Here is a 55,711-nt window from a genome sequence, read left to right as displayed (position 1 = left end):
CTCACCCGGAGCGGCCGCCGTGGCTGACCGCACGCCCCCCACCGCATCCGTCGAGCTCGTGCTGCGCGACATCGCGCTCTGGACCGCTTCCCTCGTACGCCAGTTCCCCGAGCTCGCCGAAGAGCTCGCGCCCGGCCGCCGCGGCCCCGCCGGGAGCACCCCGGTCCCCTCCCCCGCGGGCCGTGACGAGCAGATCCGCGAGGAGCGCCGCGAGGCGCTGCTCCTCCAGCAGCGGCACGGTCTCTCCGTCCCCGGCCACGGCGCCGCCCCGATCCGGCTGCACGTCTCCGACGCGATCCGCGACATCACCGACGGGGTGGTGGAGTTGGAGGAGGCCGTGTGTGCCCGGCTCGCGCTGCCCCGGCCGCCGCGCGCCGGGGTGATCGACCGGCTCCGCCGGGTCGTGGGACTCCTCGACGCGATCGCCACCGACCCGGACCTCGCCCGGCACGTACGGGACGAGATCCGCCGGATGGCCCGGCGCTGCGCCCGGACGCTCGGCGACTCGGAGACGGTCGTACGGGTGTCGGGCCGCTGCCCCTGGTGCGACTCGGTGTCGCTGCGGGCCTTCCCCGACCGGCGCGCGGTGCTCTGTGTGAACCCGGCCTGTGTGTGCGTGGACGAGGCGTGCGGCTGCCAGGACGACCCCGCCTACCGGCACTTGTGGCCGGAGCGGGAGTGGGCGGAGCTCGCGGCCGCCGCCGGCTCACGCACCGAGGAGATCGAGGCGGCGATGGACGACCCGAAGGAGATCTCATGCTGAGCTCGCCCGCCCTGCCGGCCCTGATCCCCGGACCGCTCGCCGCCGAGGAGGCCGGGGTCGCCCCCGCGACCATCCGGAAGTGGGTCCAGCTCGGCCATCTGCGGGCCGCCGGGAAGGCGGGCCGGGCACAGCTCTTCCGCCTGGAGGACGTGTTCGCCGCCGAGCGCGTGGCCCGTCGCCGTCCCCGTACCGCCTGACTCCCCGTCGTACGAGAAGCGCCCCCCGTCCGTGAAGGACGGGGGGCGCTTTCTCATGCCCGCAGGAAACGGTCGAGCGAGGCCGTGAAGGCGGCGACGAAGCGGTCGCGGGTCTCCTCGGGGACGCGGTCCAGGGAGAGATAGGGGTTGAGGTCCTCCAGTTCGACGAGGAGCAGCTCGCCGTCGGGGGCGCGGCAGGCGTCCACGCGCTGGATGCCGTGGTCGAGGGTGTTCCAGTCGACGAAGCGGCGGGCGAAGGCGAGGTCGTCCTCGGTGGGCTCGTACGGCTCCAGGACCCAGCGGCGTGCGGGGTCGGGGGCGTGGAGGGCGTACTGGAAGAGGTCGTCGACGAAGTAGAAGGAGACCTCGTACCGGAAGTCGATGCGCGGCTGGACGAGGAGGCCGTCGTACGCGAGGCCGGCGAGCTCCTCGTACGCGAGGAAGCGCAGGCCTATCGAGTCGGCGCCGGCCTTGGGCTTGACCGCGTACTCGGCGGCGGCGGGCAGCCGGTGGAGGTCCTCGGGCCGGTCGACGGTGGGGATGACGGGGTACCCGGCGACGGTCAGGTCGAGCAGGTACTGCTTGCCGGCCATGTCGCCGCGGCCGTGGAGCGGGTTGTAGACGCGGGTGCCCTCGGCCAGGGCGCGCTCGCGGAAGGCGTCGTACTCCTTCTGGTAGCCGATGACCGGGCCGCTGTTGCGGACGACGACGGCGTCGAAGCCGTCCATGAGGGCGGCGGCGTCGAGCGGGTGGCAGAGCGCCAGGTCGAAGCTCTCGCGCAGCCGGGCGGTGAGGTGGATGTCCTCGTCGCAGTAGCGCCGTCCGCGGGCCGGGTAGGCGAGGTCGGTGACATAGAGAAGGCGGGGGCGGGCGGCGGGCACGGGGCGGCTCCTCGGTCGGTGGCCGCCAACCTATCGGGCGCCCGTGCGGGCCCCGTACGGAAGGAGGCGCGGCGGGGGCCTGCGGCAGGGGCGTACGGAAGGGATCGGAAGGACGCACCGAACTAGTTGCGTGCGCGCACGCTCTCTGTCACAGTTGGTGCAGCGGCGGAGCTGCGCCCGAACGACGGGCGGCGGCTTCGCCGTTCGCCGTCCGGGCGCGCTGCCGCGCCCCGCCCCCTCCCGCCGGAGCGCCCCGGGCGGCACCCCGTCCCGCATCCCTCTCCCCGAGGAGAACCCGTCATGACCACTCCCCCGAGTGCTTTCCCGGACGTCGAGAAGCTGGTCGTCGACGCCCTCAAGGCCGATCCGGCCCTGGCCGGCGCGACCATCGCGGTCAACGCGCCGGCCGGCTTCGACGGCACCCAGGCCGCCGTCCTGGTGAACCGCCGCGGCGGCGCCTGGATCGGCGACCTGCACGTCGACATGCCGCTGATCGAGTTCGAGGTGTACGGGCCGACCAAGAACGCCGCCCACGTCCTCGCCAACGGCGCCCGCCGGGCCCTGCTCGCCACCATCGGCAAGCAGATCGGCGCCAACAACGTCGTCCACGACGTCGAGGAGCAGGACGGGCCGCGCTGGCTGCCCGACTACCTCTACCGGGGCGCCAACCGCTACCTGTGCGTCATCCGCCTCTCCCTGAGCGTGTTCTAGCCGCTCGCCGAGCGCCTCCGGGCCTCACCGAGTGCCCCCGGGCGCTCGCCCCACAGACCAGGCCTCGCCGTCCGGCGGGGCCTTTGCCGTACCCGGACCGATGTCCGGGGCGGCGGCCCTCTCATCAAGGAGAAACCCACCATGGCAGGAAACAACTCGGCCGAGATCCGCGTCGCCGGCACCGGCAAGCTCTACGTGGCCGACGCCGGCACCTCCGCCCCGGCCACCTTCGGCACCGACTCCGCCGCCGACTGGTCCGGCGCGGGCTGGAAGGACCTGGGCTTCACCTCCGGCGACGGCGTCACCTTCTCGAAGAAGGACAAGCTGGAGGCCATCGACTCGTGGCAGTCGGTCTCCCCGGTCCACTACATCTACTCGAGCCGTGACCTCTCGCTGAAGTTCTCGCTGCTCCAGTTCAACGAGGACACGCTGCCCTTCTTCATGGGCGGCGACGCCGTCAAGGCGGAGCCGACCCCGGCCGTCGACACCTACCGCTACGAGATCGCCGAGCGTCCGTTCGCCGACGTGCGCGCCCTCGGCCTGGAGTTCACCGACGTCAAGGCCGGTGGCACGACCGCGGTGAAGTACCGCTTCATCATCCCGCGCGGTCAGGTCACCGCCACCGACGACATCAAGCTGGCCCGCAAGGCGGCGTCCCAGCTGGGCGTCACCTTCAGCGCCATGTCGAAGGGCGACGGCAAGCCGCTGGCGACCTTCCTCATGAAGGACAGCCAGTACTCCGCGACCGTCTGATCCCTTCTCCAGGGGCGGGACGGAGAGATCCGTCCCGCCCCGCCCCTCTCCCGATCTCCCCTTCTTTCACCCGGAACAAGGAGTACGCATCACCATGGCCCGTTTCGACGTCAACGCCGCCCGCGCCCAGCGACAGGAGGCCCACGGTCGCGCCTGGTCCTTCGAGCTGGACGGCGAGAGCTACACCCTTCCGACCGAACTGAGCCGTGCGACGGCCAAGGCGCTGCGCAAGCTCGACGACAACGACGTGGACGGGCTGCTCGCGCTCCTGATGGGTGACAAGCAGTTCGCCGCCTTCGAGCAGCACGACATCACCATGCAGGACATCGCCGCCATCCTGGAGGCCTACGGCAAGGAGACCGGGCTCGGCCTGGGGGAAGACTGAGCCTCGTCGAGTTCGTCGACGAACACGCCGAGGCCCTTGAGGCGGACTTCCTCCGCTACTACTCCACCGATCTCCTCGACTGGCACCGCGGCACGCTCTCCAGCCGCCGGGTGCTGGCACTGATCAAGCATCTGCCGCGGGACAGCGCCGTCCAGCGGGAGCTCCACGGCGAGGCCGCGGAGTGGTCGGTCACCGACCATCTGCTGGCGGCCACGGTGGACCATCTGGCCGTCTCCAACTGGATGTTCATGTGCGTCAACGGCGGCGAGGACGGCGACCAGCCCGATCCGCCGACGCCCGTCCCCCGTCCGGGCGGCCCGGACGAGGGCGAGGACGGCGACCACGACGGGGCGGACGGCACGGACACCGACGAGCACGGACGGACCACGCGTGCCGAGGAGAGCGCGGCAGTGTCTCCCCACGCCCTCGCCCGGTTCTTCGGGTGACCCCGCGGCCCCCGGAGGCCGTTCCCGTCAGGGAGCGGACTCCGGGGGCGCTTCCCGTGCTCGCTCGGCGGAGAGCTCCTTCTCCAGGGCCTTGGCCCGCTCGGACAGCGAGCCCCGGCGCCCCTTGCCGGGACGCGTGTCGGCGTCGTTGGCCTCGTGGTCGCGCCGGTCGGCGTTCGGGCCGTTCTGTGTGGGGACCCCGGCGAGCGGCGGCACGATCGGGCGCCCGCCCTTGCCGCGCACGACCTTCCGTACCGGCTGGGCGCTCCTGCGGGTGCGGCTCTCCTGGGCGGTCACGAGGACGTCGGGGTCCGAGCCCGGCTCCGGGCCCGAGGCGTGCTCGGGTTCCGGTTCGGGCCGCTGTTCGAACAGTTCGCGTTCCCTGCGGACACGCTCCTCGGCCTCGACCACGGCGGCGGGCGGTTCGAGGAGCCGGGCGAAGGGCAGCGCGATGACCCGGGCGCCGTCCTGTCCGCTGTCGATCCGCCGCTCGGGCCGGCGGATGCCCCGCGCGTCGCCCTGGCCCTGGGTGTAGGCGTCGGCGACGCGCTTCTCGTACTCCCGTCGTATGCGCGGGAGTTCGTCCGACACGGCCTCGGCCCAGCCCGCGGTGAACGCGGCCGTCTCCCGGCGGTCGACCTCGGCCCGGGGGATCACGACGAGGTCCTCGGTGGCGTACCCGTGGACCAGGACGAGCTCGGAGAGGCGTGCGAAGAGATGGGGCAGATCGGGATGGGACGCGAGCCAGTCGACGACTCGCTCCCGCCGGTTGGCACCCGGCTCCGTTTCCATGCGTCAGTACTGCCTTCCAGCCCCCTGGGGTCCCCGCGCGCCCCTCGCGCCCCCCGCGCCCCGACGTGGTCCGGTCCGGAGAGCGTCTTCCAGGTTACCCGGTCGAACAGAATCACCTTCAGCCGCCAACCCGTTCGGGAACTTGACGAGAAGACACACCGTCAGACGTTTCCCGCTCGACAAACACCGAACAGATGTTCCACACTCTATTCGCACAAGAGTTCGAACACGTGGTGCCCCCGCTCCTCACTCCGCGGCGCCGCCACGCACGCACGGGCAAGCAACCGGAAGGCAGGCGTCCATGACCCAGCAGGCCGAGGCATCGCGACCGCAGATCCCTCTCCAGGACCGCCTCCGCCAGCTCCTCGACGGACCCGCCGCCCTCGACAAGAGAGCGTTGCTCGGCAGCCTGTACGCCGAGGTCTCCCGCTGCGAGACCCGTGCGTACGCGGCCGGCTGGAACGACGCGCTCGCGACGGTGCGGCGCGACTCCCGCCGGAGCGAGGACGCCTAGCCGCCGCCCGCCGCCCCCACTCGAACAAGCCCCTGCCGACACCGGTGGGGGCTTTTCGGCGCTCGGCCGTCACCGGCCAGAAGCGGAGCAGACCATGGCAGAAGTAACGACAGAGGATCTCCAGCTCCAGATCGCAGGCATCAGGCACTACGTACGGAAGGTGGACGGCGGCTGGCTGCCCACGACCGAGTGGCTGAAGCAGAAACTGGCTCCCCTCGAAGAGCTGGTGAGCGGCATGAAGGGGAAGATCGACGACATCCACAAGGAGGTCGTGAAGAACCCGGTGTCGGAGTACTGGGAGGCCGCCGGTTTCGACGGCATCGCCGCCGGCATCGAGAAGCTGTACGAGGGCGAGAGCATCGGAACGGCCCTCAAGTACTGGACGTCGACCATCGCCGGCGCCGTCGCGGCCCTCGTCATCGGCGCGCTCGGCGTCCTGTTCGTGGCCAATGCGCAATACCTCCAACGAACCCTCCAGGCAGCGATCTCCAGGCTCTTCACCGGCCGGTCGACCGTCCTGGCCACCTCGAACAGCGGTCGCGGCATCCGTCCCCAGAACCGCGATCTCGTCGAGGGCCGCGAGGCCGCCGCGGGTGGCGGCCTCGCCGGCCTCACCGATCCGCCGAACCCCGCCCTGCTGAATCCCCTGTTCGAGAAGCTCGGCGCCGTCAACCGGCGAATCCTGGTGTTCAACAACGGCGTCCGCAAGCTGCCGAGCGCGAGCTCTCTCGCCAAGACGGCGGAAGCCGTCGGCAAGGTCAACACCGTCATCAGCGCCGCCAACCCCGAGAAGATCGACCTCGTCGCCGACAAGGCCGACAAGCTCGTCAAGGCCTTGCAGGACTACGACCCGAAGAAGGTCCCCGACCCCAAGAAGCTCGAGAAGCTCAACGCGGCCATGGCGGACAGCAACCCCACGCAGGTCAAGGCGATGGCGACGGCGACGGGAAAGCTCGCGAGCGCGCAGCGGCACTTCGACCCGAAGAAGATCCCGAAGGCCCGTGGTCTGGAATCGGCCGCCAAGGCCGCCGAGCGGCTCGCGGAAGCGGGCCGGGACGTGGCCCAGGCCTTCAACACCCTCAAGACCAAGGCCCAGGAGGCCGCTCAGGCCATGGCCTGACCCACCCGCCCCGAAAGGAGGTAACCCCCCATGTCTCTCGTCAGTTCCCTCAAGAAGTCGTCCGACGCCCTGCGCAACCTCAAGACCCAGGCCTCCGGAGCCGGATCCTCGGTCAAGAAGGTCGGAGACGCCGGAAAGTCGGCATCCGGGCAGCTCAAGACGCTCCGGACCAACGCCCAGGGCTCCGGTACCCAGCTCAAGAACCTCAAGACCGCCTCCGAGCAGGCCGAACGCGCCATGAAGAAGGCCGGCGACACCGCTCAGTCGGCCGGCGGCAAGCTCGGCAAGTACGAGTCCGGCGCCGGCAAGGCGGCCAAGGGCCAGGACAAGCTCAACAAGTCCATGAAGGGCAACTTCCTGGTCCGCCTGCTCGAACTCTTCATGCCGCTCATCGAGGCGATCGTCGACATGGCGCTTCGCTCGAAGACGATGCAGACGGTCCTGAAGAAGGCCTTCAGTGCCATCAAGAGCGTCATCAGCTCCGTCATGAAGGCCGTCGGGCCGATCATGAAGAAGGCAGGCGACCTGATCAAGACGGTCTGGAACGGCATCAAGAAGGCCATCTCCACCGTCGTCAAGGCCGTCGCCACCGTCATCAAGACCTACGTGAAGATCTGGAAGACGGTCATCACCACGGTCATGAAGGCGATCAAGACCGTGATCAGCACGGTCTGGAACGGCATCAAGGCCGTCATCACCCCGGTGGTGAACTGGATCAAGTCCGCGATCCCGAAGGCCTTCAGCGCCGTCAAGGACAAGATGTCGTCCGTCTGGAACGGCCTCAAGGACATCGCGTCCCGGGCGTTCAACGGCATCAAGGACGGCGTGAAGTCCCCGATCAACGCCGTCATCAGCCTGATCAACGGCATGATCGGCAGCCTGAACAGGGTCAAGGTCAGCGTCCCCGGCTGGGTGCCGGTCGTCGGCGGCAAGACCTTCGGCGTCAGCATCCCGACCATCCCGATGCTCGCCACCGGTGGTGTCGTCATGCCCCGCCACGGCGGTGTCCCGGCGATCCTCGCCGAGGCCGGCGAGGCCGAGGCCGTCCTCCCGCTCTCCAAGCTGGACCGGCTCCTCGCCCAGACCGCCCGCCGCGCCCGCGCGGCCCAGGGCCACCAGACCGGCGGCACCGGCGTCGGCGCCGGACTGCACATCGAGCACTACCACGCGGCCCGCACCAGCGACCCGCACGCGACCGCCGACGCGCTGATGTACCTCGTGAAGGCGCGTGGAGCACGCGCGTGAGCGCCGTGGCCCTGGGCGGCCTGCCGAACTTCCGGGCGGCCGTCCCGACGGTGAACTCCCTGGCCCGGGGACTCGGTGACGCGGGCGGCTCACTGCGGCGCCTCTCCCAGGACGTACGACAGGCGGCCGGCGGGATCGGCGGCCTCGCCACCGTGATGGGCACGACCGGCACCGCTCTCCGGAACCTCGGCCAGAACGCCTCCGGAGCCGCCACCGCGATGGGCAGGATCCGCCGCTCCACCGCGCCCACGGGCGTCCGGCGCATCGGCACCGCCGCCGGCAAGGCCCGTACCGCCGCGGGGAGGATCGGCACCGGCGGCGCCGCCGTCCTCGGCATCCTCCTGCCGCTGCTGCCCATCACCGACGTCATCGCCGGTCTCATGGGCACCTTCGGCATCGTCATGACCGTCGCCTCCGTCGCCATGACAGGCGTCAACGTCGCCATGCGGGCCAATCCGCTCGGCTTCCTCGTCGGCCTGATCGTGCCCGTCGCGGCGTATCTGATCGAGCTCGCGGTCAACTCCGAGACCGGTCAGCGACTCATCAAGCAGGCCATGCAGCAGGCGCTGAAGGGCTTCCAGGCGGTCTGGAAGTTCCTCCAGCCGATCATGAAGCTCCTCGGCGAGGCCGTGGGCACCTATTTCAAGGCCTATCTGACCCTCTTCAAGACCGCGCTGAAGATCGTCGGCGCGGCCATCGGCGGGATCTCCAAGCTCCGCTCCGCCGTCTCCTCCGCCACGAACGCGCTCCGCGGCATCGCCTCCCGCACGATCGGCGGCATCAAGAGCGCCGTCCAGCCGGTCGTCACCTGGGTCACCGACAAGGTGCCCGGCTTCTTCCGTACCGCCAAGGACGCCGTGAGCAAGGCCATGCGGGGCATCGGAGACCTGGTCAAGGGCGGCCTCAGCGCCGTGATCGGCGTCGTCAAGGGGCCCATCAACGGCCTGATCGCCTTCGCCAACTGGATCATCGACGGGCTCAACAAGCTCAGCTTCGAAATCCCGCTCACCGGCAAGAAGTTCGGCGTCGAACTCGACAAGATCCCGATGCTCGCCGACGGCGGCATCGTCTCTCCCGGCTCCGCGGACGACTACCGCATCGACTCGCTCGCACAGCTGGAGAACCGCCGCGTCCCGGCCCTCACCGAGACGCCCCGGCCGCCGCACCGCGTCCGGGACTTCCACGAGGAGCCCGGCGCCGGCCCCCGGTCAACCGCCGAGGACCTGCTCTTCCTCGCGACCGCCGCCCGCTGACACCCGGAGCCGCGGACCCGGTACGGCGGCTCACCCCGCCGCCCGCCGCCGCCCGCGGCCCCGACCCGCGCCCGTCCGCCCACGGCCCCGCCCCGCGCCCCGACCCGCGCCCGTCCGCCCACCGCCGACCCATCCCAAGTGAGGTGACGGCCCCATGGCCGAGACCACGACCCCGTACGCAGGAAACTCCTACATCGCCGACCTCGCGCCCGGCTCGCTCATCACCCAGGACGGGCAGATGCAGTGGGCCGGACTCCTCATAGGCCCCGGCACCCCCTTCGCCGTCGACAAGAGCGGCCTCTCGGGCTGGGAGGACCTGCCCGAGTACGACTCCTCCGACGCCGACCGCCCCACCTCCCACGGCGCCTGGCCCGGCTCCCGGTACGCCAAGCCGCGCAAGGTCGGCGGCACGATCGTGCTGATGCCGGAGTACGGCGGCACCGCCGGGGCCGTCCGGGCCCTGCGGCAGTCGCTCGCCCTCCTCGACGAGGAGCGATGGCTCACCGTCCGGCTGCACGGCGAACTGCTCGCCGTCCGCGCCCGGATCGCCCAGCGCGTCGTCCCGGCGGACCAGGGCTTCGCCACCCAGGGCAGCTCCCGCATGTCGGTCCAGTGGCTGGCCGCCGACCCGCGCCGGTACGTCGTCAACGAGCAGACCGCCACGACCAGCCCCCCGCAGCCTGAGTCGGGCCTCACCTGGCCGCTCAGCTGGCCGCTCAGCTGGGGCCAGGCGAAGAGCACGGGTGACGCCGTCGTCGAGAACACCGGTTCGGCCCCGGTCCACCCGGTCATCGTCTTCCGCGGCCCGTGCTCCATGCCGACCGTCACCGAGCGGGTCAGCAGGCGCCGGCTGCGGTACGCGATCGACCTGACCGCCGGCGACGAACTGACCATCGACACCCGCGCGGGCACGGTCATGCTCAACAACTCCGCCTCCCGCCTGCACACCGCGATGGCCGACTCCACCCCGGAAGAGCTGTTCGTGCTCGACCCCGGCCGGACCGACCTGTCCTTCCGGCCCGAAGAGGGCACCGAGAACGCGCTGATGACCGTGCGCTGGCGCAGCGCCGAGTGGTGACCGGGACGCGCCGACCGCCCGCCGCCGCCCGCCGGCCGCCCACGGGCGCCCGCGGGCGGCGGCCCTCCGCAGCGCCCGCCCCGCCCCGACCCCTTCCGGAGAGGTGACCCCCATGACCGTACGCGCCGCTTGGCTCCCGTCCACCGGCCAGACCCGCGAGGACACCCGCCTGACCCTCGCCGCCCTGCTCACCCCCAGCGGCCAGAGCGCCGACGAGACCCCCCTGCGCTCCCGCCCGGGCATCGTGCCGGGCGGTTTCCTCCTGACCGGCAGCGCGCCCATGCAGGCCACCATCGGCACCGGTCGCGCAATCGTCCAGGGCAACGACACCGCCCAGGGCGCCTACCTCGTGGCCGCCATCGCGCCGGAGACCTTCACGCTCGCGGACGGCGACCCGCAGTACGACCGGATCGACCTGCTCGAACTGGCCGTGATCGACGACGTCTACGACCGTACGGGCACCACCGAGGCAGTCGTACGGCTGGTCAAGGGCACCCCCGCTGCGACGCCCACCGTCCCGCAGACCGGTACGGGCAGCACCATCCCGCTCTACACGATCCGGGTGCCGAAGGGCACCTCGGCCGGCACCGGCGGCATCGCCTGGGCCACCGCCGTCACCACCATGCACTGGCCGGTCGTCGCGCTCGGCGGCATCATGCCCGCCAGCGGCTTCAAGGGCGCCTACACCGGCCAGTACCGGGACACCGCGGGCCTCTTCCAGCGCTGGGAAGGGGCGGCCTGGGTCTCGTACCCGAAGGCCGTCGGCGGCATCGCCCCGAGCGGCACCGCCGCCGGCGGCTACCCCGGCCAGTACCGGGACAACAGCGGCGGACTGCAGCGCTGGAACGGTTCCTCCTGGCAGTACGTCCAGGGCGCCGCGACCGTGCTGCTCTGCGCCACCCAGTGGCAGACCGCCCAGGCCCAGAGCGTCGCCCCCAACACCTGGACCGTCCTCGGTCTGCCCACCGTCGAGGTCGACGACGCCGCCGCCTGGACCTCGAACAACACCTACATCGTGCCGCGCACCGGCTGGTGGCGGGTCTCCGCACACGCCACCTGGGCCAATGACTCCCAGACCGGCATGCGCGGCGCCCGCGTCGTGGTCGGCGGCGTCGGACAGTCCCGGATGACCTGGCTCACCCCTGCCGGCAACGGCGCCATCTCCGTCGGCGGCAGCAGCGTGGTCAGGCTCGTCGCGGGCGAGACCCTCCAGCTCGCCGGCTTCCACAGCCACACCGCGGCGATCAAGACCCTCGGCGGCTCGGGCTACGCCTGCACCCTCTCCGCCGAATGGGTCCGGTCCTGACGCCCCGAACGCCGCACCGACCCCCGACTCCCGCCTCCCCGAACGGAGAAACCCCATGAACCTGCGCAGCAGCTGGGTCACCGAGACCGGCCAGACCCGCGAGGACACCCGGCTCACCCAGACCGGCGTCACCACCATGACCAACCCCGTCCAGGTCCGCTCCGGCGTCCTGCCCGGCTCGTACGGCGGCCAGTACCGGCTCTCCGGCTTCTGGACCTTCGGCTCCGCCGCCATGTCGGCGACCGTCTCCGAGGGCCGGGCCGTCATCCAGGGCGAGATCTCCCAGGGCGTCTTCCCGGTCACGCTGCCGGCCTCCGAGGTCGTGACCTTCGCCCCGGGCAACGCCCTGTACAGCCGCAAGGACGTGCTCGTCCTGAAGATCTACGACAAGCTCTACGACGGCGGCACGCGCACCGAGGCCACCATCGAGATCATCCAGGGCGCAGCCACCCAGGACCCGCAGGCCCCGGCCGTCCCGCCGCGCTGCCTCCCGCTGTACGAGGTGACCGTCCCCGCCGGTGCCAGCGCGGGCAACGGCGGCATCCCCTGGGACAGCGCGCTCAAGGACCTGCGCACCCCGGTCGTCGCCCTCGGCGGCATCCTCCCGGTCGAGGGCGCGTCCCTGCCGGGCGCCTACCCCGGCCAGTACCAGGACGCGGGCGGCGCGCTCCAGCGCTGGGACGGCGGCGCCTGGGTCTCGTACCCGTCGGCGCTCGGCGGCATCATCCCGTTGTCCGCGTCCACCACGCCGGCGAGCTACACGGGCCAGTACCGCGACTCGACGAACGGCAAGCTCCAGCGCTGGGACGGTTCCACGTGGGTCCCGGTCGTGGCGGGCCCGTACTTCGTCGACAACCGCGACTACGGCGACACCACGTCGACCGCCTACACCTCCACGCTCGCGGGCCGCACCAACAACCCGCTCACGCTCTCCTTCGTCGCCCCGCCGTCGAGGGCGGTCGTCATCAGCTTCGGCGCGAAGATGCGGTCGACGAGCCCCGACCACTACGCGTTCATGGCGGTCAGGCTCACCCAGGGCACCACGGTCATCGCCGACCTCGAGGACGACTACGCGGCGCTCGCCGCCAGCCAGAACATGGTCTCGGTGTCCACCACGACCCGCCAGTCCGGCCTGACCGCGGGCGCGACGTACACCCTCACGGCCTTCTTCCGGGTCGTCCCCGCCACCCCCGCCCTCAAGGCCGGCTTCGACAACACCTTCATCAGGGTCGACGCGCTGCCGTAGTCCCGGATCCACCCACCCCACAGGAGAAAACCATGGCACTGCGCAGCGGCTGGCTCCCGCCGACCGGGCAGACCCGCGTCACCACCCGTCTCACCGCCCACGGCGCCACCACGCCGGTCAACCCGCTCGCCTCGCGCTCCGGCGTCCTGCCCGGCACGGTCGACGGCAAGTACCGGGTCGGCGGCCTCTGGATGAGCGGCAGCGGCCCCATGAGCGCGACCGTCTACGCCGGCCGCGCCGTCGTCCAGGGCCCGAACGCCCAGGGCGCGTACCCCGTCACCCTCGACGCGGACACCGTCCTCACCTTCGGCGACGGCGATCCGCTCAACCCCCGCGTCGACCTCGTCGTCCTGCGCGTGTACGACGACGAGTTCGACACCCTGACCAGGAGCGAAGCCGCCCTGGAGATCGTCAGGGGCGCGCCGAAGGCGCAGCCGTCCGCCCCGGACGCACCCCCGCTCTCCCTGCCCCTCTTCTCGGTCAGGGTGGAGAAGTCGGCCTCGGCCGGCACCGGCGGCATCGCCTGGGCGGGCGGGGCCGTCACCGACCTGCGGACCACCCTCGTCGGCGTGGGCGGCATCCTGCCCGTCTACAACAACGCCGGTGTGCCCGGTTCCTACCCCGGTCAGTACCAGGACAACGACAACGCCCACTACCTCCAGCGCTGGGACGGCAACGGCTGGGTCGCCTACCCGAAGGAGATCGGCGGCATCGCCCCCAACGGGACGATCTCCACCGGCGGCTACCCCGGCCAGTTCCGCGACAACAACGGGACCCTCCAGCGCTGGAACGGCAACGGCTGGGTGGCCTACCAGCCGCCGGTGGAGGTCGAGACCACGGCGAACGGCGTGACCCCGCTGACCGGCTGGACGGTGGTGTCCTTCTCCGCCCGCCGCTCCCGGGGCCTCGCGACCGTCCTCGTCACCGTCACCCGCAACGGCGCCAACATCAACGCCGAGAGCGCCGGCAACATCGCCGACGAACCGCTGTGCACCCTGCCCGCCGGATGGCGCCCGGCCATCGACTACGAGGCCTCCGCCTGCGACGGCTTCGGCAACGGCGGCGCCTACATCTCGCCCAGCGGACAGGTCAACCTGCGCACCTGGTCGTCCAACGGCGCCCTCGTCGCCGGGCGGAACATCCGCATCTCCGCGACCTACGTCCTGTAAGGGGGCTGTCCCATGGCACTCGACACGCCCTACCGGGCCATCTTCTGCGACCTCGTGACCGACACGACCCTCGACATCCTGCCGCTGCGGGACGTCTCCTTCGAGGACTACATCGGCCGGGCCGGCTCCCTCTCCGGCACCGTCCCCATCCCCGACCGCACCATCGCCGAGCGGGCCCACAAGATCAAGCCGGGCCGCACCACCGTCTACCTGGAGCGCGGCGGAGACCTCTGGTGGGGCGGCATCGTCTGGACCACCAACCTGCAGTCCAGCGACCGGGGCGTGGTGACCCTGGGCATCCAGGCCTCCACCTTCGACTCGTACGCGGGCCGACGACGCATCCGTACGGACGAGTTCGAGACCCGGTTCCTCCAGCCGACCGACCAGTTCGTCATCGCCCGCAGCCTCTGGTCGCAACTGTCCAAGGGCCTGGCCGGCAGCAAGATCGACGTCGGCGACGAGACGGAGGACTCCGGCGTACTGCGGACGGCCTCCTGGCGGCACGGGGACGAGACGGTCTACCAGGAGGCACTCGACCAGCTCGGCGCCCAGGACAACGGCTTCGAGTACCAGATCCTCGTCTACCGGGACCCGGACGACGGCGCGCGGATCCGCCAGCTCCGGCTCGGCTCGCCCAAGATCCGTACCGGCGCCACCGACATGCTCTTCGACCGGCCCGGCGCGATCCTGTCGTACTCCCTCCCGGACGACGCCACCCGCGGCGGAACCGTGGCCCTGGCCCGCGGCGCCTCGGCCAACAGCAACGCGGGCACCGAGTCCAGGCCGACCGTCTCCGACCCGGCCACGCCGACGAATCCGCTCCCGGACCTGTGGCCCCAGCTCGACCTGTCCTCGGACCACAACGACGTCAGCGACAAGGACACGCTGAACTCGCTCGCCCAGGCCGCCGTCGACCAGGAGGCGGGCCACGTGCAGATCCCCGAGATCAGCATCCGGCTCGGCGGGATCGTCCCCCCGGCGCTCCTCGGCCGCACCGCCCGCATCCGCATCACCGACGAATGGCACCCGACGGGCCTCGACGCCCGCTACCGCATCGTCGGCGTCAAGGTCAGGCCGGCCGAGCGAGGCCGACCCGACACCGCCGAACTCGCACTCGAGGAGGCCTGATGGCCCTGCTGCCCGAGGACATCATCGACCGGCTGATCCAGATGGAGCGCCGGATCCAGGCGCTGTCCACCGCGGTCAACACCCGGCCGCCCCTCAACGAGATCCGGCCCGTCCCGACCGCCTCCTCCCCCGCCACGAACAAGCCGGTCCTCCGGGTCTTCGACGGCTACAACCACGAGATCTTCGCGGACGACATCGCCACCGGTGGCCTCGCCAGGCCGTGGCTGCAGCTGATGCCGCCGGTGGACCACCTGAAGGAAGCGAAGTGGCCGTCCACGACGAGCACCGCCTTCACCCCCATCGCCCAGTCCTTCAATCCCGTCTGGCAGCCCAAGATGCGGCTGGCGATGTACACGAAGGTCTCCAGCGGCGCGACCGGTCAGGTGAAGGTCATGGTCGACGGCCAGCAGTTCGGCCCGACCGTCGCCGCCGGGCAGACCTTCGACCACACCGGTCTACTCCCGGTCGACCTGGCGACCAAGTTCGGCAAGGTGATGACCGTCGAGATCCACGCCGTGGTCACCAGCGCGAGCGGCACGGTGTACGCCCAGCCCGTCAGCATGTACGGCACCCAGTCCTGACCGTCCGCCCATCGCGGCCGACCGGGCCGCCGAGGAGCACACCATGAACATCGACCCCACCCAGCCCTGGGGCGTGGCCATCGACTACGCCGGCCGCGCCTCCGTCACCGAGAACGGCCACACCCTCTCCGTACGCGTCTACGACAACGGTCTGGGCCACACCCTGGAGCGGGACCCGATCACGGGCCAGTACCCGTCGGTGCACGTCAGCGCGGAGTTCGCCAGGACCGGCACGGGTGACGCCACCCTGCGCGGTTTCGGCCTGGCCGTCATCGAGGCGAAGGACGGCGTCCCCGCCGCGCCCGACCCGACCGCCGCGCAGCGGGCCGTCACCGCCGCGCTCGCCGACTTCGAGGCCCGCCGGGCGGCCTACGCCTCGCTCTGCGACACCTGGGCCCCACAGCCGGAACCGGAACCCGAGCCGGAGCCCGCGCCCGCCCCGTAGCCGACACCGGAGCCCGCACCCGCCCCGTAGCCGAGCCGGCACCGGAGCCCGCACCCGCCCCTCGCAGGCCCCGGCACCCGGGGAGCCCCTCCCCCGCCTCACCCGCCTCCCCGCCTCACCCGTACGCCCGCCCGCCCTCCGCGCGGGCCTTTTTCATGTCCGGAGGACACCAGATGGCCACTCCCCTCCCTGCGGACCGGCTCCTCGCCGCACTCCGCGCCGAAGGCGTCACCGTCGTCGAGCACCCCGGCTGGCGCTCCCACAACCGCAACCACACCGGCGCCTGGGGCCCGGTCACCGGCGTGATGATCCACCACACCGTCAGCTCCGGCACCCGCTCCACCGTCGAGATGTGCTTCAACGGCTACGAGGGCCTGCCCGGCCCGCTCTGCCACGGCGTCATCGCCAAGGACGGCACCGTCCACCTCGTCGCCAACGGACGCGCCAACCACGCCGGCGGCGGCGACCCGTCCGTCCTCCAGGCCGTGATCACCGAGACGTACGCGGACCGGCCGCCGGCCCCGCGCGAACACCAGGGCAGCGACGGCGCCGTCGACGGCAACTCCCGCTTCTACGGCTTCGAGTGCATCAACCTCGGCAACGGCACCGACCCCTGGCCGACCGCCCAGCTCGACGCGATCGAACGGGTCTCCGCCGCCCTCTGCCGGGCCCACGGCTGGGGCGCCAAGTCCGTCATCGGCCACCTGGAGTGGTCCGACTGGAAGAGCGACCCCAAGGGCTTCGGCATGCCGACCCTCCGGCAGCGCGTCCAGACCCGGCTCGCCAAGGCCGCCGCCAAGCCCACCCCCGGCAGCGGAAAGCCGGCCGCCCCCCGCCTCCAGCCGTTCCCTGGCACCTCGTTCTTCCGCAAGGAGACGAGCTCCCCGGTCATCACGGCCATGGGCCGCCGTCTCGTCGCCGAGGGCTGCGCCGCGTACACCGTCGGCCCCGGCCCCCGCTGGAGCGAGGCCGACCGGCTCAGCTACGCGAAGTGGCAGCGCAAGCTCGGCTTCCGCGGCTCCGACGCCGACGGCATACCCGGCGCCGCGTCCTGGAGCGCGCTGAAGGTCCCGTACACGAAGTAACCACCCCACCCAGAGGAGACCCCCGATGTCCGATGCCGCCCAGCGCACGGCCCGTACCGTCCTCCAGACCGCCGTCGGCATCGCCGTCGTGCTCCCCGCGATCGTCGACGCCTCCGGCGTCCCCGCGACCCTCCCCTGGGTCGCCGGCGCGCTCGCCGTCGCCGGCGGACTGGCCCGGGTGATGGCCCTGGACCTGGTGCAGAACCTGCTCCCGGCCTGGCTCCGCACCGACAGCGGTACCCGCGGCCCGATCAGCACCCCGGCCGAAGGCGGTGCCGATGACCGATCCTGACCCGAACGACCCCGTCGCCGTCGCCCTCGAACTGGAACGGCTCCGCGGCACCCTGGAGGCCGGCTTCGCCCGGGTCGACGGCTCGCTCGCCCTGCTCGTGCAGCGCAGCGACCAGACCGACCGGCAGCTCGCCGACCACGAGGCCCGCCTCGACGACCTGGAACGCGCCCGCTGGCCGCTGACCAGCATCGCCGCGCTGGCCGCGAGCGCCGGTGTGCTCGTCGCCGTCTGGGAGCTGGCGGCACGCTGACCCCTCGTGCGGGACGAACCACCGGTGAAACGAACGCCGAAGGGCGGCCACCCCATCGGGGTGACCGCCCTTCGGTCAAGCGACTCGCTTACTGGTTGTACGGACCGTAGTCGTAGTCCTCCAGCGGAACGGCCTGGCCGGAGCCCGAGCCGAACGGCGAGTAGTCGATGTCGTCGTAGCCGACGGCCGAGTACATCGCGGCCTTGGCCTCCTCGGTCGGCTCCACCCGGATGTTGCGGTAGCGGGACAGACCCGTACCGGCCGGGATGAGCTTACCGATGATGACGTTCTCCTTGAGGCCGATGAGGCTGTCGGACTTGGCGTTGATCGCCGCATCCGTCAGGACTCGGGTCGTCTCCTGGAAGGAGGCGGCCGACAGCCAGGATTCCGTCGCCAGCGAGGCCTTGGTGATACCCATCAGCTGCGGACGGCCGGAGGCGGGGTGACCGCCCTCGGTGACCACACGACGGTTCTCGGTCTCGAACTTCGAGCGCTCGACGAGCTCGCCCGGCAGCAGCTCCGCGTCGCCGGACTCGATGATCGTCACACGGCGCAGCATCTGCCGGATGATGATCTCGATGTGCTTGTCGTGGATCGACACGCCCTGCGAGTTGTAGACCTTCTGGACCTCGGCGACCAGGTGGATCTGGACCGCACGCTGACCCAGGATGCGCAGCACGTCGTGCGGGTTGGTGGCACCCACGGTGAGCTTCTGGCCCACCTCGACGTGGTCGCCCTCGCCCACGAGCAGACGGGCACGCTTCGAGATCGGGAACGCCGTCTCGTCGGTGCCGTCGTCCGGGGTGACGACGAGCTTCTTGGTCTTCTCGGTCTCCTCGATACGGACGCGGCCGGCCGCCTCCGAGATCGGGGCGACACCCTTGGGCTGACGAGCCTCGAAGAGCTCGACGACACGGGGCAGACCCTGGGTGATGTCGTCACCGGCCACACCACCGGTGTGGAAGGTACGCATCGTCAGCTGGGTACCGGGCTCACCGATGGACTGGGCGGCGATGATGCCGACCGCCTCACCGATGTCGACCAGCTTGCCGGTGGCGAGCGAACGGCCGTAGCAGAACGCACAGGTACCGACGGCGGACTCACAGGTCAGGACCGAGCGGGTCTTGACCTCCTCGACACCGGCGCCCACGAGGGCGTCGATGAGCACGTCACCCAGGTCGACGTTGGCCGGCGCGATGACCTTGCCGTCGACGACGACGTCCTCGGCGAGCATCCGCGCGTACACGGAGGTCTCGACGTCGTCCGTCTTGCGCAGGGCGCCGTCGGCGCCGCGCTCGGCGATCCGCAGCTTCAGACCGCGCTCGGTGCCACAGTCCTCCTCGCGGATGATCACGTCCTGCGAGACGTCCACCAGACGACGGGTCAGGTAACCCGAGTCGGCGGTACGCAGGGCGGTGTCCGCCAGACCCTTACGGGCACCGTGCGTGGAGATGAAGTACTCCAGAACGGTGAGGCCCTCACGGAAGGACGCCTTGATGGGACGCGGGATCGTCTCGTTCTTGGCGTTCGACACCAGACCACGCATACCGGCGATCTGACGCATCTGCATCATGTTTCCTCGGGCACCCGAGTCAACCATCATGAAGATGGGGTTCGTCTTCGGGAAGTTCGCGTTCATCGCCTCGGCAACCTCGTTGGTCGCCTTGGTCCAGATCGCGATGAGCTCCTGAGTGCGCTCTTCCTTCGTGATGAGACCGCGCTCGTACTGCTTCTGGACCTTCTCGTCCTGCTCCTCGTAGCCCTTGACGATGGCCTTCTTGGCCTCGGGCACGACGACGTCGGAGATGGCCACGGTGACACCGGAACGGGTCGCCCAGTAGAAGCCCGCCGCCTTCAGGTTGTCGAGCGTCGCCGCCACGATGACCTTGGGGTAGCGCTCGGCGAGGTCGTTGACGATCTCGGAGAGCTGCTTCTTGCCGACGGAGTAGTCGACGAACGGGTAGTCCTCGGGCAGCAGCTCGTTGAAGAGCGCGCGGCCCAGCGACGTACGCAGGCGGAACGAGTCACCCTGCTGCCACTCCGGCTCGCCCTCTTCGGTGACCGGGGGAACCCAGCCACGCGGAGCGACGGTGCCGACGGGGAAGCGGATGTCGATCTGCGACTGCAGCGCGAGCTCGCCGGCGTCGAACGCCATGACCGCCTCGGCCGTGGAGCCGAACGCGCGGCCCTCGCCCTTGGTGTCACGGAGCTCACCGTCGGTGGTCAGGAAGAACAGACCGAGGACCATGTCCTGGGTCGGCATCGTGACCGGACGGCCGTCGGCGGGCTTCAGGATGTTGTTCGAGGACAGCATCAGGATGCGGGCCTCGGCCTGCGCCTCCGCGGAGAGCGGCAGGTGCACGGCCATCTGGTCACCGTCGAAGTCCGCGTTGAACGCGGTGCAGACGAGCGGGTGGATCTGGATGGCCTTGCCCTCGACCAGCTGGGGCTCGAAGGCCTGGATGCCGAGGCGGTGCAGCGTGGGCGCACGGTTCAGCAGAACCGGGTGCTCGGCGATGACCTCTTCGAGGACGTCGTACACGACCGTGCGGCCGCGCTCGACCATCCGCTTGGCGCTCTTGATGTTCTGCGCGTGGTTCAGGTCGACCAGGCGCTTCATCACGAACGGCTTGAAGAGCTCCAGCGCCATGGCCTTCGGCAGACCACACTGGTGCAGCTTCAGCTGCGGACCGACGACGATGACGGAACGCGCGGAGTAGTCCACACGCTTGCCGAGCAGGTTCTGACGGAAACGACCCTGCTTGCCCTTCAGCATGTCGCTGAGGGACTTCAGCGGACGGTTGCCGGGGCCCGTGACCGGGCGACCACGACGGCCGTTGTCGAAGAGGGCGTCGACCGCCTCCTGGAGCATCCGCTTCTCGTTGTTCACGATGATCTCGGGGGCACCGAGGTCGAGCAGACGCTTCAGACGGTTGTTGCGGTTGATCACGCGGCGGTACAGGTCGTTCAGGTCGGAGGTCGCGAAGCGGCCACCGTCCAGCTGCACCATCGGACGCAGGTCCGGCGGGATGACCGGCACGCAGTCGAGAACCATGCCCTTGGGGCTGTTCGCGGTCTGCAGGAACGCGGAGACGACCTTGAGGCGCTTGAGCGCACGGGTCTTCTTCTGGCCCTTGCCGGTACGGATGATCTCGCGGAGGCGCTCGGCCTCCTCCTCCAGGTCGAAGGACTCGAGGCGCTTCTGCAGCGCCGCGGCACCCATCGAACCGTCGAAGTACGTGCCGAAGCGGTCACGCAGCTCGCGGTAGAGGAGCTCGTCGCCCTCCAGGTCCTGGACCTTGAGGTTCTTGAAGCGCGACCAGACCTCGTCCAGACGGTCGATCTCGCGCTGCGCACGGTCGCGCAGCTGCTTCATCTCGCGCTCGGCACCCTCGCGCACCTTGCGGCGCACGTCGGCCTTGGCGCCCTCGGCCTCGAGCTCGCCGAGGTCGTTCTCGAGCTTCTTGGCGCGGGCCTCCAGGTCGGAGTCGCGACGGTTCTCGATCTGCTGACGCTCGACGGAGACGTGCGCCTCCAGCGAGGGCAGGTCACGCGTACGACGCTCGTCGTCGACGAACGTGATCATGTACGCCGCGAAGTAGATGACCTTCTCGAGGTCCTTCGGGGCGAGGTCGAGCAGGTAGCCAAGACGCGACGGAACGCCCTTGAAGTACCAGATGTGGGTGACGGGAGCGGCGAGCTCGATGTGGCCCATCCGCTCACGGCGCACCTTCGCGCGGGTGACCTCGACGCCACACCGCTCACAGATGATGCCCTTGAAGCGGACACGCTTGTACTTGCCGCAGTAGCACTCCCAGTCCCGGGTCGGACCGAAGATCTTCTCGCAGAAGAGTCCGTCCTTCTCGGGCTTGAGCGTGCGGTAGTTGATGGTCTCCGGCTTCTTGACCTCGCCGTGGCTCCACTGACGGATGTCGTCAGCGGTGGCCAGACCGATCCGGAGCTCGTCGAAGAAGTTGACGTCGAGCACTATGCGTCAATCCCTCTCAGGGTTGTAAGGCTTGGGGTCTGATACGGGGGTCCTGGGGCCGGCCGGGAACTCAGCGGTGAAACGCCGAGTCCCCGACCGAACTCCCGTCAGACCTCTTCGACGCTGCTCGGCTCGCGCCGGGACAGGTCGATGCCGAGCTCCTCCGCTGCGCGGAAGACGTCCTCGTCGGTGTCGCGCATCTCGATGGACATGCCGTCCGAGGACAGCACCTCCACGTTGAGGCACAGGGACTGCATCTCCTTGATGAGCACCTTGAAGGACTCGGGGATGCCGGGCTCAGGGATGTTCTCGCCCTTGACGATGGCCTCGTAGACCTTCACGCGGCCGGTCACGTCGTCGGACTTGATCGTCAGCAGCTCCTGGAGGGCGTAAGCGGCGCCGTACGCCTCCAGCGCCCACACCTCCATCTCACCGAAGCGCTGGCCACCGAACTGGGCCTTACCACCCAGCGGCTGCTGGGTGATCATCGAGTACGGTCCGGTCGAACGCGCGTGGAGCTTGTCGTCGACCAGGTGGTGCAGCTTGAGGATGTACATGTAGCCGACCGAGACCGGCTCCGGGAACGGCTCGCCGGAGCGGCCGTCGAACAGCCTCGCCTTACCGGTCGGGAGCACCATGCGCTCGCCGTCGCGGTTCGGGATGGTGTGGTTCAGCAGACCCGCGAGCTCGTCCTCACGCGCACCGTCGAAGACCGGGGTGGCGACGTTGGTGCCGGGGGCGACCTTGTCGGCGCCGATCACCTGGAGGCGCTGCGCCCACTCGTCCGCGAGACCGGAGACGTCCCAGCCGCGGCTGGCGAGCCAGCCGAGGTGGATCTCCAGGACCTGTCCCGGGTTCATTCGGGACGGGACACCCAGCGGGTTGAGGATGATGTCGACCGGGGTGCCGTCCTCCAGGAACGGCATGTCCTCGATCGGCAGGATCTTCGAGATGACGCCCTTGTTGCCGTGACGGCCGGCGAGCTTGTCACCATCGGTGATCTTGCGCTTCTGGGCGACGTAGACGCGGACCAGCTGGTTCACGCCCGGGGGAAGCTCGTCGCCCTCCTCGCGGTCGAAGACGCGAACGCCGATGATCTTGCCGATCTCGCCGTGCGGCACCTTCAGCGAGGTGTCACGGACCTCACGGGCCTTCTCACCGAAGATCGCGCGGAGCAGGCGCTCCTCCGGGGTCAGCTCGGTCTCGCCCTTGGGCGTGACCTTGCCGACGAGGATGTCGCCGGCGACGACCTCGGCACCGATACGGATGATGCCGCGCTCGTCGAGGTCCGCGAGGACCTCCTCGGAGACGTTCGGGATGTCCCGGGTGATCTCCTCCGGGCCGAGCTTGGTGTCACGGGCGTCGACCTCGTGCTCCTCGATGTGGATCGAGGAGAGGACGTCGTCCTGCACGAGGCGCTGCGACAGGATGATCGCGTCCTCGTAGTTGTGACCCTCCCACGGCATGAACGCGACCAGCAGGTTCTTGCCGAGCGCCATCTCGCCGTCTTCGGTGGCGGGACCGTCGGCGAGGACCTGGCCCTCGATCACGCGGTCGCCCTCGTCGACGACGACCTTCTGGTTGACCGAGGTGCCCTGGTTCGAGCGCGAGAACTTGTGCAGGCGGTACGTGATGTACGTGCCGTCGTCGTTGGCGACGGTGACGTAGTCCGCGGAGAGCTCCTGGACGACACCGTCCTTCTCGGCCTTGAGCACGTCACCGGCGTCGGTGGCGCAGCGGTACTCCATGCCGGTGCCGACGAGCGGGGCCTCCGACTTGATCAGCGGCACCGCCTGACGCATCATGTTCGCGCCCATGAGGGCACGGTTGGCGTCGTCGTGCTCGAGGAACGGGATCATGGCGGTCGCGACCGACACCATCTGGCGCGGCGAGACGTCCATGTAGTCCACGTCCGACGGCTCGACGTAGTCGACCTCGCCACCACGCTTGCGAACCAGGACGCGGTTCTCGGTGAGCCGCAGTTCGTCGTCGAGCGCGGCGTTGGCCTGCGCGATGACGAAGCGGTCCTCCTCGTCGGCGGTGACGTAGTCGACATCGTCGGTGACCGTACCGTCGATGACCTTGCGGTACGGCGTCTCGATGAAGCCGAACGCGTTGACGCGGCCGTACGAGGCGAGCGAACCGATCAGACCGATGTTCGGGCCTTCGGGGGTCTCGATCGGGCACATGCGTCCGTAGTGGGACGGGTGCACGTCTCGGACCTCGAAGCCGGCCCGCTCACGGGACAGACCACCAGGGCCCAGCGCCGAGAGACGACGCTTGTGCGTCAGACCCGACAGCGGGTTGTTCTGGTCCATGAACTGGGACAGCTGGCTGGTGCCGAAGAACTCCTTGATGGAGGCGACGACCGGCCGGATGTTGATCAGGGTCTGCGGCGTGATCGCCTCGACGTCCTGGGTGGTCATGCGCTCACGCACGACGCGCTCCATACGAGCCAGACCCGTGCGGACCTGGTTCTGGATGAGCTCGCCGACGTTGCGCAGACGACGGTTGCCGAAGTGGTCGATGTCGTCGGTCTCGACGACGATCTCGTTGCCGTTCTCGCCGATCGTCTCGGTCTCGCCCGCGTGGAGCTTGACCAGGTACTTGATCGTGGCGATGACGTCGTCGGTGGTGAGCACGCCGGCGTCCAGCGGCTCGTCGGCGCCGAGCTTCTTGTTCACCTTGTAGCGGCCGACCTTGGCGAGGTCGTAGCGCTTCGGGTTGAAGTAGAGGTTCTCGAGCAGCGTCTGAGCGGCCTCACGGGTCGGCGGCTCGCCCGGACGCAGCTTGCGGTAGATGTCGAGCAGCGCGTCGTCCTGGCCCTGGGTGTGGTCCTTCTCCAGGGTGGCGCGCATGGACTCGTACTCGCCGAACTCCTGCAGGATCTGCTCGGTGGTCCAGCCGAGAGCCTTGAGGAGGACGGTGACGGACTGCTTGCGCTTGCGGTCGATGCGGACACCGACCAGGTCGCGCTTGTCGATCTCCATCTCCAGCCAGGCACCCCGGGACGGGATGATCTTGGCCGAGAAGATGTCCTTGTCGGACGTCTTGTCGATGGAGGAGTCGAAGTAGACACCCGGCGAACGGACCAGCTGCGACACCACGACACGCTCGGTGCCGTTGATGACGAAGGTGCCCTTGTTCGTCATGAGCGGGAAGTCGCCCATGAAGACCGTCTGGGACTTGATCTCGCCGGTCTCGTTGTTGGTGAACTCGGCGGTGACGAAGAGCGGGGCGCCGTACGTGAAGTCACGGTCCTTGCACTCGTCGATCGAGTTCTTCGGCGGCTCGAAGCGGTGGTCGCGGAAGGTCAGCGACATCGACCCGGAGAAGTCCTCGATCGGCGAGATCTCCTCGAAGATCTCTTCCAGGCCGGACTTCCTGGGGACGTCCTGTCCCGACTCAAGGGCAGCCTCGACGCGAGCCTTCCAGGCGGCGTTGCCGAGCAGCCAGTCAAAGCTCTCGGTCTGCAGCGCGAGGAGGTTCGGAACCTCGAGGGGCTCCCTGATCTTTGCAAAAGAGATGCGCAGCGGGGCGGTGCTTGCGCCGTTGTTCGTATTGGTCGAGGCGTTGCGCGAGGCGGCCAAGAGGGGGTCCTTCCGAGGGCTCGGACTCACTACGCGCGTACCGGTCCCCTGCATCGCTTCACGGCAGACTTTTCCTGATACGGCCAAAAGGCCAGTTCAGACGGGGTCGGTCCACGAAGCGGATGCGAAGGTATGCCCCTGGTGACGGGCAGGGGGCAGCTAACAGGCAGCGCAAAGGGTCAGTGTAGCCACTCGGCTCACTGATGTCCAGGGCGAATAATTCGCGACCCTCGTTGCTCTCAACTCCGCGGTACCTCGCGCCGTGCGGCGCACCTCGATACTGCCCGTTCAGTCGTCGATCCATGCCTCGGAAACGGATCGTTGTGACGACGCGTCCTGAGAATTGCGCGCTGCGTGCGGTTCGTCAAGGCCCCCCGGTCTGCGGGGCGCACGGCGAAGATCACCATACTCCGCTGCCGGCGGCCCTCGGGCCCGTCGCCACGCCCTTCCCGGGGAACGCCGAAAGGCGACCACCCAGAAGGGTGATCGCCTTTCGATGCCTCCGCGTTACACGGGGGCAGGAGTCAGCTTCAGCGACTCGAAACGGTCTTACTTGACCGTGACGGAGGCGCCGGCGGCCTTGAGGGACTCGGCAGCCTTCTCGGCGGCCTCCTTCGCGACCTTCTCGAGGACCGGCTTCGGGGTGCCGTCGACGAGGTCCTTGGCCTCCTTGAGGCCCAGGGAGGTGAGCTCACGCACGACCTTGATGACCTGGATCTTCTTGTCGCCGGCACCCTCGAGGATGACGTCGAACTCGTCCTGCTCGGCCTCGGGCTCGGCGGCAGCGCCACCCGCGGCGGGGCCGGCAACGGCGACGGCCGCGGCGGCGGTGACGTCGAACTTCTCCTCGAAGGCCTTCACGAACTCGGAGAGCTCGATGAGGGTCATCTCCTCGAACTGGGCGAGGAGGTCGTCCTGAGAGAGCTTCGCCATGATGGGCGATCCTTCCACTAATTCGGCAGGTGCCGGATGTATAGAGAGGCGGGCGTTACGGCCCGCTACGACCTGCGCCTAGGCGGCACAGATCATGACGCGAGCCGAATTACTCGGCACCGCCCTGCTCGGCGAGCTTGACGCGAAGCGCCTCCGCGGTGCGGACGAACTTCGACGGCAGCGCCTGCAGGAGCGAGGCAGTCTGGGACTGCTTGCCCTTGAACGCGCCGGCCAGCTTGCTGAGCAGAACCTCGCGGGACTCGAGGTCCGCGAGCTTCTTGAACTCGTCGGCGGACAGCGCCTTGCCATCAAGGACACCGCCCTTGATGACGAGGTTCGGGTTCTCCTTGGCGAAGTCACGCAGAGCCTTCGCCGACTCCACCGGGTCACCGGTGACGAAGGCGGCCGCGGTCGAACCAGCAAGCTGGTCGTCCAGCGCGGAGATGCCGGCCTGGTTGGCCGCAATCTTGGTCAGCGTGTTCTTCACCACGGCGTACTGGGCGTTCTCACCGAGCGAACGACGCAGCGTCTTCAGCTGCGCCACGGTGAGCCCCGTGTACGAGGTCAGCACGACGGCGTTCGAGCTGCGGAACTTGTCCTCAAGCTCGGCTACCGCGGCAGCCTTGTCGGGCCTTGCCATAGAGCGTCGGCCTCCTTCCGGGTGATGAGGACCGCTCAGAAGGGACTGACAAAACAAAACGCCCCGGGCGCAGGCGCTCGGGGCTCAGCTCAACCGCATCACGAGGATCCGGGAACTCATCCACAATCACCTGCGCGGGTCGTTCGCGTCGCAGCGAATCCTTCGGCCACCGCACCTTGACGGCACAGTGACGACCAGCGGTCTTTGGCTTCTTCGGAAGAGTACGCGACCGAGACGCCCGGGGGCAAATCAGACCTGTCCGCCCCCTGCGCCGAGGCCCTTCAGCATCTCGAAGAGGTCGACGGTGTCCTTGGCGGGCGGGGCCTGGACGGCGGCCTCGGCGCCGTAGTCGGAGAAGTGCATCCCCATCTTCACGGTGCCCTGCGCCGACTTCATGCCGATGTCCATCCGGGCCGGGTAGCCGTCCTCACGGACCCAGACCTCGGTGTCGTACGCCGTGATGCCGGCCTTCTTGACGCTCTCGACCAGGTCCGCGCGGTCCTTCTCGGACAGCACGTCCAGGGACTTGTTGGTGGCGACCATCTGCTCCAGGGTCAGCGTGCCCTTGTAGTGCTGGGTCTCGGCGCCGTCGACCTTCTCGGCACCGAGGTGCTTGAGGTTGGGCGAGTCGAGGAGCAGGGCCAGCTGCTTGGCCGGGTCCTGGTTCATGTTCTCCAGGCCGCCGGTCATCGACTTCGACAGGGCCTTGTCGCCGGAGGCCGCAGCGGCGGCCTGCATGTCGAGCTTCATCCAGCGCTTGCCGTCCATCTGCGCGGCCTGCCCGGCACCCATGTCCATGTACATGACGTTGCCGAGCATGATCATGCGCATCGTGTCGGGGCCGCCGGCGTTGGCCGCGCCCAGCATCGAGCCCTTGACGGTGATGTCCATGACGGTCGGGTCCCAGCCCTGGACACCGGTCATCTCCACGGTGCCGCCGCCTTCGAGACCGGTCGGCAGGTCCATCGTCATCCGGATCTTCGCGGACTTGGCGGCCGAGGTCTTCTCGTAGGCGGTCCGGATGATCTTCGTGATGTCGCCGAGGCTCTGCGTCTGCGCCTTGTCCGCGCCCGCGGCCTTCCCGTCCCCGTCCTGACACCCCGCGACTCCGGTGACGACGGCCACGGCCGTCACGGCGACCCCCGCGCGCTTCCATACGGACACGTTCATCTGTTCCCCCACCCCTTGGACAGCTTCGTACGGTCCCTCGCACCGTAACAAAAAGCCGGCCCCGCACCTCCGAAGAGGTGCGGGGCCGACTGACCACTCAGTGAGCCGGAAGGGCTCAGACCGCGGCCGGGTCCTCCTCGACGAGGAGGTTGCGGGTGCGGTTCGAGTCCAGCGGGATGCCGGGGCCCATCGTCGTCGTGATGGTCGCCTTCTTGATGTAGCGACCCTTCGCGGCGGACGGCTTCAGACGAAGGATCTCGTCCAGGGCCGCGGCGTAGTTCTCGACCAGCTTCGTCTCATCGAAGGAGACCTTGCCGATGATGAAGTGCAGGTTCGAGTGCTTGTCGACGCGGAACTCGATCTTGCCGCCCTTGATCTCGTTGACAGCCTTGGCGACATCGGGGGTGACGGTGCCGACCTTGGGGTTCGGCATGAGACCACGCGGGCCGAGGACGCGGCCGAGGCGGCCGACCTTGCCCATGAGGTCCGGGGTGGCCACAACGGCGTCGAACTCGTTCAGGCGGTTGCCCTTGGAGATCTCGTCGATGAGCTCGTCGGAGCCGACGATGTCGGCGCCCGCGGCGATCGCGGCCTCGGCACGGTCACCGGTCGCGAAGACCAGGACCCGGGCGGTCTTGCCGGTGCCGTGCGGAAGGTTCACGGTGCCACGGACCATCTGGTCGGCCTTGCGCGGGTCGACGCCCAGGCGGAAGGCGACCTCGACGGTGCCGTCGAACTTCGTGCTGGAGGTGTCCTTGGCGAGACGGACGGCCTCGAGAGGAGCGTAGAGCTTCTCGCTGTCGATCTTGGCGTCCGCTGCGCGGAGGGTCTTGCTGCGCTTCACTGCTTCTCCTGTTGGTTCAGGTGTGGAGTCGTGGTGCGGGCCGGCGCTGGCCCTACCACTAGGTCACGAGGGGGGGTGATCAGCCCTCGACCGTGATGCCCATGGAACGGGCGGTGCCAGCGATGATCTTGGACGCGGCGTCCAGGTCGTTGGCGTTCAGGTCGGGGAGCTTGACCGTGGCGATCTCGCGGACCTGGGCAGCCGTGAGCTTGGCGACCTTGGTCTTGTGCGGCTCGCCGGAGCCCTTGTCCACACCAGCGGCCTTGAGGATCAGCCTGGCGGCCGGCGGAGTCTTGGTGATGAAGGTGAAGGAGCGGTCGTCGTAGACCGTGATCTCCACCGGCACGACCATGCCACGCTGCGACTCGGTCGCGGCGTTGTAGGCCTTGCAGAACTCCATGATGTTGACGCCGTGCTGGCCCAGCGCGGGACCGACCGGCGGGGCCGGGTTGGCCGCACCAGCGTTGATCTGGAGCTTGATAAGCCCCGTGACCTTCTTCTTCTTGGGAGGCATTGCTCTCTCCGGGTCCTAGTGAGAGTGTTCAGCCCGCCATCCGGTCATCCGGATGGAGGCATACCGCACAACGATAACGGGTATAGGCGCGCGGCCAAAAACCGAGCAGGTCAGAGCGGCTGCAAGAGCCACTCTGACCTGGTCGGAAACTTGTGAGATCAGTTCTTCTGGATCTGGTCGAAGCTGAGCTCGACCGGGGTCTCGCGACCGAAGATCTCGACGAGGCCCTTGACCTTCTTCGAGTCGGGGTTGATCTCGTTGATGGTCGCCTGGAGGGTGGCGAAGGGGCCGTCGGTGACGGTGACCGAGTCGCCGACCTCGAAGTCCAGCACCTGGACCTCCAGCTTGCGGGCCGGAGCCGGCTTGCCCTCGGCCTCGGCGGCCTCGCGGGCGGCCTTCTCCTCGGCCTCCGGGGCGAGCATCTTGACGATCTCGTCCAGGGTCAGCGGGTACGGGTCGTAGGCGTTGCCCACGAAGCCGGTGACGCCGGGGGTGTTGCGGACGACGCCCCAGGACTCGTTCGTCAGGTCCATGCGGACGAGAACGTAGCCGGGAAGCTTGTTCTGCTTGACGTTCTTCCGCTCGCCGCCCTTGATCTGGACGATCTCTTCCTCGGGGACCTCGGCCTGGTAGATGAAGTCCTCGACGTTGAGCGAGACGGCACGCTGCTCGAGGTTGGCCTTCACACGCTTCTCGTAGCCCGCGTAGGTGTGGATGACGTACCACTCGCCGGGCAGGGTGCGCAGCTCCTCGCGGAGCGCGGCGACCGGGTCGACCGGGGCGGCCGGCTCGGCCTCCTCCTCGGTCTCTTCCTCGGCGTCCTCGACCTCGTCGGCGACGGACTCGTCGTCCTCGTCACCTTCAGCGACGGACTCGTCGTCCTCGGCGTCGGACTCGTCGTCCTCGGCGTCAGCGTCCTCGTCGGACTCCGCCTCGTCCTGGTCCTCGTCCTCGACCTGGAGAGCGGCTTCCTCGGCGGCCTCGCCGGCAACGTCGTCAGCAGCGTCTGCCTGGTCCTCGTCGGCGGCCTCGACGATGTCCAGCTCGTCCTCGACGGACTCGGACTCGAAGGCGTCGTTCAGGTTCGCGTCAGACACGGTGGCTGCTTCTTCCTGCGATACAGATGGGGTGGAACAAAAAGTCAGCCGAAGACGTACTTGACTGCTTCCTGGAAGCCATAGTCAATCACGGTGACAAGGCCGATCATGATGACGACGAAGACAATCACCACGGTGGTGTACGTCGAAAGCTGGCTGCGCGTGGGCCAGACGACCTTGCGGAGCTCGGCGACGATCTGTCGGTAGAAGAGCGCGAGACGGCCCAGGGGGCCCTTCTTTCCGCGCTTGCCGCCCTTGCGGGACTTCTTCTTCGACTCGGAGGCCTCGTCATCGGCATCAGGCATGTCGATGGAGCCTACGGCGTCCGTCACGATCTCTCACCTGATTCCGGGTCGGCCGTGCCGCGCCCGGGTGGAGCCGCACGGCGGTGCAATGAAGTACGTACATGCGCACAACACCTGGCGGTGTGTGTAGCAGGGCCGGAGGGACTTGAACCCCCAACCGCCGGTTTTGGAGACCGGTGCTCTACCAATTGAGCTACGACCCTTTGTTGGTGTCCCTCAACGTACCGCATCGTGAGATGTGGTTGCTGCGGGCCAACGAGGAGTGAGCATACGTGGTCAGGGGCCCCCACGTCGAACAGAAACCACGACCGGCCTGCCGTCGGACGCGCGTACGACCGGGAATGACCGTTCCTGTCCGGTCCGTGAAACCTGTGTGCCGGGCCTTGATGAGGTCTGGGACGATGGGCCGTATGAGCGCTGCTACCCCTCCCACCGAGCGTCGGGTCTCCGCCCGGATCGGTGCGATCTCCGAGTCCGCCACCCTCGCCGTCGACGCCAAGGCCAAGGCCCTCAAGGCCGCCGGGCGCCCGGTGATCGGTTTCGGCGCGGGTGAGCCCGACTTCCCGACCCCGGACTACATCGTCGACGCGGCCATCGAGGCCTGCAAGAACCCGAAGTACCACCGCTACACGCCGGCCGGCGGTCTGCCGGAGCTGAAGGCCGCCATCGCCGCCAAGACGCTGCGCGACTCCGGCTACGAGGTCGAAGCCTCCCAGATCCTGGTGACCAACGGCGGCAAGCAGGCGATCTACGAGGCGTTCGCCGCGATCCTCGACCCGGGCGACGAGGTCATCGTCCCGGCGCCGTACTGGACGACGTACCCGGAGTCGATCCGCCTCGCGGGCGGTGTCCCGGTGGAGGTCGTGGCCGACGAGACCACCGGCTACCGGGTGTCGGTGGAGCAGCTGGAGGCGGCCCGTACGGAGCGGACCAAGGTCGTCCTCTTCGTCTCGCCGTCCAACCCGACCGGCGCGGTGTACACCGAGGCCGACGCCGAGGCGATCGGCCGCTGGGCCGTCGAGCACGGCCTGTGGGTCCTCACCGACGAGATCTACGAGCACCTCGTCTACGGGGACGCGAAGTTCACCTCGCTGCCGGCGATCGTCCCCGAGCTGCGCGACAAGTGCATCGTGGTCAACGGTGTCGCGAAGACGTACGCGATGACGGGCTGGCGCGTCGGGTGGATCGTGGGCCCGAAGGACGTCGTGAAGGCCGCGACGAACCTGCAGTCGCACGCCACGTCCAACGTGAGCAACGTGGCGCAGATCGCCGCCCTCGCCGCCGTCTCGGGCAACCTGGACGCCGTCGCGGAGATGCGGACCGCCTTCGACCGTCGCCGCCAGACGATCGTGCGGATGCTCAACGAGATCGAGGGCGTGTACTGCCCGACGCCGGAGGGCGCGTTCTACGCGTACCCCTCGGTGAAGGCCCTGCTCGGCAAGGAGATCCGCGGCAAGCGCCCGCAGACCTCCGTCGAGCTGGCCGCCCTGATCCTGGACGAGGCCGAGGTCGCGGTCGTCCCGGGCGAGGCCTTCGGCACGCCGGGCTACCTGCGCCTGTCGTACGCGCTGGGTGACGAGGACCTGGTGGAGGGCGTGTCCCGCCTGCAGAAGCTCCTCGCCGAGGCGACGGACTGATCGCACTCCTCGCGGGCCCCCGGTTCTTCGGAGCCGGGGGCCCGTTTTTGCGTTCTAGCAAGGTCCCGATCGGGGAAACGGGGTGCCTTCGTCCATTCGGGTGCGGCAGGATCAGCCAATGGAGCACGTTTACCGCGATCTCACCCAGCTGCCCAAGGCCCATCTGCACCTGCACTTCACCGGTTCGATGCGGCCCACCACCCTGATCGAGCTGGCCGACAAGTACGGCGTGCACCTTCCCGAGGCGCTGAGCAGTGGTACGCCTCCGAAGCTGCGGGCGACCGACGAGCGCGGCTGGTTCCGCTTCCAGCGGCTGTACGACATCGCCCGCTCCTGCCTGCGCACTCCCGAGGACATCCAGCGGCTCGTCCGCGAGGCGGCCCAGGAGGACGTCCGGGACGGCTCCGGCTGGCTGGAGATCCAGGTCGACCCCACCTCGTACGCCCCGCACCTCGGCGGACTCATCCCTGCCCTGGAGATCATCCTCGACGCGGTCGACGCGGCCTCGCGGGAGACCGGGCTCGGGATGCGGGTGCTCGTCGCGGCGAACCGGATGAAGCACCCCCTGGAGGCGCGGACGCTCGCCCGGCTCGCCGTGCGGTTCGCGGGCCGGGGCGTGGTCGGCTTCGGGCTCTCCAACGACGAGCGGCGCGGCCTGGCGCGGGACTTCGACCGGGCCTTCGCCATCGCGCGCGAGGGCGGCCTGCTCGCGGCCCCGCACGGCGGCGAACTGACGGGTCCGGCGTCCGTACGGGACTGTCTGGACGATCTGCGGGCGTCCCGGGTCGGCCACGGAGTCCGGTCCGCCGAGGACCCGCGACTGCTGCGCAAGCTCGCGGAGCGGGGGGTGACCTGTGAGGTCTGCCCGGCGTCCAACGTGGCCCTCGGGGTGTACGAGAAGCACGAGGACGTCCCGCTGCGGACGCTCTTCGAGGCGGGGGTCCCGATGGCCCTCGGCGCGGACGACCCCCTGCTCTTCGGCTCCCGCCTGGCGGCGCAGTACGAGATCGCCCGCAGGCACCACGGCTTCACGGACCCGGAACTGGCGGAACTGGCCCGGCAGTCGGTCCGCGGCTCGGCGGCGCCGGAGGACATCAGGGAGAAGCTGCTGTCCGGGATCGACGACTGGCTGGCCGTCCCGGTGGGGTGAAGCGGTGCAGCGGGGGCCGGGCCTGGAAGCCGATGTCCACCTCGGTGAGGTCCCGTCCGGAGGCGGGCTGCTCCAGGAACGGGGTCAGCGAGGCGAGCAGGACGTCGTGGCCCTTCGGAGCCCGCTCGTGCAGCGGCCCGTGTCCCGCCGCGACGGCGAGCTCCCCTGCGGCGGCGCAGAGCACGTCCCGGTCGCCGAAGAGGAAGAGCGTGCGGGCGTGCACGGCGGGCCGGAGCCGTCCGGCGACCCGCTCGGGGGCCGCTTCCCAGGCGGCGGCGCGGTCGGCGGTGCGCCGCTCGTCGGTACGGAGGGTCAGCGGCCGCCCGTCGCGGAGCCGGCCGCGCAGCGCGGGCCATGCGGAGGGGCGCAGGCCACCGGTGTCCCGGTGGGCGAGGACGAGGTCGACGGGGGTGCCCGGCGCGTAGGCGCGCGGCAGGCTGTCGCGCAGCGGGACGTGGACGAGCGTGTGCCGGGAGAACGCGGCGAAGGAGAAGAGCGCGGCGAGCCGGGCGAGGCCGTCGTGGTCGCCGACGAGATAGCCCCAGCGGTCGTGGAGGGGCGAGTTGACCGTGGTGTGCCGCAACGGGGGCCACGGCCGGACGACCCGGTGCTCGCGCTCCCCCGCGCGGATCCGGTACTCCCGGGCCTTGAGACGCATCCCGAAAGACTGCGGCCCCGCGCGGGTCCCGCACAAACGTTTTAGAGGCTGACGCCGACCGTCACGGGCTCGTTGACCAGCGTGATCCCGAACGCCTCGTGGACCCCGGCGACGACCTCACGGGCCAGCGCGAGCAGGTCCTCGGTGGTCGCCTCGCCCCGGTTGGTCAGCGCGAGCGTGTGCTTGGTGGAGATCCGCGCGGGCCCGGAGCCGTACCCCTTGGTGAACCCGGCCTTGTCGATCAGCCAGGCGGCGGAGGTCTTCACGGCGCCGTCGCCGCCCGCGGGGAAGGCCGGCGGGGTGACGTCCGCGCCGAGGCGCCCGGCCACGCGCGTGAGGAAGGTCTCGTACTCCCCCGCCGTGAGGATCGGGTTGGTGAAGAAGGAGCCCGCGGACCAGGTGTCGTGGTCCGCCGGGTCCAGGACCATGCCCTTGCCGGCGCGCAGCCGCAGGACGGTCTCGCGGGCCTGCGCGAGCGGCACCCGGTCGCCCGCCCCGACGCCGAGGGCGCGGGCGGTCTCGGCGTACTTGATCGGCGCGGACAGGCCGTCCGCGTCCTCCAGCTCGAAGCGGACCCGCAGCACCACGTACCGGTCGGGGTGGTCCTTGAAGAGGCTGTGGCGGTACGAGAAGGCGCACTCGGCGTTGGTGAGGGTGACGGTCTCCTCGGCGCGCCGGTCGTAGGCGACGACCTCGGTCACGGTGGCGGAGACGTCCTGCCCGTACGCGCCGACGTTCTGGATCGGGGTCGCGCCGGCCGAGCCGGGGATGCCGGCCAGGCACTCGATCCCGGCGAGCCCGGCCTCGACGGTGCGGGCGACGGCGTCCGTCCAGACCTCACCGGCGGCGAGCTCCAGCCTCGTCCCGTCGAGGGCGAAGCCCGTGGTCGCGATCCGCAGGGCGGTGCCGTCGAAGCCCTTGTCGCCGATGACGAGGTTGGACCCGCCGCCGATGATCAGCAGCGGCGTCCCCGTGGCGTCGGCCTCGCGAACGGCCGCGACCACCTCGTCGTCCGTGGTGGCGGTGACGAGCCGGGTCGCGGGACCGCCGAGCCGGAAGGTGGTCAGGGGCGCGAGGGGGGCGTCGAGAAGAGGCTGCACGGGCTCAAGGGTACGGGGCCGTCCCGGCCGGGAGACGTTTCGTCTCCCGGCCGGGACGGCGCGGGGGCCGTTCACACGGCGACCAGGTCCTTCTCCCCGGCCTCCGCCTCGGTCGCCCCCTCCGCCTTCCGCCGGGCCTCCTGGCGCCGCGACGGCGCGAACAGCACCGCCACCGCGCCGAGGGCCACCGCCCCGGCGCCGACCCACAGCGCGGGCAGCAGGCCGTCGACGAAGCTCTGGCCGGACTCGTAGCCGCCCTGGGCGGCGAAGATCGAGGCCATCACGGCGACGCCGAGCGCGCCGCCGACCTCGCGCAGCGCGTTGTTGGCGCCGGAGGCGATGCCCTGCTCGGACGGGCGGACGCTGGACATCACCAGGTTGGCCGCCGGTGCGAAGTACAGCGCCATGCCGATGCCGCTCACGACGAGGGCGGGGAGCTGGGCGGCGTACGAGGCGTCGGGGGTCAGGACGAGCGCGAACCAGGCGAGGCCGATCGCCTGGAGGGCGAGGCCCGCGGCGACGACCGGGCGGCCGCCGACGCGGTCGGAGAGGGCGCCCGCGAGCGGCGCGACGATCATCGGCATACCGGTCCAGGGCAGCATCCGCAGCCCGGCCTCGGTGGGCGAGTAGCCGAGGACGCCCTGCATGTACTGGCTGAGCAGGAAGATCGAGCCGAACATGCCGAGGAACATCAGCAGGCTGGCCGCGTTGATCCCGGCGAAGGCGCGGTTGCGGAAAAGCCGCATGGGCAGCATCGGCGCCTTGGCGCGTATGCCGTGGTGGATGAATCCGCCGATGAGCGCGGTGCCGGCGATCAGTCCGGTGAGGACGGTCAGGGAGGTCCAGCCGTCGATCGGGCCGCGGATCAGCCCGTACACGATGCCGAAGAGGCCGCCGCTGGCGAGGAGCGTGCCGGCGATGTCGAGGCGGGCGCCGGTGCCGTGCGACTCGGCGAGGCGCAGCCGGGCGAGCGGCAGCAGGGCGAGGCCGAGCGGGACGTTCAGCCAGAAGATCCACTGCCAGGAGAGGTGCTCGGTGAGGACGCCGCCGATGAGGGGGCCCGAGGCGACGGCGAGTCCCTGGACGGCGCCCCAGATGCCGAAGGCCATGCCGCGCTTGGCGGCCGGGACGGCCGCGGTGAGCAGGGTGAGCGTGAGCGGCATCATGATCGCGGCGCCGACGCCCTGGACGGCGCGGGCGGCGATCAGCGCGTCGATGCCGGGGGCGAGGGCGGCCGCGGCGGAGGCGCCGGTGAAGACGGTGAGTCCGACGAGGAAGAGGCGGCGGCGGCCGAAGCGGTCGCCGAGGGCCGCGCCGAACATCAGCAGGACGGCGAACGTGAGGGTGTACGCGCTCACCGTCCATTCGAGGTCGTGCAGTGCTCCGCCCAGGTCCTCGCGGATCGAGGGGAGGGCGGTGGTGACGACGAGGTTGTCGAGGGCCGCCATGAAGCCGGCGGCGCTGGTGATGACGAGTGCCCAGGCGGCGGAACCGCGGCGGGCTGCTGGCTGGTTCATTACTGCCCCTCAGATCTCAGGTTAGTTATTACTGACTAACTTTCGTGCCCATGAGTCGCCCGTCGTGTTCATGAAGGGCCGGGACGCGCGAAGGCGGGCGGCGGCGCTACTCCTCCGGACCGCCGGGGCGCCGGACGGAGGGGTAGAACCCCTCCCAGACCCGGTGCTCGGGCGGAAAGCCCATGGCGACGAGGGTGTTGATGAGCATCCCGTACGCCAGGAAGGTCGTGGTCTCGTCGGCGTCGGCGCCGAGCGCGAGGTGGACGGTCTCCCAGAGCGTCGTCCAGCCGGCCCGCACGGCCTCGCCGAACTCGTGGTCACCGGCCGCCTCGGCGGCGGCGACGGTCACGTACACCTGCATCTGCATGAGGAGCCGGTCGGGGTCCTCGGTGATGATCCGGGTGTACGCGGAGGCCATGGCGTGGAGGGCCTCCTGGCCGGTCAGCCCCTCCGAGGCCTTCTCGAAGACACGGATCGTGTCGCTGATGCAGCGCTCGGATGCGGCCAGGAAGATGGCCTTCTTGCCCGGGAAGAGCCGGAAGAGGTACGGCTGCGAGACGCCGACGCGCTTGGCGATCGCCTCGGTGGACGTGCCGTAATAGCCGCCGCGGCTGAACTCGCTCATCGCCGCGCGAATGACGCTCTCGCGCCGCTCCTCCGCACTCATCCTGACCATGTGAACCAAGTTAGTGCTCACTCACTAACTTGGCAAGCGGAAAGGGTGGGCGGCCGCTCTCCGCGGCCGCCCACCCCTGTTCTGCGATCGGTGCGACTACGCGAGCCGGACCACGGCCCGGGACATGCCCAGGACCTTCTGGCCCGCGCACATCGCGGTCAGGTCGACCCGTACCTGCTGGTCGTCCAGCTTGGCGGCGACCTTGGCGCTGACCTCGATCAGCGCACCGGTCTCGTCGTTGGGGACGACGACGGGCTTGGTGAAGCGGACGCCGTACTCGACGACGGCGGCGGGGTCGCCGGCCCAGTCGGTGACGACGCGGATCGCCTCGGCCATGGTGAACATGCCGTGGGCGATGACGTCGGGGAGGCCGACCTCCACCGCGAACTTCTCGTTCCAGTGGATGGGATTGAAGTCCCCGGAGGCGCCGGCGTACCGGACGAGTGTGGCGCGGGTCACGGGAAAGGTCTGCGCGGGCAGCTCGGTGCCGACCTCGACCTCGTCGTAGGCGATCTTCGCGGTCATGGTCAGGCCCCCTCGGGTGCGCGGGAGACGAGCTTCGTCCAGGCGGTCACGACGTGCTCGCCGGACTCGTCGTGGACCTCGCCGCGGATGTCCAGGATGTCGTTGCCCGCGAGGGACTTGATCGCCTCGATGGTGGAGGTGACCGACAGCCGGTCCCCGGCGCGCACCGGCCGCGTGTAGACGAACTTCTGGTCGCCGTGGACGACCCGGCTGTAGTCGAGACCCAGCTGGGGGTCCTCGACGACCGCGCCGGCCGCCTTGAACGTGATGGCGAACACGAACGTCGGCGGAGCGATCACATCGGGGTGCCCGAGTTCCTTGGCCGCTTCCTGGTCGACGTAGGCGGGATTCGCGTCTCCGATCGCCTCGGCGAACTCGCGGATCTTCTCGCGGCCGACCTCGTAGGCCGGAGTGGGCGGATAGGTCCGGCCCACGAAGGACTGGTCGAGCGCCATGGACTCGATACCTCCTGGATTTGTTGCCGACAAACGACACGAGGCCGCCCCCGAGTGGGGACGGCCTCGTGTACGAGCCTGATTAGCGCGTCTCGCGGTGCGCAGTGTGCGAGTTGCAGCGGGGGCAGTGCTTCTTCATCTCAAGACGGTCCGGGTCGTTACGCCGGTTCTTCTTGGTGATGTAGTTCCGCTCCTTGCACTCCACGCAGGCCAGCGTGATCTTCGGGCGGACGTCGGTGGCAGCCACGTGAGTGCTCCTTGGACGGATGGGACGGATGAACGCATAAAAGAGTAGCCGATCGAAGGACCGACCCCACAATCGGCTACCGTGTGTAGCGGTGACCGGACTTGAACCGGTGACACAGCGATTATGAGCCGCTTGCTCTACCGACTGAGCTACACCGCTTTGATGATCCGGATCCCGTCCGAAGACGGGTCCTTCTCACCAGAGCCCCAATACGGAATCGAACCGTAGACCTTCTCCTTACCATGGAGACGCTCTACCGACTGAGCTATTGGGGCGAGCGAGGAAGACATTACACGGTCTCCGGCCCATCACCCAAATCCGTTTCGCGGCGCCCTCGCGACCGCCCTCACCAGGCGTCCCGTACGCCACTCGTGGCCTCATCGGTACGACTATTGCGCTCCTCCTCGAAGCTCGGTCCGAGCGCCCCTAGGCTCTGCCCCACGCTTCGTGATCTTGATCTTGAGGAGCCTTGAGGAGCCCCGATGTCAGCCGAAAGCAAGCAGCCCCAGCCGCCCGAGGACGGGGCCGCCACGACGGCCGACTCGACCTCGCTCCTGCTCTCCCACGCACGGCTCACCGACGGACGGACCGTGGACGTACGGCTCGTCGGCGGCCGGATCGAGGCGGTCGGCACGGCCGGCAGCCTCACCGCCGTGGGCGCGCGCGTGGACCTCGCCGGCTATCTGCTGCTGCCCGCCGCCGCCGAACCCCACGCCCACTCCGACACCGCGCTCTCCGCGGACTCCCCCGGGCCCGTCTCGTACGCCGCCGAGGAGGTGCAGCGCCGGGCCACCGAGGCGGCGCTGCTCCAGCTCGGCCACGGCGCGACCGCGCAGCGCGCGCACGTCCGGATCGGCGACGTCCACGGGCTCGGCCCGCTCGAAGCCGTCCTCCAGGCCCGGCGCTCCCTGCGCGGCCTCGTGGACCTCACCGCGGTCGCGGTGCCGAGGCTGCTCACCGGGGTGGCCGGCGCGGACGGTCTCGCGCTGCTGCGGGACGCGGTGAAGATGGGCGCCGGGGTGGTGGGCGGCTGCCCGGACCTCGACCCGGACCCGGCGGGGTACGTGGAGGCGGTCCTGGAGGTCGCGGCCGAGCACGGCGTGCCGGTCGACCTGCACACCGACGGGGACGACCCGGCCCGGCTCGCCCGGCTCGCGGCGATGGCCGGCGGGCTGCGGCCCGGCGTGACGATCGGACCGTGCGCGGGCCTCGGCCGGCTCCCCTCCGACGTGGCGCGGCGGGCGGCGGACGGGCTCGCGGCGGCCGGCGTGACCGTGGTGTGCCTGCCGCAGGGCGGCTGCGCGGGTACGGAGCTGCGCGGCGCGGCGCCGGTACGGCTGCTGCGGGCGGCCGGGGTGCGGGTCGCGGCGGGCAGCGGGGCGATGCGGGACGTGGCCAACCCGGTGGGGCGCGGCGATCCGCTGGAGGCGGCGTACCTCCTCGCCTCGCTCGGAGGGCTGCCGGCGGAGGAGGCGTACGCGGCGGTGAGCGCCGAGGCGCGGGCGGCGATGGGGCTGCCGGAGGTGCGGGTCGAGGCAGGCTTCCCGGCGGAGCTGCTCGCGGTGCGCGGCGAGCGCCTGTCGGGCGTGCTGTCCCTCGCGTACAGCCGGATCGTGGTGCACCGGGGGCGGGTGGTGGCCCGGACGAGCGCGGTGCGCGAGTACTGCGACTCGGCGGCGGCGCTCGACCTGCCCCGCCAGGCACGTCCGGAGCGGCCGCCCGAGCCGGGAAGCCCTCCGGCCGGTCCCGTCGTACGGTCGTGAGTATGCGCATCGTCATCGCTGGAGGACACGGACAGATCGCCCGGCGCCTGGAGAGGCTGCTCTCGGCGCACGGGCACGAGGTCGCGGGGATCATCCGCAGACCGGAACAGGCCGGCGACCTGCGGGACGCGGGGGCCGAGCCCGTCGTCCTCGATCTGGAGTCGGCGTCGGTCGAGATGGTCGCCGCCGTGCTCCAGGGCGCCGACGCGGCCGTCTTCGCGGCCGGCGCGGGCCCGGGCAGCGGCGCGGACCGCAAGGACACGGTGGACCGCGCGGCGGCGGTCCTGTTCGCCGACGCGGCCGAACGCGCGCGTGTACGCCGGTACATCGTCGTGTCGTCGATGGGCGCGGACGCCACGCACACGGGCGACGGGGTCTTCGACGTCTACCTGCGCGCCAAGGGCGCGGCCGACGACGAGGTCCGTTCCCGTACGGCCCTGGACTGGACGATCCTGCGCCCCGGCAGCCTCACGAACGACGCGGGCACCGGCCTGGTCCGCCTGGAGGCCCGCACGGGCCGCGGCCCGGTCTCCCGCGACGACGTGGCGGCGACGATCGCCGAACTCCTGGACACCCCGGCGACGGCCGGCCTGACCCTGGAACTGATCGCGGGCTCGACCCCGCTCTCGGTCGCGGTGAAGGACGTGGCCGGAAACTGACGGGTCCGGCACCACTCCCGGAAACGAAGGAAGGTCCCCGGTGCAAGCACCGGGGACCTTCCGTTTCGCGTGGCGACGCCAGGATTCGAACCTGGGTAGGCTAAGCCGACGGATTTACAGTCCGCTCCCATTGGCCACTCGGGCACATCGCCATGAGACTGCTGCCGTGGAGCCGCTTTTCGGCGGTGTTCCGTGGCAACGACGTAAACGATACCTGATCCCAGAGGGTGGTTCGCCACCGGATTGATCAGCGGTTCGGGCCGTGACTCACCCCCTAGGCTTTGGGCTGTACCCCCAGCATCCGAGCAAGGAGCCACGAGTCATGGCCGACTCCAGTTTCGACATCGTGTCCAAGGTCGAGCGGCAGGAGGTCGACAACGCCCTCAACCAGGCCGTGAAGGAGATCTCGCAGCGCTACGACTTCAAGGGAACCAACGCCTCGATCTCGTGGTCGGGCGAGAAGATCCTCATGCAGGCCAACGGCGAGGAGCGCGTCATGGCGATCCTCGACATCTTCCAGACCAAGCTGATCAAGCGGGGCATCTCGCTGAAGTCGCTGGACGTCGAGGGCGAGCCGCAGCTGTCCGGCAAGGAGTACAAGCTCTTCGCGTCGGTCACCGAGGGCATCTCCCAGGAGAACGCCAAGAAGGTCGCGAAGGCCATCCGCGACGAGGGCCCCAAGGGCGTCAAGGCGCAGGTCCAGGGTGACGAGCTGCGGGTCAGCTCGAAGAGCCGGGACGACCTGCAGGCCGTGCAGACGCTGCTCAAGGGCAAGGACTTCGACTTCGCGATCCAGTTCGTGAACTACCGCTGACCTCGTAACGGGTCGTGAGGCTCGTGTCCGAATACCGCCAGCCCGAGGCGCGGCGGGCCCCGCACACTGGACGTGGAAGACCCGTGCGGGGAGAGGAACCAGCCATGACCGTGTACGCGTACGTCGACGGCCCCCTGGGCGAGATGCTGCTTGTCGGACAGCTCGCCGAAGGGGGCCGTGCCGTGCTGCGCTCGCTGTCCCTGCCGGGGCAGAAGGGCGCCGTCGAGGTCGAGGACGGGTGGACCCTGGCGCCCGAGGCCTTCGCCGAGGTCGCCGGGCAGCTCGGCGAGTACTTCGCCGGCCGGCGCGACCGGTTCGACCTGCCGCTCGACAGCGACGCCGGGACCGAGTTCCAGCGGCGCGTCTGGCGGGCCCTGGAGGAGATCCCGTACGGCACGACCGTCTCGTACGGGGAGATCGCCCGGCGGGTCGGCTCCCCCGGCGCCGGTGTACGGGCCGTGGGGACCGCGATCGGGCGCAATCCGCTGCTCGTGGTGCGGCCCTGCCACCGGGTGATCGGGGCCGACGGCAGTCTGCGCGGGTACGCCGCGGGGCTCGACCGCAAGGAGCGGCTCCTCGGCCTGGAGGGAGCTCCGGTGTGACCGAGGGGCTGTTTCCCCGCGCGCGGGCCACGATCGCGCCCGGCGCGGTACACGTGCCCGCGTGGCTCCCGCTCGCGCGGCAGCGGGAGTTGGTCGACGTCTGCCGGGAGTGGGGGCGGGGGCCCGTGCCGTACCGGCAGACCGTGCTGCCCGGTGGCGGGGTCATGTCGGTGCGGTCGCTGTGCCTGGGCCGGCAATGGGTGCCGTATCGCTATCTCGACTCCTTCGGGGTTCCGCTGCCCGACTGGCTCGTGAGCCTGGGCCGGGAGGCGCTCGTCGAGGCCTACGGGGACGACGGCGGATTCACTCCCGACACCGCGCTCGTGAACTTCTACGCGCCGGGGGCGCGGATGGGCATGCACCAGGACCGCGAGGAGCGTTCGGGCGCGCCGGTGGTGTCCCTGAGCCTCGGTGACCGATGCGTGTTCCGCTTCGGCAACGAGGAGGGCCGGGGACGGCCGTACCAGGACGTCGAGCTGGTCTCCGGTGATCTGTTCGTGTTCGGCGGGGCTTCGCGGTGGGTCCATCACGGGGTGCCGAAGGTCCGGCCGGGGACGGCCGATCCCGCACTCGGGCTTGCCGGGCGACTCAACATCACCTTGAGGGAGACGGGGCTCCAGGGCGACGAGGCGCGGGCCGGAGCCGCGAGCCCGGCCTGATCGGCAGGACACCCCCTAGGCTGCGGCGCATGAGTGCTGAGCTGCGCCGGTCCCTCGGTGTCTTCGACGCGGTCGTGATCGGGCTCGGCGCCATGGTCGGGGCCGGGATCTTCGTCGCGCTCGGGCCCGCCACGGCGGCCGCCGGGTCCGGGGGCGGGCTGCTCCTCGCGCTCGGGATCGCCGCCGTCGTCGCGTACTGCAACGCCATGGCCTCGGCTCGGCTCGCGGCCCGGTACCCCAGTTCGGGCGGCACCTATGTGTACGGTCGCGAATGCCTCGGATCCTTCTGGGGGTACCTCGCCGGCTGGGCGTTCGTGGTCGGCAAGACGGCCTCCTGCGCGGCCATGGCACTGACCGTCGGCGCGTACGTGTGGCCGGAGCACGCACACCTGGTGGCGGTGGCCGCCGTCGTGGCCCTGACAGCCGTCAACTACCGGGGAGTTCAGAAGTCGACGCTGCTCTCACGGGTGATCGTGGGGCTCGTTCTCGCAGTCCTCGTCGCGGTCGTCGCGGTCGGCCTCCGGGCCGGCGGGACGACCCCGCTCTCCCTCGGCGCGGAGCTCACCACCGGCGGGGTGCTGCAGGCCGCGGGTTTGCTCTTCTTCGCATTCGCGGGGTACGCGCGCATCGCCACGCTCGGCGAGGAGGTCCGCGAACCGGCCCAAACGATCCCCCGGGCCGTGCCCCTCGCGCTGGGCATCGCGCTCGCCGTCTACGCGCTCGTCGCGGTCAGCGTGCTCACCGTCCTCGGCCCCGAGGCCCTCGCCGCCTCCCCCGCGCCGCTGACGGACACCGCCCGGGCGGCGGGCGCGGCATGGCTGGTGCCGGTGGTCGCGGTGGGCGCGGCCGTCGCGGCCCTCGGCTCGCTGCTCTCGCTGATCCTCGGGGTGTCCCGTACGACCCTCGCGATGGCCAGGGACGCCTATCTGCCGACCGCGCTCGCGGCCGTCCACCCCCGCTTCCGGGTACCGCACCGGGCCGAGCTCGCGGTGGGCGCGGTGGTCGCCGTCGTCGCGGCGACGGCGGACGTGCGGGGCGCGATCGGCTTCTCGTCCTTCGGGGTGCTCGTCTACTACGGCATCGCGAACGCCTCCGCCTGGACCCTGGAACCCGCCCGCCGGCCGCTCGCCGCGCTCGGGCTCGCCGGGTGCGCGGCGCTCGCCTTCGCGCTGCCGCTCGGCGCCGTCCTCGCGGGGTCCGGAGTGGTCGCCGCGGGCGTGGTGGCGTGGGCGATCAGTCGAGGACGAGCCGTACCCCCGCCTTCCTGAGGGCGTCGGCCAGCTCCTGGAAGGTCGCGGGACGCTGTCCGAGCCACGGCTGGACGCCCAGGCAGGCGCGGGCCACGTCGGCCCGGTGCCAGACGAGCGTGATGCCCGCCCACTCCTCCCCGAACACCCCGGCCTCGGCACCGGGCCCCCGGCCGGGGCCGTACACGGCCTCCCCGAGGGCGCACAGGAAGGAGACCTCGTCGACGACATCCGTCCCGTCGAGGTCGTACGTGCCCCCCGGGGTGATCTCCGGCGCGCCGTGCGGCCGGCGGGCGGCCTGCCTCAGCCACTCGCCGCGCGCCGCGCCGGTGAACCGCCGCCAGGTGCCGGGCTCGGCGGGCCTGCCGCCGAAGAACAGGTCCCAGACCTCGCGGGTCTGAGGCGGCACGAGCCGCGCGCGGGGGAAGGCCACGGTCAGGTCGACCAGGCCGCGGTGGCCGGCCGCGGTGTCCCAGCCGGTGATGCGGCCCGCCTCGCCGCCGTGGTGCAGATCCCCCGCCCAGGCCAGGACGTGGTAGTCGACCGTCCCGAACTCCTCCGCCCCGGCGGCCAGCGCGTCCCGCAGCGCCCCGCGCGGGGAGCAGCCGAGGAAGGTGACCTCGGTGTGGGTGACCTCCGGCGGCGGCTCGGGCGAGACCCGTATCAGATTGGCGCAGCGGGCCGGGTGCGAGCCGTGGGCCCGGCGGCGCGGGCCGCCCGTCGTCTCGACGGTCACGGCGTCTCCGCGCGCGCCGAGGACGCGGACCCCTTCGAGGCGCCACAGGCCGTCGGGAACCTCCACGTCCAGCGTGCCGAGCGGTGCCGTGCCCTCCACGAGCGCCTCGGTGACGGCCCTGGCCAGCTCCCCGCGCGGCTCGCAGCCGCGGAGCTCGTAGCGCACGGGCGGCACCGGTACGGGCTCCCCGTACAGGCCGTCGACGTCCTTGCAGAGGGCGACGGCGTACGAGCCGGAGAGGAGCGCGTATCGGGGGTTCTGCACTAGCGGGCCGCGTATCCGTACGCCTGCTCCGTGGGGACGATCTCCTTGCCGAGCGGCAGCAGCGACACCGGGATCATCTTGAAGTTCGCGATGCCGAGCGGGATGCCGATGATCGTGATGCAGAGGGCGATGCCGGTGGTGATGTGACCGAGGGCGAGCCACCAGCCGGCCAGGATCAGCCACAGGACGTTGCCCACGCAGGAGGGCGCGCCCGCGTCGCGGCGGTCCACGACCGTGTACCCGAAGGGCCACAGCGCGTAGATCCCGATGCGGAACGCGGCGAGTCCGAAGGGGATGCCGATGATCGTGATGCAGAGCAGGACGCCCGCGAGCATGTAGCCCAGGAACATCCAGAATCCGCAGAGGATCAGCCAGATGATGTTGAGGATCGTCTTCACGGGCGTCGACCTGCCATCTGTTCGAGCCGGGCGATCCGCTCGGCCATCGGCGGGTGGGTGGAGAACATCTTGGACACGCCCTTTCCGGGCCCGAACGGGTTCGCGATCATCATGTGGCTCGCGGTCTCGATCCGGGGCTCGGCGGGCAGCGGCAGCTGCTTGGTACCGGCGTCCAGCTTCCGCAGGGCGCTGGCCAGGGCGAGCGGGTCGCCGGTGAGCTGGGCCCCGGAGGCGTCGGCCTCGTACTCGCGGGAGCGGGAGATGGCGAGCTGGATGATCGAGGCGGCGATCGGGCCGAGGATGAGGACCAGGAGATAGCCGAGGATGCCCGGTCCGTCGTCGTCGCTGGAGCGGCCGACCGGGATCAGCCACGCGAAGTTGACCAGGAACATGATCACGGAGGCGAGCGCTCCGGCGACCGAGGAGATGAGGATGTCCCGGTTGTAGACATGGCTCAGCTCGTGACCGATGACCCCGCGCAGCTCGCGCTCGTCGAGGATCGCGAGGATGCCCTCGGTGCAGCACACCGCCGCGTTCCGCGGGTTGCGGCCGGTCGCGAAGGCGTTGGGTGCCTGGGTCGGGGAGATGTAGAGCCGCGGCATGGGCTGACGCGCCTGCGTGGAGAGCTCCCGCACCATCTTGTAGAGCGCGGGGGCCTCGAACTCGCTGACCGGACGGGCCCGCATGGCCCGCAGCGCCAGCTTGTCGCTGTTCCAGTACGCGTACGCGTTGGTGCCGAGCGCCACGAAGAGCGCGACGATCAGTCCCGTACGGCCGAAGAAGCTGCCGATGACGATGATGAGGGCGGAGAGCCCTCCGAGGAGTACGGCGGTCCTCAGCCCGTTGTGCCGGCGGTGCACGGTACGCCCTCCAAGTGGTGCGGCAGGGGAACCCTTTGCTTCGTGGTCATATCCACTCGTCCAGTGGACCCTTCCGTACTGGTCAACGCCAGGCGGGAGGTTCGGGTTCCCCCGGCCGCACCGGGGGCGCAGGTGGCGGGGTGTGGGCCGTTCGGGTGATCGGCGGGGAGGGCCGGCGGGAGGCGGTCAGCGGGCCGCCGGGATCCCGAGCTTCTCCAGGGTGGTGGCGATGGGCTCGACCTCGCTGGTGCAGTGGGCGCAGCGGGAGGCGATGGCCGGGATCTCCGTGAAGCAGCGGGGGCAGTCGCGCTTCTCGGACTTCGGGTCGGCCGCCTCCTCCTTCGCGAACCGCTCCTGGACCTTCGCCAGCGGGGCGACGATCAGGAAGTACAGGACCGCGGCGGTGATGACGAAGGCTATGGCGGCGGAGATGGCGAGACCGTAGGGGAAGACGGTCTTGCCGACGTGGAACTGCGCGTCGTTGAAGTTGCCGACGGAGCCGGTCGCGAGACCGATGAGCGGGGTGATGAAGGCCTTGCTGAAGCCGGTGACGACGGCCGTGAACGCCGTTCCGACGGCCAGACCGATGGCCATCGAGATGACGTTCCCGCGAAGTATGAAGTCCTTGAATCCGTTCAGCACGGTGTTTCTCGCTCCTGGTGTTGCGTGGTGGGGGGTCAGAACAGGCTGTTCGCCGCGAAGCGGAGCGCGATCTGCGGGTAGCCCGACAGGACGACTCCGGCTGCGGCGGTCAGCACGATCGCCAGGGTGATCGGCGCGGGGACCGTGTGGGGGACGGGGGTCCCGGCAGACGCCTGCCGCACCGCTCCCTCCGGCGTGCGGAACAGCAGTGCCGTCCAGCGGAGGTAGTAGTACAGCCCGATCACGACGTTGACGCCCATGATCACGGCCAGCCAGCCGAGTCCCGCGTCGACGGCCGCCGAGAAGACGGTCACCTTGGCGAAGAGGCCGATGATACCCGGGGGCAAACCGGCCAGATTCAGGAGGAAGAAGGCGAGCGCGAGGGCGGCGGCGGGGCTCGTCGCGTACAGGCCCCGGTAGTCCGCGATCCGGTTCTCGGGGTGCCGGCGGGCGACGAGCGCGACGACCGCGAACGCGCCGAGGTTCACCACGGCGTACATCAGGGCGTACGCGACGGTGGCGCCGATCTGGTCGTCACTGGAGTACGCGGCGGCCGCGATCGGCACGAGCAGGTAGCCGGCCTGGGCGACGGAGGACCAGGCGAGCAGCCGGACCGCGCTCCACGCGCGCGTGGGCAGCTGCCGGAGGGCGGCGACGTTGCCGACGGTCATGGTCAGCGCGGCGAGGACGGCGAGCGCCGGGCCCCACACATCGGCGTACGAGGGGAAGGCGACGACCGTCACCAGGATGAGCCCGGTGAAGCCGACGGCCTTGCCGACCACCGACAGGTAGGCGGCTACGGGCAGCGGGGCGCCGACGTAGGTGTCCGGCACCCAGAAGTGGAAGGGGACGGCGGCCGTCTTGAAGGCGAAGCCGACGAGGGTGAGGGCCACGCCCGCCTCGGCGAGCGTCTGGAGCCGGCCGGGGACGTCGTCGAGTGACTGGGCGAGCTCCGTGAGGTGGAGGGTGCCGGTCGCCGCGTACACGAAGCTGACGCCGAGCAGGGTGACGGCGGTCGCGGTCACGGACGACAGGAAGAACTTGAGCGCGGCCTCGCCGGACATGCGGTCGCCGCGCTTGAGGCCGACGAGCGCGAAGGCGGGCAGCGAGGCCACCTCGAGGGCGACGACCAGGGTCGCGAGGTCCCGCGAGGCGGGCAGCAGGGCGGCTCCGGCGGCCGAGGAGAGCAGCAGGAACCAGTACTCGCCGGCCGGGAGCCTCTCGCGGGTCTCGGTGAGGGAGAGCAGCGCCGTCACGAGCGCGCCGCCGAGCACGAGCAGCTGGATGACCAGGGTGAAGTGGTCGGCCGTGTAGCTGCACGCGCCGACCTGGGTGTCCGCGCCGAGGCAGAAGGTGGAGCGGTCGCCGGCCCGCAGGGGGACGAGGAGGGCGAGGGCGGCGACGAGGCCGGCGATCGCGGTCCAGCCGAGGAGCCGCTTGCGCTCCTCGGGGACGAACAGGTCGGCGACGAGCACGACGAGGGCGACCACGGCCGTGAGGGTGGGGGGCGCGATCGTGAGCCAGTCGACGGACTGGACGAGCGACTCGCCGGCGAACGCCGTCACTGGGGTCATCGGGTGCCTCCGGCGAGGAGCTTCTGGACGGCTGGGTCGGTGAGTCCGAGGAGGACCGCGGGCCAGAGGCCGGCGAGGACGGTGAGGGCGACGAGCGGGGTCCAGGCGGCGAACTCGTACCCCTGGACGTCGGCGATCGGCGTCTCCCCGGCGGGGCGGGGGCCGCCCATGCAGACGCGACGGACGACGAGCAGGAGGTACGCGGCGGTGAGGAGGGTGCCGAAGGCGCCGATCGCCATGAAGGTGAGGAAGGCGGGGCGGCTGAGGCCCTCGGCGGGCTCGAAGGCGCCGAACAGGGCCAGCATCTCGCCCCAGAAGCCGGCCAGGCCGGGCAGGCCGAGGGAGGCGACGGCGGCGAAGGCGAGGAGGGCGCCGAGCCGCGGGGCGCGGCCGTAGAGGGCGGCGCCGGTGGCCCCGGCGAGGGTGTCGAGGTCGGCGGTGCCGTACCGGTCCTTGACCGCGCCGACCAGGAAGAACAGCAGGCCGGTGACGAGGCCGTGGGCGACGTTGGCGAAGAGCGCGCCGTTGACCCCGGTGGGGGTCATGGTGGCGATGCCGAGGAGCACGAAGCCCATGTGGCCGACGGAGGAGTACGCGATGAGGCGCTTGAGGTCGCCCTTGTTGCCGGGCCGCACGAGGGCGAGGCAGGCGAGCGATCCGTAGATGATCCCGGCGACGGCGAAGGCGGCCAGGTAGGGGGCGAGGATCCGCATGCCGTCGGGGGCGATCGGCAGGACGATCCGGACGAAGCCGTACGTGCCCATCTTGAGCAGGACGCCGGCGAGGAGGACCGAGCCGACCGTCGGGGCGGCGGTGTGGGCGTCCGGGAGCCAGCTGTGCAGCGGCCACATCGGGGTCTTCACCGCGAGCCCGACGCCGATCGCGAGAACGGCGATGACCTGCACGGACGTGGTCAGTCCACGGCCGTTGTCAGTGGCCAGTGCCACCATGTCGAACGTGCCCGCCTTCACACCGATGAGGAGCAGGCCGAGCAGCATGACGACGGAGCCGAGCAGCGTGTAGAGGATGAACTTCCAGGCCGCGGCCTGCTTGCCCTCGCCGCCCCAGCGGGCGATGAGGAAGTACATCGGGATGAGGACCATCTCGAAGGCCAGGAAGAACAGGACCAGGTCGAGGACGGCGAACGTGGCGAGGGTGCCGGACTCCAGGACGAGGAGCAGCGCGACGAAGCCCTTGGGGGAAGGGCCGCTCGGCATCTTGAAGGAGGAGTACAGCGCGCAGAGGAAGCTCAGGAGCGCGGTCAGGACCAGGAGGGGGAGGGAAATGCCGTCGACACCGAGGTGGATCCGCACGTCGAGTGCGGGGATCCAGCTGATGTCCGTCGTGGCCTGCATCCTCGACGGCTGGTCGTGGTCGAAGCCGAGCGCGAGGACGATCGCGGCAAGCAGGATCACACCGGTGACGGTGACGCCGTGGCGGAGCACGGCCTGGTCCGGGGACTTCCCCTTCAGCCCCGGCGGGGCGGGGAGAAGGGCGGCGGCCGCGCCGAGGAGCGGTCCGGCGACGATCAACGCCAGAAGGAACTGCATCACGGATTCGCTGATATCGATCACGGCTCACGCTCCGGCGGCGGCGTTGGCGAGGGCGACGGCGACGATCGCCAGGACGACGGAGCCGGCGAGCAGGGCGCTGAGGTAGGTCTGCACGTTGCCGGTCTGGGCGCGGCGGACGAGCCAGCCGAGCCCCTTGGCGGAGGTGCCCGCGGCGCGGACGTAGGTGTCGACGACCTCGCGGTCCAGGAACCGGACCAGGGAGGCGGCGGCGAGGACGGGGCGGACGAACGCCGTCCGGTAGACGGCGTCCAGGTGGAAGCCGTCGGCGGCGGGACCGTGCAGCGGGCCGAGGAGGGCGCGGCCGGGGTCGGCCGGGTCCTCGGCGGGGTGCGGCAGGTGCAGCGCCTCGGCCTCGACGAGACCGGCGTCGGCGTCCGGGTGGGCCACGTGCGGGGCGGGCGCCTGGGCGGCGGCCGTCACCGGGGTCCTGGCGGCGAGGGTGCGCCAGACCGCGTACGTGATCACGGCGCCGGCGGCGGCGAGGCCGGTGCCGAGGACGGCCGTGGTGACGGTCGGGGTGAGGGCGTTCCCGTCGAACCAGTCGTCGAGGTACGTGACGGTCAGGCCGAAGCCCAGGGACGGGATCGCGAGCACCCACAGGACGGAGGTCATGGCGATCGGCTGGCGACCGTGGTCCGGAGCCTCGGCGCCTCGGCCGCGGAAGGTCCGCAGCCAGAGGCGGAGCGCGTACGCGGCGGTGAGGAAGGCGGTCAGCAGCCCGGCGACGAGGACGGTCCAGCCGGCCCCTGCGGGGGCGACGGTCCGGTCCCCGAGCGCGGTGTGCTCGGCGGCCACCAGGACGGCCTCCTTGGAGAAGAAGCCGGCGAAGGGCGGGATCGCGGCGAGCGCGAGCAGGGCGACGGTCATCGTCCAGTACGCGTCCGGGATGCGCTTCGCGAGGCCGCTCATCCGGGACATGGCGGTCAGCGAGTTCGTACCGGCGGCGTGGATGACGGTGCCGGCGGCGAGGAAGAGCAGGGCCTTGAAGGCGCCGTGCGAGAGGAGGTGGAAGACGGCGGACCCGCGGTCGCCGACGGCCAGGGCGCCGGCCATGTAGCCGAGCTGACCGATCGTCGAGTAGGCGAGGACCCGCTTGATGTCGTCCTGGGCGAGCGCGGCGAGCGCCGAGCCGACCATCGTGATCGCGGCCATCACGGCGAGCACCGTCATCGCGGCGGCGGAGGCGGCGAAGACGGGCAGCAGCCGGGCCGTGAAGTAGATGCCGGCGGCGACCATCGTCGCCGCGTGGATGAGCGCGGAGACGGGGGTGGGGCCGGCCATGGCGTCCGGGAGCCAGGTGTGCAGCGGGAACTGGGCCGACTTGCCCGCCACACCGGCGAGCAGCAGCAGCGCGATCACGGTGGGGTGGTCGAGCTCGCCGCGCGCGACCGCGCCGAGGACGCCGGTGATCCGGAACGTGCCCGCGTCGGTGGCGAGCGCGAAGAGACCGATGAGGAAGGGGACGTCACCGAGCTTGGTGACGAGGAAGGCCTTCAGGGAGGCGGCCCGCGCTTCGGGCGTCTCCCAGTAGTGGCCGACGAGGAAGTACGAGCAGATGCCCATGATCTCCCAGCCGACCAGGAGCACCATCAGGTCGCCGGAGTAGACGACGAGCAGCATCGCGGAGGTGAAGAGGGAGACGAGCGCGGCGTACGAGGGGTAGCGCGGGTCCTCGCGGAGGTAGCCGGTCGAGTAGATCTGCACACAGGTGGCGACGACGCCGACGAGGACGGCGACGAGGGCCGCGAAGCCGTCGATGTGCAGCGCCAGGTCGATGGGGACCGAGCCGGTGGGGGTGAGCTGGGTCGAGGCGTCGATCGCCTTCCCGCCGCCCTGCCGCACGGCGACGACCACGGCCAGGACCGCGGCGGCGACGGTGGGCAGCACGGCCAGCGGGCGGACGTAGCCGGGGGCGGTGCGGCCGAGCAGGAGTCCGGCGACGGAGCCGAGGAAGGGGAGGAGGGGGACGAGGACCGCGAGGGTCGTGGTGGTCACGCGGTGGCCTCGGCCTTCTCGCCGGTGGGCGTGTCGTCGGTGGTCGTGCCGAACTCGGCCGCGGTGTCCCAGGGCTGCGGCGGCTCCGCCGTGTCACGGAGCCGGTCGATGTCCGAGGTGCCCTTGTTGCGGTGGACCATCAGGACGATCGCGAGCCCGATGCCGATCTCCGCGGCGGCGATGGCGATGGTGAAGAGGGTGAGGGCCTGACCGGCGTGGAGGGTGTCGCGGAGCCAGACGTCGAAGGCGACCAGGTTGAGGTTGACGGCGTTGAGCATCAGCTCGACGGACATCAGGACCAGGATCGCGTTGCGGCGGGCGAGGACGCCGTACACGCCGATGGCGAAGAGGAGGGCGGCGAGGACGGCCGGGTAGGCGAGGTGCATCAGCGCTGCTCCTCCTTCTTCCTGCGGGAGAGCACGATGGCGCCGACCAGGGCGGCAAGGAGAAGCACGGACAGCGCCTCGAACGGCAGCACCCAGTGCCGGAAGAGGGTCTCGCCGGACACCTCGGTGGAGCCCTGCACGGCTCCGTCGAGGTCGATCCAGGTCGTACGGAACGCGTCGACGACCACCCAGACGAGCGCGCCCGCGGCGGCGAGCGCGACGGCCGCGGCGACCGGTCTGTTGCGGGAGTCGGCGTCCGGTGAGTGGCCGATGGGGGCCTTGGTGAGCATGAGCCCGAAGAGAAGGAGGACGACGACGGAACCGACGTAGATCAGGACCTGGACCCAGGCGATGAACTCGGCCGTCAGGAGCAGGTACTCGACGGCGAGACCGCCGAGCGCCACGACCAGCCAGAGCGCGGCGTGGACGAGCTGGCGGGTGGTGACGGTGACGAGGGCGGCGCCGAGGGTGACGAGGCCGACGAGGAGGAAGGCGATCTCGACGCCGGTGGGCGAGAGGAAGCCGTGGGTCTGCTGGTCCAGCACGGGCTGCTGGGCGGCCTGCTGAGCAGCTTGCCGGGCGACTTGCTGAGCTGCGGCGAGGATCACGACTGGTCCCCCTCGGCCTCGGCCTGGGCTGCGGCCTCGGCCTCGGCCTGGGCTGCGGCGGCGGCCTTCTCGGCTGCCTTGCGGGCGGCCGCGATCTCCTTCGGCTCCTCCGCGCACGGGTCGAGGGCGGGCGGTTCGGGAACCGTCCACATCCACTCGCGGAGCTTGTCGCGCTCGTGGGTCAGCTCGTGGATGTCGGTCTCCGCGTACTCGAACTCGGGCGACCAGAACAGCGCGTCGAACGGGCACACCTCGATGCAGATACCGCAGTACATGCAGAGGGAGAAGTCGATGGCGAAGCGGTCGAGGACGTTCCGGCTGCGCTCGCGGCCACCGGGGGCGGCCGCCGGCACCGTCTCCTTGTGGGAGTCGATGTAGATGCACCAGTCGGGGCACTCACGGGCGCAGAGCATGCAGACCGTGCAGTTCTCCTCGAACAGCCCGATGACCCCGCGGGTGCGGGGCGGCAGCTCGGGCTGGACGTCCGGGTACTGCGCGGTGACGGTTTTCCTCGTCATCGTGCGGAGAGTGACGGCGAGGCCCTTGGCGAGGCCCGAGCCGGGGATGCCGGGCCGGGAGGGAGGGAGAAGAGGGGCCATTACTGGATCGCCACCTTCACGATGCCGGTGAGCGCGATCTGCGCGAGCGCGAGCGGGACGAGGGTCGTCCAGGCGAGCTTCTGGAGCTGGTCCTCGCGGAGACGCGGGTAGCTGACCCGCAGCCAGATCACGACGAACGCGAGGACGGCGGTCTTGAGCAGGGTCCACACCCAGCCGAGACCGTCGCCGCCGAAGGGGCCGTGCCAGCCGCCGAGGAACAGGACGGTGGTGAGGCCGCACAGGACGACGATGCCGGCGTACTCGGCGAGCAGGAACAGCGCGAAACGGAGACCGGTGTACTCGGTGTACGCGCCGAAGATGATCTCCGAGTCGGCGACGGGCATGTCGAACGGGGGCCGCTGGAGCTCGGCGAGACCCGCCACGAAGAACACCAGGGCGCCGACGATCTGCCAGGGCACCCACCACCACTCGAAGGCGTTGAGGATGCCGGGCAGCGAGACGGTGCCGGCGGCCATCGCGACGGAGGCGGCGGCGAGCAGCATGGGGAGCTCGTACGCGAGGAGCTGGGCGGCGGTACGGAGCCCGCCGAGCAGCGAGAACTTGTTCGCGGACGCCCAGCCGGCCATCAGACTGCCGAGGACGCCGACGCCCATCACGGCCAGCACGAAGAAGATGCCGGCGTCGACGACCTGCCCGACGGCGCCCTCGCTCGGACCGATCGGGATCGCGACGAGAACGAGGAGGTACGGGAGGAGGGCGACGGCCGGCGCGATCTGGAAGACCCGCCGGTCGGCGTCCTTGGGGACGATGTCCTCCTTCTGCGCGAACTTCACCCCGTCGGCGACGAGCTGCGCCCAGCCGTGGAAACCACCGGCGTACATGGGGCCGAGGCGGCCCTGCATGTGGGCCATGACCTTGTGCTCGGTCTGGCCGACGACGAGCGGCAGGACGAGGAAGACGGCGAAGACGACGAGAAGCCGGAGGGCGACGTCGAGTACGTCGTTCACGCGGGATCGCCTCCGGCGGAAGTGGTGGGGCCGCTAGGGCCGGTGGGGTCTGTGGGACCGGTGGGACCGGTGGGACCAGTGGGACCGGTGGGACCGGTGGGACCGGTGGGACCGGTGGGACCGGTGGGACCGGTGGGACCGGTGGGACCGGTGGGGCCGGTGGGGCCGGTGGGGCCGGTGGGGCCGTCCTTCGGCGCGGGCTCGACCTTGGGCTCCGGCTCGGGCACCTCCGGGGCCTCCGGCTTGGACGCGGGCTCAGCCTCAGGCGCGGGCTCGGCCTCAGGCACAGGCTCGGGCGCAGGCTCGGCCTTGGGCTCAGGCGCGGGCTCGGCCTCAGGCGCAGGCTCGGCCTTGGGCTCGGGCTCGGCCTCAGGCGCAGGCTCGGCCTTGGGCTCGGGCGCCTCCTCGCCGAAGGCCGGGCGGGCGTGGTGCCAGGGAGCGTCCGAGCTGCGGGTACGCGGGGGTGCGGCCTCCGCGCGTGGCGCGGGGCCGTCCGGGGTCGACCGGCTCGCGGAGCCGTCGGCAGCCGAACGGGTCCGGCGCGGCGGGCGGTCCGCCGCAGGCAGGGTGTCGGCCGGCTGCTCAGGGGTCGGCGCCGTCTGGCTTGCCGAACCGTCCGCCGCCGAGCGGGTCCGGCGCGGCGGGCGTGCCGCCGCAGGCGGGGTGTCCGCCCCAGG

At 70.6% G+C, this 55,711-nt stretch carries 58 protein-coding genes and 4 tRNA genes (1 of these 62 cut by a window edge); 29 read left to right on the top strand and 33 right to left on the bottom strand.

Annotated features, from left to right (window positions below):
- The 3 genes in view from E0F75_RS16860 to E0F75_RS16850 are tightly spaced (each overlapping or abutting the next) and all read left to right on the top strand, a layout consistent with a single transcriptional unit that may run on beyond the window.
- On the top strand, nt 1-27 hold the 3' portion of the coding sequence (locus E0F75_RS16860; protein WP_229312706.1) for a WhiB family transcriptional regulator. The gene continues 273 nt to the left of window position 1, outside the view; the window shows 27 of its 300 coding nt (coding positions 274-300); the start codon falls outside the window, past its left edge; it ends in the stop codon at nt 25-27.
- The gene (locus E0F75_RS16855; RefSeq protein ID WP_187623351.1) at nt 20-763 is read left to right on the top strand and encodes a hypothetical protein; all 744 of its coding nucleotides are present in this window, start codon (nt 20-22) and stop codon (nt 761-763) included. Before E0F75_RS16860 ends, E0F75_RS16855 begins: the two co-directional genes overlap by 8 nt.
- The gene (locus tag E0F75_RS16850; RefSeq protein WP_030318670.1) at nt 757-960 is read left to right on the top strand and encodes a hypothetical protein; all 204 of its coding nucleotides are present in this window, start codon (nt 757-759) and stop codon (nt 958-960) included. The genes E0F75_RS16855 and E0F75_RS16850 overlap by 7 nt, the downstream gene beginning before the upstream one ends.
- Nucleotides 961-1,013: 53 nt before the next feature.
- Here the strand turns inward: E0F75_RS16850 and E0F75_RS16845 are convergent, their stop codons facing one another.
- Nucleotides 1,014-1,841 carry a hypothetical protein gene (locus E0F75_RS16845; protein ID WP_187623350.1) on the bottom strand — a complete coding sequence of 276 codons (828 nt, stop codon included), beginning with the start codon at nt 1,839-1,841 and terminating at the stop codon, nt 1,014-1,016.
- A gap of 300 nt (nt 1,842-2,141) precedes the next feature.
- On the opposite strand from E0F75_RS16845, the gene E0F75_RS16840 reads away from it, so the two are divergent.
- The 4 genes from E0F75_RS16840 (at nt 2,142) to E0F75_RS16825 (ending at nt 4,136) form a co-directional block, all read left to right on the top strand.
- The gene (locus tag E0F75_RS16840) at nt 2,142-2,552 is read left to right on the top strand and encodes a hypothetical protein (protein WP_187623349.1); all 411 of its coding nucleotides are present in this window, start codon (nt 2,142-2,144) and stop codon (nt 2,550-2,552) included.
- A gap of 141 nt (nt 2,553-2,693) precedes the next feature.
- Nucleotides 2,694-3,305, top strand: a complete 612-nt coding sequence (locus E0F75_RS16835) for a phage tail protein (protein WP_187623348.1) — start codon at nt 2,694-2,696, stop codon at nt 3,303-3,305.
- A gap of 94 nt (nt 3,306-3,399) precedes the next feature.
- Entirely contained in the window at nt 3,400-3,690 is a 291-nt protein-coding gene (locus E0F75_RS16830) for a hypothetical protein (RefSeq protein WP_187623347.1), read from the top strand.
- 113 nt (nt 3,691-3,803) lie between these two features.
- On the top strand, nt 3,804-4,136 hold the full coding sequence (locus E0F75_RS16825) for a hypothetical protein (protein ID WP_187623537.1): 333 nt from the start codon (nt 3,804-3,806) through the stop codon (nt 4,134-4,136).
- A gap of 27 nt (nt 4,137-4,163) precedes the next feature.
- Here E0F75_RS16825 and E0F75_RS16820 read toward each other — a convergent pair whose 3' ends face one another.
- Entirely contained in the window at nt 4,164-4,928 is a 765-nt protein-coding gene (locus E0F75_RS16820; protein ID WP_187623346.1) for a hypothetical protein, read from the bottom strand.
- Between the two features lie 301 nt (nt 4,929-5,229).
- Between E0F75_RS16820 and E0F75_RS16815 the strand changes: the two genes are divergently transcribed.
- From E0F75_RS16815 to E0F75_RS16750, 14 genes are all read left to right on the top strand, one after another.
- A complete protein-coding gene (locus tag E0F75_RS16815) occupies nt 5,230-5,442 on the top strand; it encodes a hypothetical protein (protein ID WP_187623345.1) in 213 nt (70 codons plus the stop codon).
- Between the two features lie 94 nt (nt 5,443-5,536).
- Nucleotides 5,537-6,562, top strand: coding sequence for a hypothetical protein (locus E0F75_RS16810; RefSeq protein WP_187623344.1), 1,026 nt, complete (start codon nt 5,537-5,539; stop codon nt 6,560-6,562).
- A 30-nt stretch (nt 6,563-6,592) separates the two neighbouring features.
- Nucleotides 6,593-7,807 carry a phage tail protein gene (locus E0F75_RS16805; RefSeq protein ID WP_187623343.1) on the top strand — a complete coding sequence of 405 codons (1,215 nt, stop codon included), beginning with the start codon at nt 6,593-6,595 and terminating at the stop codon, nt 7,805-7,807.
- A complete protein-coding gene (locus E0F75_RS16800) occupies nt 7,804-9,060 on the top strand; it encodes a tape-measure protein (protein WP_187623342.1) in 1,257 nt (418 codons plus the stop codon). The genes E0F75_RS16805 and E0F75_RS16800 overlap by 4 nt, the downstream gene beginning before the upstream one ends.
- A 154-nt stretch (nt 9,061-9,214) precedes the next feature.
- On the top strand, nt 9,215-10,138 hold the full coding sequence (locus E0F75_RS16795) for a phage tail domain-containing protein (RefSeq protein WP_187623341.1): 924 nt from the start codon (nt 9,215-9,217) through the stop codon (nt 10,136-10,138).
- Between the two features lie 112 nt (nt 10,139-10,250).
- Nucleotides 10,251-11,444 carry a hypothetical protein gene (locus tag E0F75_RS16790; RefSeq protein WP_187623340.1) on the top strand — a complete coding sequence of 398 codons (1,194 nt, stop codon included), beginning with the start codon at nt 10,251-10,253 and terminating at the stop codon, nt 11,442-11,444.
- Between the two features lie 55 nt (nt 11,445-11,499).
- Nucleotides 11,500-12,690, top strand: a complete 1,191-nt coding sequence (locus E0F75_RS16785; RefSeq protein WP_187623339.1) for a hypothetical protein — start codon at nt 11,500-11,502, stop codon at nt 12,688-12,690.
- Nucleotides 12,691-12,722: 32 nt separating this feature from the next.
- The gene (locus E0F75_RS16780) at nt 12,723-13,859 is read left to right on the top strand and encodes a hypothetical protein (protein WP_187623338.1); all 1,137 of its coding nucleotides are present in this window, start codon (nt 12,723-12,725) and stop codon (nt 13,857-13,859) included.
- A 12-nt stretch (nt 13,860-13,871) separates the two neighbouring features.
- Nucleotides 13,872-14,987 (top strand): hypothetical protein, encoded by a 1,116-nt coding sequence (locus E0F75_RS16775; RefSeq protein ID WP_187623337.1) that lies wholly within the window; start codon nt 13,872-13,874, stop codon nt 14,985-14,987.
- Nucleotides 14,987-15,568, top strand: a complete 582-nt coding sequence (locus E0F75_RS16770; RefSeq protein WP_187623336.1) for a hypothetical protein — start codon at nt 14,987-14,989, stop codon at nt 15,566-15,568. Before E0F75_RS16775 ends, E0F75_RS16770 begins: the two co-directional genes overlap by 1 nt.
- Before the next feature lie 43 nt (nt 15,569-15,611).
- Entirely contained in the window at nt 15,612-16,013 is a 402-nt protein-coding gene (locus E0F75_RS16765; RefSeq protein ID WP_187623335.1) for an ATP-binding protein, read from the top strand.
- A gap of 173 nt (nt 16,014-16,186) precedes the next feature.
- The gene (locus E0F75_RS16760; RefSeq protein WP_187623334.1) at nt 16,187-17,098 is read left to right on the top strand and encodes a peptidoglycan-binding protein; all 912 of its coding nucleotides are present in this window, start codon (nt 16,187-16,189) and stop codon (nt 17,096-17,098) included.
- Nucleotides 17,099-17,123: 25 nt separating this feature from the next.
- Entirely contained in the window at nt 17,124-17,390 is a 267-nt protein-coding gene (locus tag E0F75_RS16755; RefSeq protein WP_187623333.1) for a hypothetical protein, read from the top strand.
- Entirely contained in the window at nt 17,377-17,640 is a 264-nt protein-coding gene (locus tag E0F75_RS16750) for a hypothetical protein (protein ID WP_030318708.1), read from the top strand. Before E0F75_RS16755 ends, E0F75_RS16750 begins: the two co-directional genes overlap by 14 nt.
- 88 nt (nt 17,641-17,728) lie before the next feature.
- On the opposite strand, the gene E0F75_RS16745 is transcribed toward E0F75_RS16750, so the two are convergent.
- The 10 genes from E0F75_RS16745 to E0F75_RS16700 all read right to left on the bottom strand — a co-directional run bounded on the left by E0F75_RS16745 (nt 17,729) and on the right by E0F75_RS16700 (nt 30,924).
- Nucleotides 17,729-21,628 (bottom strand): DNA-directed RNA polymerase subunit beta', encoded by a 3,900-nt coding sequence (locus tag E0F75_RS16745; RefSeq protein ID WP_187623332.1) that lies wholly within the window; start codon nt 21,626-21,628, stop codon nt 17,729-17,731.
- Nucleotides 21,629-21,735: 107 nt separating this feature from the next.
- Entirely contained in the window at nt 21,736-25,218 is a 3,483-nt protein-coding gene (gene rpoB / locus E0F75_RS16740) for a DNA-directed RNA polymerase subunit beta (RefSeq protein WP_187623331.1), read from the bottom strand.
- A 549-nt stretch (nt 25,219-25,767) separates the two neighbouring features.
- Nucleotides 25,768-26,151, bottom strand: coding sequence for a 50S ribosomal protein L7/L12 (gene rplL / locus E0F75_RS16735; protein WP_030549848.1), 384 nt, complete (start codon nt 26,149-26,151; stop codon nt 25,768-25,770).
- Nucleotides 26,152-26,260: 109 nt separating this feature from the next.
- Nucleotides 26,261-26,791 carry a 50S ribosomal protein L10 gene (gene rplJ / locus E0F75_RS16730; protein WP_030318714.1) on the bottom strand — a complete coding sequence of 177 codons (531 nt, stop codon included), beginning with the start codon at nt 26,789-26,791 and terminating at the stop codon, nt 26,261-26,263.
- Between the two features lie 249 nt (nt 26,792-27,040).
- On the bottom strand, nt 27,041-27,961 hold the full coding sequence (locus E0F75_RS16725) for a hypothetical protein (RefSeq protein WP_187623330.1): 921 nt from the start codon (nt 27,959-27,961) through the stop codon (nt 27,041-27,043).
- A gap of 115 nt (nt 27,962-28,076) precedes the next feature.
- Nucleotides 28,077-28,805 carry a 50S ribosomal protein L1 gene (gene rplA / locus E0F75_RS16720; RefSeq protein ID WP_187623329.1) on the bottom strand — a complete coding sequence of 243 codons (729 nt, stop codon included), beginning with the start codon at nt 28,803-28,805 and terminating at the stop codon, nt 28,077-28,079.
- A gap of 79 nt (nt 28,806-28,884) precedes the next feature.
- Complete coding sequence (gene rplK / locus E0F75_RS16715; protein WP_187623328.1) at nt 28,885-29,319, bottom strand: 50S ribosomal protein L11; 435 nt, start codon at nt 29,317-29,319, stop codon at nt 28,885-28,887.
- Nucleotides 29,320-29,477: 158 nt separating this feature from the next.
- Complete coding sequence (gene nusG / locus E0F75_RS16710) at nt 29,478-30,416, bottom strand: transcription termination/antitermination protein NusG (protein ID WP_187623327.1); 939 nt, start codon at nt 30,414-30,416, stop codon at nt 29,478-29,480.
- Between the two features lie 44 nt (nt 30,417-30,460).
- Nucleotides 30,461-30,748, bottom strand: coding sequence for a preprotein translocase subunit SecE (gene secE, locus E0F75_RS16705; protein ID WP_030318724.1), 288 nt, complete (start codon nt 30,746-30,748; stop codon nt 30,461-30,463).
- Between the two features lie 103 nt (nt 30,749-30,851).
- Nucleotides 30,852-30,924 (bottom strand) — tRNA-Trp (locus E0F75_RS16700).
- A gap of 207 nt (nt 30,925-31,131) precedes the next feature.
- Here E0F75_RS16700 and E0F75_RS16695 point away from each other — a divergent pair.
- Together E0F75_RS16695 and E0F75_RS16690 are read left to right on the top strand one after the other, a co-directional pair.
- Nucleotides 31,132-32,358 carry a pyridoxal phosphate-dependent aminotransferase gene (locus E0F75_RS16695; protein ID WP_187623326.1) on the top strand — a complete coding sequence of 409 codons (1,227 nt, stop codon included), beginning with the start codon at nt 31,132-31,134 and terminating at the stop codon, nt 32,356-32,358.
- Between the two features lie 118 nt (nt 32,359-32,476).
- On the top strand, nt 32,477-33,508 hold the full coding sequence (locus E0F75_RS16690; protein WP_187623325.1) for an adenosine deaminase: 1,032 nt from the start codon (nt 32,477-32,479) through the stop codon (nt 33,506-33,508).
- Here the strand turns inward: E0F75_RS16690 and E0F75_RS16685 are convergent.
- The 9 genes from E0F75_RS16685 to E0F75_RS16645 form a co-directional block, all read right to left on the bottom strand.
- The gene (locus E0F75_RS16685; protein WP_187623324.1) at nt 33,453-34,166 is read right to left on the bottom strand and encodes a hypothetical protein; all 714 of its coding nucleotides are present in this window, start codon (nt 34,164-34,166) and stop codon (nt 33,453-33,455) included. The genes E0F75_RS16690 and E0F75_RS16685 overlap by 56 nt on opposite strands.
- Nucleotides 34,167-34,207: 41 nt before the next feature.
- Nucleotides 34,208-35,266, bottom strand: coding sequence for a UDP-N-acetylmuramate dehydrogenase (locus tag E0F75_RS16680; protein ID WP_229312704.1), 1,059 nt, complete (start codon nt 35,264-35,266; stop codon nt 34,208-34,210).
- Between the two features lie 71 nt (nt 35,267-35,337).
- On the bottom strand, nt 35,338-36,783 hold the full coding sequence (locus E0F75_RS16675; RefSeq protein ID WP_187623322.1) for an MFS transporter: 1,446 nt from the start codon (nt 36,781-36,783) through the stop codon (nt 35,338-35,340).
- 106 nt (nt 36,784-36,889) lie between these two features.
- A complete protein-coding gene (locus E0F75_RS16670) occupies nt 36,890-37,459 on the bottom strand; it encodes a TetR/AcrR family transcriptional regulator (RefSeq protein ID WP_187623321.1) in 570 nt (189 codons plus the stop codon).
- Nucleotides 37,460-37,555: 96 nt separating this feature from the next.
- Entirely contained in the window at nt 37,556-37,984 is a 429-nt protein-coding gene (locus tag E0F75_RS16665) for a MaoC family dehydratase (protein WP_187623320.1), read from the bottom strand.
- 2 nt (nt 37,985-37,986) lie between these two features.
- Nucleotides 37,987-38,439, bottom strand: a complete 453-nt coding sequence (locus E0F75_RS16660; RefSeq protein ID WP_187623319.1) for a MaoC family dehydratase N-terminal domain-containing protein — start codon at nt 38,437-38,439, stop codon at nt 37,987-37,989.
- Nucleotides 38,440-38,521: 82 nt separating this feature from the next.
- A complete protein-coding gene (rpmG, locus tag E0F75_RS16655) occupies nt 38,522-38,686 on the bottom strand; it encodes a 50S ribosomal protein L33 (protein ID WP_006604855.1) in 165 nt (54 codons plus the stop codon).
- A gap of 86 nt (nt 38,687-38,772) precedes the next feature.
- Nucleotides 38,773-38,845, bottom strand: a tRNA-Met gene (locus E0F75_RS16650).
- Nucleotides 38,846-38,888: 43 nt separating this feature from the next.
- A tRNA-Thr gene (locus E0F75_RS16645) sits at nt 38,889-38,961 on the bottom strand.
- Between the two features lie 207 nt (nt 38,962-39,168).
- Between E0F75_RS16645 and E0F75_RS16640 the strand changes: the two genes are divergently transcribed.
- Together E0F75_RS16640 and E0F75_RS16635 are read left to right on the top strand one after the other, a co-directional pair.
- Nucleotides 39,169-40,449 (top strand): amidohydrolase family protein, encoded by a 1,281-nt coding sequence (locus tag E0F75_RS16640; RefSeq protein ID WP_187623318.1) that lies wholly within the window; start codon nt 39,169-39,171, stop codon nt 40,447-40,449.
- Nucleotides 40,450-40,451: 2 nt separating this feature from the next.
- Nucleotides 40,452-41,108, top strand: coding sequence for an NAD(P)H-binding protein (locus E0F75_RS16635; RefSeq protein ID WP_187623317.1), 657 nt, complete (start codon nt 40,452-40,454; stop codon nt 41,106-41,108).
- Nucleotides 41,109-41,178: 70 nt separating this feature from the next.
- Here the strand turns inward: E0F75_RS16635 and E0F75_RS16630 are convergent.
- A tRNA-Tyr gene (locus tag E0F75_RS16630) sits at nt 41,179-41,260 on the bottom strand.
- 170 nt (nt 41,261-41,430) lie between these two features.
- Between E0F75_RS16630 and E0F75_RS16625 the strand changes: the two genes are divergently transcribed.
- The 4 genes from E0F75_RS16625 (at nt 41,431) to E0F75_RS16610 (ending at nt 44,451) form a co-directional block, all read left to right on the top strand.
- A complete protein-coding gene (locus E0F75_RS16625; protein ID WP_187623316.1) occupies nt 41,431-41,922 on the top strand; it encodes a YajQ family cyclic di-GMP-binding protein in 492 nt (163 codons plus the stop codon).
- Nucleotides 41,923-42,026: 104 nt separating this feature from the next.
- Complete coding sequence (locus E0F75_RS16620; protein ID WP_187623315.1) at nt 42,027-42,524, top strand: methylated-DNA--[protein]-cysteine S-methyltransferase; 498 nt, start codon at nt 42,027-42,029, stop codon at nt 42,522-42,524.
- On the top strand, nt 42,521-43,183 hold the full coding sequence (locus E0F75_RS16615; RefSeq protein ID WP_187623314.1) for an alpha-ketoglutarate-dependent dioxygenase AlkB: 663 nt from the start codon (nt 42,521-42,523) through the stop codon (nt 43,181-43,183). The genes E0F75_RS16620 and E0F75_RS16615 overlap by 4 nt, the downstream gene beginning before the upstream one ends.
- A 29-nt stretch (nt 43,184-43,212) precedes the next feature.
- The gene (locus E0F75_RS16610; RefSeq protein ID WP_187623313.1) at nt 43,213-44,451 is read left to right on the top strand and encodes an APC family permease; all 1,239 of its coding nucleotides are present in this window, start codon (nt 43,213-43,215) and stop codon (nt 44,449-44,451) included.
- Here E0F75_RS16610 and E0F75_RS16605 read toward each other — a convergent pair.
- The 11 genes from E0F75_RS16605 to E0F75_RS16555 form a co-directional block, all read right to left on the bottom strand.
- Complete coding sequence (locus E0F75_RS16605; RefSeq protein ID WP_187623312.1) at nt 44,417-45,430, bottom strand: hypothetical protein; 1,014 nt, start codon at nt 45,428-45,430, stop codon at nt 44,417-44,419. The genes E0F75_RS16610 and E0F75_RS16605 overlap by 35 nt on opposite strands.
- Nucleotides 45,430-45,828, bottom strand: coding sequence for a YccF domain-containing protein (locus E0F75_RS16600; RefSeq protein ID WP_187623311.1), 399 nt, complete (start codon nt 45,826-45,828; stop codon nt 45,430-45,432). Before E0F75_RS16600 ends, E0F75_RS16605 begins: the two co-directional genes overlap by 1 nt.
- Complete coding sequence (htpX, locus tag E0F75_RS16595; protein ID WP_187623310.1) at nt 45,825-46,688, bottom strand: zinc metalloprotease HtpX; 864 nt, start codon at nt 46,686-46,688, stop codon at nt 45,825-45,827. The genes E0F75_RS16600 and htpX overlap by 4 nt, the downstream gene beginning before the upstream one ends.
- 186 nt (nt 46,689-46,874) lie before the next feature.
- On the bottom strand, nt 46,875-47,330 hold the full coding sequence (mscL, locus tag E0F75_RS16590; RefSeq protein ID WP_187623309.1) for a large conductance mechanosensitive channel protein MscL: 456 nt from the start codon (nt 47,328-47,330) through the stop codon (nt 46,875-46,877).
- Between the two features lie 35 nt (nt 47,331-47,365).
- Nucleotides 47,366-48,904, bottom strand: a complete 1,539-nt coding sequence (locus E0F75_RS16585; protein ID WP_187623308.1) for an NADH-quinone oxidoreductase subunit N — start codon at nt 48,902-48,904, stop codon at nt 47,366-47,368.
- Entirely contained in the window at nt 48,901-50,454 is a 1,554-nt protein-coding gene (locus E0F75_RS16580) for a NuoM family protein (protein ID WP_187623536.1), read from the bottom strand. Before E0F75_RS16580 ends, E0F75_RS16585 begins: the two co-directional genes overlap by 4 nt.
- A gap of 27 nt (nt 50,455-50,481) precedes the next feature.
- Entirely contained in the window at nt 50,482-52,473 is a 1,992-nt protein-coding gene (locus E0F75_RS16575) for an NADH-quinone oxidoreductase subunit L (protein ID WP_187623307.1), read from the bottom strand.
- Complete coding sequence (nuoK, locus tag E0F75_RS16570; RefSeq protein ID WP_187623306.1) at nt 52,470-52,859, bottom strand: NADH-quinone oxidoreductase subunit NuoK; 390 nt, start codon at nt 52,857-52,859, stop codon at nt 52,470-52,472. The genes E0F75_RS16575 and nuoK overlap by 4 nt, the downstream gene beginning before the upstream one ends.
- Nucleotides 52,859-53,404 carry an NADH-quinone oxidoreductase subunit J gene (locus tag E0F75_RS16565; protein ID WP_187623535.1) on the bottom strand — a complete coding sequence of 182 codons (546 nt, stop codon included), beginning with the start codon at nt 53,402-53,404 and terminating at the stop codon, nt 52,859-52,861. The genes nuoK and E0F75_RS16565 overlap by 1 nt, the downstream gene beginning before the upstream one ends.
- Before the next feature lie 59 nt (nt 53,405-53,463).
- On the bottom strand, nt 53,464-54,066 hold the full coding sequence (locus E0F75_RS16560; protein WP_187623305.1) for an NADH-quinone oxidoreductase subunit I: 603 nt from the start codon (nt 54,064-54,066) through the stop codon (nt 53,464-53,466).
- Nucleotides 54,066-55,034, bottom strand: a complete 969-nt coding sequence (locus E0F75_RS16555) for a complex I subunit 1 family protein (RefSeq protein ID WP_187623304.1) — start codon at nt 55,032-55,034, stop codon at nt 54,066-54,068. The genes E0F75_RS16560 and E0F75_RS16555 overlap by 1 nt, the downstream gene beginning before the upstream one ends.
- Nucleotides 55,035-55,711 lie beyond the last annotated feature (677 nt).

Origin of the sequence: Streptomyces sp. CB02980 (assembly GCF_014451325.2) — a bacterium.
Classification (GTDB): Bacteria; Actinomycetota; Actinomycetes; order Streptomycetales; family Streptomycetaceae; genus Streptomyces.
The sequence above is the reverse complement of the archived record's forward strand: the minus strand, read 5'-3'. Positions and strand labels throughout refer to the sequence as shown.

Bases quoted from the DNA above. Each gene is read 5' to 3' on its own strand.
- E0F75_RS16850 (WP_030318670.1), top strand. From the start codon at position 757: ATGCTGAGCTCGCCCGCCCTGCCGGCCCTGATCCCCGGACCGCTCGCC.
- E0F75_RS16840 (WP_187623349.1), top strand. From the start codon at position 2,142: ATGACCACTCCCCCGAGTGCTTTCCCGGACGTCGAGAAGCTGGTCGTC.
- E0F75_RS16835 (WP_187623348.1), top strand. From the start codon at position 2,694: ATGGCAGGAAACAACTCGGCCGAGATCCGCGTCGCCGGCACCGGCAAG.
- E0F75_RS16830 (WP_187623347.1), top strand. From the start codon at position 3,400: ATGGCCCGTTTCGACGTCAACGCCGCCCGCGCCCAGCGACAGGAGGCC.
- E0F75_RS16820 (WP_187623346.1), bottom strand. From the start codon at position 4,928: ATGGAAACGGAGCCGGGTGCCAACCGGCGGGAGCGAGTCGTCGACTGG.
- E0F75_RS16815 (WP_187623345.1), top strand. From the start codon at position 5,230: ATGACCCAGCAGGCCGAGGCATCGCGACCGCAGATCCCTCTCCAGGAC.
- E0F75_RS16810 (WP_187623344.1), top strand. From the start codon at position 5,537: ATGGCAGAAGTAACGACAGAGGATCTCCAGCTCCAGATCGCAGGCATC.
- E0F75_RS16805 (WP_187623343.1), top strand. From the start codon at position 6,593: ATGTCTCTCGTCAGTTCCCTCAAGAAGTCGTCCGACGCCCTGCGCAAC.
- E0F75_RS16795 (WP_187623341.1), top strand. From the start codon at position 9,215: ATGGCCGAGACCACGACCCCGTACGCAGGAAACTCCTACATCGCCGAC.
- E0F75_RS16790 (WP_187623340.1), top strand. From the start codon at position 10,251: ATGACCGTACGCGCCGCTTGGCTCCCGTCCACCGGCCAGACCCGCGAG.
- E0F75_RS16785 (WP_187623339.1), top strand. From the start codon at position 11,500: ATGAACCTGCGCAGCAGCTGGGTCACCGAGACCGGCCAGACCCGCGAG.
- E0F75_RS16780 (WP_187623338.1), top strand. From the start codon at position 12,723: ATGGCACTGCGCAGCGGCTGGCTCCCGCCGACCGGGCAGACCCGCGTC.
- E0F75_RS16775 (WP_187623337.1), top strand. From the start codon at position 13,872: ATGGCACTCGACACGCCCTACCGGGCCATCTTCTGCGACCTCGTGACC.
- E0F75_RS16770 (WP_187623336.1), top strand. From the start codon at position 14,987: ATGGCCCTGCTGCCCGAGGACATCATCGACCGGCTGATCCAGATGGAG.
- E0F75_RS16765 (WP_187623335.1), top strand. From the start codon at position 15,612: ATGAACATCGACCCCACCCAGCCCTGGGGCGTGGCCATCGACTACGCC.
- E0F75_RS16760 (WP_187623334.1), top strand. From the start codon at position 16,187: ATGGCCACTCCCCTCCCTGCGGACCGGCTCCTCGCCGCACTCCGCGCC.
- E0F75_RS16755 (WP_187623333.1), top strand. From the start codon at position 17,124: ATGTCCGATGCCGCCCAGCGCACGGCCCGTACCGTCCTCCAGACCGCC.
- E0F75_RS16750 (WP_030318708.1), top strand. From the start codon at position 17,377: ATGACCGATCCTGACCCGAACGACCCCGTCGCCGTCGCCCTCGAACTG.
- rplL (WP_030549848.1), bottom strand. From the start codon at position 26,151: ATGGCGAAGCTCTCTCAGGACGACCTCCTCGCCCAGTTCGAGGAGATG.
- rplJ (WP_030318714.1), bottom strand. From the start codon at position 26,791: ATGGCAAGGCCCGACAAGGCTGCCGCGGTAGCCGAGCTTGAGGACAAG.
- E0F75_RS16725 (WP_187623330.1), bottom strand. From the start codon at position 27,961: ATGAACGTGTCCGTATGGAAGCGCGCGGGGGTCGCCGTGACGGCCGTG.
- rplK (WP_187623328.1), bottom strand. From the start codon at position 29,319: ATGCCTCCCAAGAAGAAGAAGGTCACGGGGCTTATCAAGCTCCAGATC.
- E0F75_RS16695 (WP_187623326.1), top strand. From the start codon at position 31,132: ATGAGCGCTGCTACCCCTCCCACCGAGCGTCGGGTCTCCGCCCGGATC.
- E0F75_RS16690 (WP_187623325.1), top strand. From the start codon at position 32,477: ATGGAGCACGTTTACCGCGATCTCACCCAGCTGCCCAAGGCCCATCTG.
- E0F75_RS16685 (WP_187623324.1), bottom strand. From the start codon at position 34,166: ATGCGTCTCAAGGCCCGGGAGTACCGGATCCGCGCGGGGGAGCGCGAG.
- E0F75_RS16675 (WP_187623322.1), bottom strand. From the start codon at position 36,783: ATGAACCAGCCAGCAGCCCGCCGCGGTTCCGCCGCCTGGGCACTCGTC.
- E0F75_RS16670 (WP_187623321.1), bottom strand. From the start codon at position 37,459: ATGGTCAGGATGAGTGCGGAGGAGCGGCGCGAGAGCGTCATTCGCGCG.
- E0F75_RS16665 (WP_187623320.1), bottom strand. From the start codon at position 37,984: ATGACCGCGAAGATCGCCTACGACGAGGTCGAGGTCGGCACCGAGCTG.
- E0F75_RS16660 (WP_187623319.1), bottom strand. From the start codon at position 38,439: ATGGCGCTCGACCAGTCCTTCGTGGGCCGGACCTATCCGCCCACTCCG.
- E0F75_RS16640 (WP_187623318.1), top strand. From the start codon at position 39,169: ATGTCAGCCGAAAGCAAGCAGCCCCAGCCGCCCGAGGACGGGGCCGCC.
- E0F75_RS16635 (WP_187623317.1), top strand. From the start codon at position 40,452: ATGCGCATCGTCATCGCTGGAGGACACGGACAGATCGCCCGGCGCCTG.
- E0F75_RS16625 (WP_187623316.1), top strand. From the start codon at position 41,431: ATGGCCGACTCCAGTTTCGACATCGTGTCCAAGGTCGAGCGGCAGGAG.
- E0F75_RS16620 (WP_187623315.1), top strand. From the start codon at position 42,027: ATGACCGTGTACGCGTACGTCGACGGCCCCCTGGGCGAGATGCTGCTT.
- E0F75_RS16610 (WP_187623313.1), top strand. From the start codon at position 43,213: ATGAGTGCTGAGCTGCGCCGGTCCCTCGGTGTCTTCGACGCGGTCGTG.
- E0F75_RS16585 (WP_187623308.1), bottom strand. From the start codon at position 48,904: ATGACCCCAGTGACGGCGTTCGCCGGCGAGTCGCTCGTCCAGTCCGTC.
- E0F75_RS16580 (WP_187623536.1), bottom strand. From the start codon at position 50,454: ATGCAGTTCCTTCTGGCGTTGATCGTCGCCGGACCGCTCCTCGGCGCG.
- nuoK (WP_187623306.1), bottom strand. From the start codon at position 52,859: ATGCACCTCGCCTACCCGGCCGTCCTCGCCGCCCTCCTCTTCGCCATC.
- E0F75_RS16560 (WP_187623305.1), bottom strand. From the start codon at position 54,066: ATGGCCCCTCTTCTCCCTCCCTCCCGGCCCGGCATCCCCGGCTCGGGC.